At 73.2% G+C, this 41,225-nt stretch carries 32 protein-coding genes (1 of these 32 cut by a window edge); 14 read left to right on the forward strand and 18 right to left on the reverse strand.

What is annotated here, in order from left to right:
- Positions 1-5,186 carry the 5' portion of an RHS repeat-associated core domain-containing protein gene (locus JHAT_RS08995; protein ID WP_077797534.1) on the reverse strand. It extends 1,381 nt beyond the left edge of the window, so only the first 5,186 of its 6,567 coding nucleotides appear in the window; it begins with the start codon at positions 5,184-5,186; the stop codon falls past the left edge of the window.
- Positions 5,187-5,325: 139 nt separating this feature from the next.
- On the reverse strand, positions 5,326-9,126 hold the full coding sequence (locus JHAT_RS09000) for a LamG-like jellyroll fold domain-containing protein (protein WP_253195450.1): 3,801 nt from the start codon (positions 9,124-9,126) through the stop codon (positions 5,326-5,328).
- A gap of 239 nt (positions 9,127-9,365) precedes the next feature.
- On the opposite strand from JHAT_RS09000, the gene JHAT_RS09005 reads away from it, so the two are divergent.
- From JHAT_RS09005 to JHAT_RS09015, 3 genes are all read left to right on the forward strand, one after another.
- Positions 9,366-9,965 (forward strand): histidine phosphatase family protein, encoded by a 600-nt coding sequence (locus JHAT_RS09005; RefSeq protein WP_077797535.1) that lies wholly within the window; start codon positions 9,366-9,368, stop codon positions 9,963-9,965.
- A 48-nt stretch (positions 9,966-10,013) separates the two neighbouring features.
- Entirely contained in the window at positions 10,014-10,658 is a 645-nt protein-coding gene (locus JHAT_RS09010) for a hypothetical protein (protein WP_077797536.1), read from the forward strand.
- Positions 10,659-10,750: 92 nt separating this feature from the next.
- Positions 10,751-11,173: a thioesterase family protein gene (locus JHAT_RS09015; RefSeq protein ID WP_077797567.1), complete on the forward strand. Its 423-nt coding sequence runs from the start codon at positions 10,751-10,753 to the stop codon at positions 11,171-11,173.
- 69 nt (positions 11,174-11,242) lie between these two features.
- On the opposite strand, the gene JHAT_RS09020 is transcribed toward JHAT_RS09015, so the two are convergent.
- The 8 genes from JHAT_RS09020 to JHAT_RS09055 all read right to left on the reverse strand — a co-directional run bounded on the left by JHAT_RS09020 (position 11,243) and on the right by JHAT_RS09055 (position 18,476).
- Positions 11,243-12,631 (reverse strand): nucleobase:cation symporter-2 family protein, encoded by a 1,389-nt coding sequence (locus JHAT_RS09020; protein WP_077797537.1) that lies wholly within the window; start codon positions 12,629-12,631, stop codon positions 11,243-11,245.
- A gap of 240 nt (positions 12,632-12,871) precedes the next feature.
- Positions 12,872-14,260, reverse strand: coding sequence for an 8-oxoguanine deaminase (locus JHAT_RS09025; RefSeq protein WP_077797538.1), 1,389 nt, complete (start codon positions 14,258-14,260; stop codon positions 12,872-12,874).
- Positions 14,261-14,330: 70 nt separating this feature from the next.
- Positions 14,331-15,746 carry a nucleobase:cation symporter-2 family protein gene (locus JHAT_RS09030; RefSeq protein ID WP_077797539.1) on the reverse strand — a complete coding sequence of 472 codons (1,416 nt, stop codon included), beginning with the start codon at positions 15,744-15,746 and terminating at the stop codon, positions 14,331-14,333.
- Positions 15,747-15,810: 64 nt separating this feature from the next.
- A complete protein-coding gene (gene pucL / locus JHAT_RS09035) occupies positions 15,811-16,746 on the reverse strand; it encodes a factor-independent urate hydroxylase (RefSeq protein ID WP_077797540.1) in 936 nt (311 codons plus the stop codon).
- Between the two features lie 7 nt (positions 16,747-16,753).
- Complete coding sequence (gene uraH, locus JHAT_RS09040; RefSeq protein WP_077797541.1) at positions 16,754-17,155, reverse strand: hydroxyisourate hydrolase; 402 nt, start codon at positions 17,153-17,155, stop codon at positions 16,754-16,756.
- A 48-nt stretch (positions 17,156-17,203) separates the two neighbouring features.
- Complete coding sequence (gene uraD / locus JHAT_RS09045; RefSeq protein ID WP_171990809.1) at positions 17,204-17,710, reverse strand: 2-oxo-4-hydroxy-4-carboxy-5-ureidoimidazoline decarboxylase; 507 nt, start codon at positions 17,708-17,710, stop codon at positions 17,204-17,206.
- Positions 17,711-17,859: 149 nt separating this feature from the next.
- Positions 17,860-18,228, reverse strand: coding sequence for a helix-turn-helix domain-containing protein (locus JHAT_RS09050; protein WP_077797543.1), 369 nt, complete (start codon positions 18,226-18,228; stop codon positions 17,860-17,862).
- A complete protein-coding gene (locus JHAT_RS09055; RefSeq protein ID WP_107481878.1) occupies positions 18,225-18,476 on the reverse strand; it encodes a hypothetical protein in 252 nt (83 codons plus the stop codon). Before JHAT_RS09055 ends, JHAT_RS09050 begins: the two co-directional genes overlap by 4 nt.
- Before the next feature lie 141 nt (positions 18,477-18,617).
- Between JHAT_RS09055 and JHAT_RS09060 the strand changes: the two genes are divergently transcribed.
- The 5 genes from JHAT_RS09060 to JHAT_RS09080 all read left to right on the forward strand — a co-directional run bounded on the left by JHAT_RS09060 (position 18,618) and on the right by JHAT_RS09080 (position 23,544).
- Positions 18,618-19,457: a TIM barrel protein gene (locus tag JHAT_RS09060; RefSeq protein ID WP_077797545.1), complete on the forward strand. Its 840-nt coding sequence runs from the start codon at positions 18,618-18,620 to the stop codon at positions 19,455-19,457.
- 32 nt (positions 19,458-19,489) lie between these two features.
- Entirely contained in the window at positions 19,490-20,380 is an 891-nt protein-coding gene (locus JHAT_RS09065) for a 2-hydroxy-3-oxopropionate reductase (RefSeq protein WP_077797546.1), read from the forward strand.
- Between the two features lie 178 nt (positions 20,381-20,558).
- The gene (locus JHAT_RS09070; protein ID WP_077797547.1) at positions 20,559-22,022 is read left to right on the forward strand and encodes a catalase; all 1,464 of its coding nucleotides are present in this window, start codon (positions 20,559-20,561) and stop codon (positions 22,020-22,022) included.
- Between the two features lie 536 nt (positions 22,023-22,558).
- Positions 22,559-22,804 (forward strand): hypothetical protein, encoded by a 246-nt coding sequence (locus tag JHAT_RS09075; protein WP_107481879.1) that lies wholly within the window; start codon positions 22,559-22,561, stop codon positions 22,802-22,804.
- 101 nt (positions 22,805-22,905) lie between these two features.
- Entirely contained in the window at positions 22,906-23,544 is a 639-nt protein-coding gene (locus JHAT_RS09080; protein WP_077797549.1) for a TIGR04222 domain-containing membrane protein, read from the forward strand.
- Between the two features lie 87 nt (positions 23,545-23,631).
- On the opposite strand, the gene gcl is transcribed toward JHAT_RS09080, so the two are convergent.
- Complete coding sequence (gcl, locus tag JHAT_RS09085; RefSeq protein ID WP_077797550.1) at positions 23,632-25,416, reverse strand: glyoxylate carboligase; 1,785 nt, start codon at positions 25,414-25,416, stop codon at positions 23,632-23,634.
- Between the two features lie 185 nt (positions 25,417-25,601).
- Here gcl and JHAT_RS09090 point away from each other — a divergent pair, with 185 nt between their 5' ends.
- Positions 25,602-26,276 (forward strand): hypothetical protein, encoded by a 675-nt coding sequence (locus JHAT_RS09090; protein ID WP_077797551.1) that lies wholly within the window; start codon positions 25,602-25,604, stop codon positions 26,274-26,276.
- Between the two features lie 27 nt (positions 26,277-26,303).
- On the opposite strand, the gene lbuL is transcribed toward JHAT_RS09090, so the two are convergent.
- Positions 26,304-27,920, reverse strand: a complete 1,617-nt coding sequence (gene lbuL / locus JHAT_RS09095) for a linear/branched/unsaturated fatty acid:CoA ligase LbuL (RefSeq protein ID WP_077797552.1) — start codon at positions 27,918-27,920, stop codon at positions 26,304-26,306.
- Positions 27,917-29,590, reverse strand: coding sequence for an AMP-binding protein (locus tag JHAT_RS09100; protein ID WP_077797553.1), 1,674 nt, complete (start codon positions 29,588-29,590; stop codon positions 27,917-27,919). The genes lbuL and JHAT_RS09100 overlap by 4 nt, the downstream gene beginning before the upstream one ends.
- Positions 29,591-29,705: 115 nt before the next feature.
- On the opposite strand from JHAT_RS09100, the gene JHAT_RS09105 reads away from it, so the two are divergent.
- Together JHAT_RS09105 and JHAT_RS09110 are read left to right on the forward strand one after the other, a co-directional pair.
- The gene (locus JHAT_RS09105) at positions 29,706-30,548 is read left to right on the forward strand and encodes a helix-turn-helix transcriptional regulator (RefSeq protein WP_077797554.1); all 843 of its coding nucleotides are present in this window, start codon (positions 29,706-29,708) and stop codon (positions 30,546-30,548) included.
- A gap of 144 nt (positions 30,549-30,692) precedes the next feature.
- Positions 30,693-33,509 carry a LuxR family transcriptional regulator gene (locus tag JHAT_RS09110; RefSeq protein WP_077797555.1) on the forward strand — a complete coding sequence of 939 codons (2,817 nt, stop codon included), beginning with the start codon at positions 30,693-30,695 and terminating at the stop codon, positions 33,507-33,509.
- Between the two features lie 817 nt (positions 33,510-34,326).
- Here the strand turns inward: JHAT_RS09110 and JHAT_RS09115 are convergent.
- On the reverse strand, positions 34,327-35,433 hold the full coding sequence (locus JHAT_RS09115; RefSeq protein WP_077797568.1) for a winged helix DNA-binding domain-containing protein: 1,107 nt from the start codon (positions 35,431-35,433) through the stop codon (positions 34,327-34,329).
- Positions 35,434-35,581: 148 nt separating this feature from the next.
- Here JHAT_RS09115 and JHAT_RS09120 point away from each other — a divergent pair, with 148 nt between their 5' ends.
- The 3 genes from JHAT_RS09120 (at position 35,582) to JHAT_RS09130 (ending at position 37,677) form a co-directional block, all read left to right on the forward strand.
- On the forward strand, positions 35,582-36,310 hold the full coding sequence (locus tag JHAT_RS09120; protein ID WP_077797556.1) for an MgtC/SapB family protein: 729 nt from the start codon (positions 35,582-35,584) through the stop codon (positions 36,308-36,310).
- 114 nt (positions 36,311-36,424) lie between these two features.
- Positions 36,425-37,312 carry a polysaccharide pyruvyl transferase family protein gene (locus JHAT_RS09125; protein WP_077797569.1) on the forward strand — a complete coding sequence of 296 codons (888 nt, stop codon included), beginning with the start codon at positions 36,425-36,427 and terminating at the stop codon, positions 37,310-37,312.
- Between the two features lie 56 nt (positions 37,313-37,368).
- Positions 37,369-37,677, forward strand: a complete 309-nt coding sequence (locus JHAT_RS09130; protein ID WP_077797557.1) for a DUF3040 domain-containing protein — start codon at positions 37,369-37,371, stop codon at positions 37,675-37,677.
- Positions 37,678-37,756: 79 nt separating this feature from the next.
- Here JHAT_RS09130 and JHAT_RS09135 read toward each other — a convergent pair whose 3' ends face one another.
- The 4 genes from JHAT_RS09135 to rfaE2 form a co-directional block, all read right to left on the reverse strand.
- Positions 37,757-38,653 carry a glycosyltransferase family 2 protein gene (locus JHAT_RS09135; RefSeq protein ID WP_077797558.1) on the reverse strand — a complete coding sequence of 299 codons (897 nt, stop codon included), beginning with the start codon at positions 38,651-38,653 and terminating at the stop codon, positions 37,757-37,759.
- Complete coding sequence (locus JHAT_RS09140) at positions 38,650-39,618, reverse strand: glycosyltransferase family 2 protein (RefSeq protein ID WP_077797559.1); 969 nt, start codon at positions 39,616-39,618, stop codon at positions 38,650-38,652. The genes JHAT_RS09135 and JHAT_RS09140 overlap by 4 nt, the downstream gene beginning before the upstream one ends.
- Positions 39,615-40,721: a glycosyltransferase family 9 protein gene (locus JHAT_RS09145; RefSeq protein WP_077797560.1), complete on the reverse strand. Its 1,107-nt coding sequence runs from the start codon at positions 40,719-40,721 to the stop codon at positions 39,615-39,617. Before JHAT_RS09145 ends, JHAT_RS09140 begins: the two co-directional genes overlap by 4 nt.
- Positions 40,718-41,225, reverse strand: a 508-nt coding sequence (gene rfaE2, locus JHAT_RS09150) for a D-glycero-beta-D-manno-heptose 1-phosphate adenylyltransferase (RefSeq protein ID WP_107481880.1), incomplete at its 5' end; no start/stop codon positions are given. The genes JHAT_RS09145 and rfaE2, both read right to left, overlap by 4 nt.

Below are 41,225 nucleotides of genomic sequence, written 5' to 3' on the forward strand. Positions count from 1 at the left end.
TTGGTGGTGGGGCGCCGGATGAGCAGGTCGCCGCCGGCGTCGTAGACGTAGGCGGTACCGGTGGCCGGCTTGCCGCCCGCCGCGGGCTCACCGGCGGTGGCGAGTCTGCCCTCGGCGTTCCAGTCCAGGGTCTGGGTGGCCTGGACCCCGGGCCGGGTCTCGGTGTTGCCGGTCTCGTCGTAGGTGTACGACGAGGTCTTGGCGCCGGTCGTGGTGGAGGCCAGGGCGTGCGGCTGGCCCTCGGCCGTGCCGTACGTGTACTCGGTGGTGACGTCACCGGACGCGCTGTGCTCGGTCTGCTTCGAGCGCAGGCCGGAGTCGTTGTACTGGTAGCTGGTCCAGTACGGCGCCGCTCCGCCGAGGTTGGCGACGGTACGGCCGGACGTGGCGCAGTCGGCGGTCTTGGGCGTCCAGGCCTCGCTCAGCCGGCGGTAGCCGTCGTAGGTGAAGCACTGGTGGTCCGCCTTGCCGGTGCCGCCCAGGGTGGTGGCGTCGGAGACGGAGGTGATGTTGCCGGCGTCGTCCTGCTGGTACTTCAGCTCCTGGAGCATGAAGCCGTGGACGTCGTCGGTGACGTACGACCGGGTGAGGCGGCGGGTGCCGGCCTCGTAGTCGTTGTTGAGGTAGACCTTCTTGGCGCCGGCCGGGTCGGTGGCCAGCGTCATCTGGCGCAGGTCGCCGAGGGGCGAGTAGGCCGCCTGCTGGAGGTAGCCGGTGGTGCCCTTGGCGGTCAGCACCTGGCCGAGCTCGTCGTAGGTGTAGGACACGGTCTCGGCGGACAGGCCGGCCACCGCGGGCGCGGCCGCCTGCTTGACGGTGCCGTCGAGGTTGTAGCCCGTGGAGAAGGACAGCTCGGCGGGCACGCCGGCCGCGACCAGCGGGTCGTCCGCGGGGAGGACGAGTTCGTTGTTGGTGACCTTGTACAGGGGGTCGTAGCGGGTGACCTTCTGGGTGTAGGCCCTGCCGGTCACGCCGCCCTCGTAGCGCACGGCCGTGTCCTGCTGGCCCTTGGCGAGGGTGTCGAAGGTCCAGGCCGCCAGCTTGTTCGCGTCGGTCTTCGACGTCTGCCACATGCCCGTCTTGCGGCCGAGCACGTCGTACTCGAACAGCAGCACCTCGCCGCGGCCGTCGGTGGACTTCACCGCCTGGTCGAGCTCGTTGTGCTGGGTGACCGTCGTCCCCTTGTCGGGGTCGGTGACGGACACCTGGCGGCCGAAGAGGTCGTAGGTGTACGTCCACGCGGACCGGTCGTGCGCGGTGATCGACTTCTGCCGGTCGGCGGCGTCGAAGGCGTACCGGGTGGTCATGTAGTCCGTGCCGGCCGGGCGGGTGCCCGCGTAGTCACGGCGCTCGACGGTCCGGCCGAACGCGTCGGTGACGACCGCGTTGGCCGAGCCGCCCTCCGGGGCGCTGGTGAGGACCAGATCGCCCTGGTAGGTGGTGTCGACGGTCCACTCGGTGACGCCGTAGCTCTTGGTGACCGCCTTGGTGACGCGGCCCATGCCGTCGTAGACGCTGTCGGTCTGCCGGGGCGCCTGGCCGCCGTCGATCTGCACGATCGTGCCGGACGGGGCCGCGGTGTCGTCCCAGATGTCCGACTGCGCGGTCACCGGCAGGCCACGGCCGTCGTAGAGGGTCTGCGCGATGATCCGGCCGCCCTGGGCGGACGGCGCCTGCACCTGGCGGGTGCGCAGCAGCGAGTCGTAGATCTCGTAGGTGGTGTTGTAGCCGGAGCCGTCGCCGTTCAGGGTGGCGCTGGAGACCCACGGCAGGGACGTGGACTTCACGTGGTAGCCGTAGACGTAGGTGGCGGTCTTGCCGAGCGCGCGGGAGCGGTTCGGCAGCCACACGGAAGTGATGCGGCCCAGGCTGTCGTAGGCGGACTCCGTCACCTTGCCGTTGGCGTCGGTGACCTTCAGGTCCACGCCCAGCGCGAAGTCCTTGACCGTGGTGGTCCGGTGCCCCTTGGCGTTGACGACCGTCGTAGAGGTCAGCGGGCCGGCCGCGGGCGGCTGGTACTCGGTCTTGGAGGTGATGACGTCGTCGGTGTTCTTCACCTGGACCGGGCGGCCCAGCGTGTCGTAGTCGGTGACGGCCGTCATCTGCCACAGCGGCTGGTCGTCACTGCCGTAGCCCTTGGCGCGGCCGGACCAGCGCGCGTCGCCCTTGGTGGGCTTCTGCGTCGCGGACCAGGTGGTCGTGTCGTAGGCGGTGGCCTTGTCGGAGACGACGTCACCGGGGCGCGTGGCGTCCGCCGGCAGGTCCAGGGCGGAGTCGGCGACCGAGCAGGCCCGGCCGACGATCCGGGTCCGGGAGACCAGCGCGGTCAGCCCGGCGGCGTCGTTGCGCGCGTACCAGGTGCGGGTGCACTTCTCGTCGCCGGTGACGGAGTCGTCGCCGGTGTCCTCCACCGACACGGGCATGCCGTAGTCGTCGTAACCGGTCTTGGTGGTGCGCACCCGGTCGTAGGGGGTGAGGCGGCTGGTGATGCGGGTGCGGGCGTGCGAGGCGCCCACGCGCACGTAGTACGCCTCGGTGTCGGCGTACGACTTGTGCTGGGTCGCCGTCCGCTTGGACCAGGGGTCGTTGACGGTGCCGGAGACCTCCTTGTCGCCGTCGTAGGAGACGCTCTCGCGCTGGAAGCCGGCCAGTTGGTCGGAGTCGGTGACGGCCGGGGCGGTGACGCCGGAGACCTCCACCTTCCTGCGCCGGTCCGGGTCGGGGGTCTTGCCGTCGCTGCCGAGGACCCGGTCGCCGTCCATGCCGCGCAGGTAGACGGTGACGGTCTTGCTCCGGGTGCCGTTCGACGGCCCGGTGTAGTGGGTGACCTTGCCGTAGCCGCGCCACTGGGACCAGGTGCGCTCCTTGGCGGGGGTCAGCGGGTCGTCGTTGTAGTGCCAGGCACCGCCGCCGGAGTACTCGTAGGTGTGCTGCACGGCCTCGGAGCCGCCCAGCGGGTCGGTGGTGCGCACGGAGCTGACGGGGTACTTCTGGAACCAGTCGAGGATCGGCTCCTCCTGGCCGTAGGGCGACCAGTACACCGGGAAGCAGCGCGTGGTGTTCTCGTCCGCCTTGGGCATGGTCTGCCCGGCCACGCAGTCCGCGGGCAGGTAGTCCACGATCGTCTGCGCGCCGGTCTCGGAGACGACGGTCTTCAGGCGGGGCCGCTCGAAGGACAGGATGTCGTCGCTGGGGCTGTCCACCCGGTTGGGCAGGAAGACGTGGGAGAACCTCACCGGGTCCAGGGAGAGGTCGCTCCCGCGCTTGCCGGTGTGCTTGATCTCGTCCAGCCACAGCGACTGGTCGGTGGAGTCACCGGTGTCGCCCGGGTCGAGGTAGAGGTGCTTGAGGGTCCAGGTGTCGACCGGCGAGAAGGCGGGCGTGGCCGCCGAGGCGTCCCACGCGTAGGTGGTGACCGAGGTCAGCATCTTGCGGGTGAAGAACGACGGGCTGTCCAGGTACGGGCACTTGTCGCCGTCCTTGCAGATCCGGTCGAACGGCACGTCGGGCCAGTTGTCCCGGGTGTCCTCGGTCAGCGCGTCGCAGCCGGTGCCGGAGGCCAGGCAGCGCTCGCCGTGACCGAACACGATCTTGTGCGAGGCCTGGGGGGTGCCGGAGAAGAGGGCGCCGGCGCGCTGTCCGTAGCGGATCTCCTTGAGGTAGCCGCCGCGGGTGTAGGACGTGCCGGTGTTGTCGTCGCCGAGCTTGTCGTAGTTGTTGGTCTCGTCCTCGTACCAGTAGGTCGTGGCGTTGCCGTGGGTGTCCTCGACGTAGTCGAGGTTCCACCGCCACGCCTGCTTCTTGTCGCGCGAGGTGAAGCCCGTTCCGTCGGCGTAGCCGGGCTCGCCCTCGTCGTCGCCGAAGACCGGCACGGTCCACACCGACTTGGTGCGGACGCCGGCGGCGGCGCCGTCGAGCTTGTTCCGGCCGAACACGAAGCGGGTGCCGTCGCCGGTGGTGACGGTCCAGTACTCACCGTTGTCGTCGCCGTTGTCCGCGCCGGTGGAGTGGGTGACCTTGGAGGCGTCGTCGTTCTTCAGCCGCCACTGCCCGGTGGTGTCGTCCTTGACCAGCTCGGTGGCCTTGCCGTTGAGGACGAGGGAGGCGTTGTCGTACTTCCAGCACAGGTCGTGCCGGTCCTTCTGCCCGTCGTCGGTGCAGGAGCCGTACTTGCGCTCGACGTAGGACGAGGTGATGTCGAAGCCCTCGCCGACCTCGGTGCCCTGGTTGTTGCTGGTGGAGGTGCGGCCGTCGACGCTGCCGGAGTCGTAGGAGATCTCCAGCTTCGGGGCCTCGCCGGCGGCCGGTTCGGGCGCCTTCAGCGGGTAGGACCAGGTGAACGAGCCGGAGCTGCCGCCCGCCTCCCAGGTCGAGGAGGCCGCGAGCGGCGTCGCCTTGTAGTCGCCGTCGGCGGAGGCGGTGCCGGCCGCCAGGGCGAGGGTCATGGTCTGCCCGGAGGCCGCCTTCGGAGCGAAGGCGAGGTCGGCGGTGAGCCGTTCGTCGCCGCGCTCGTTGGTGAACTTCACCGGTGTCGCGGGCGGGCAGGCGCCGGCACCGGCGGTGCAGTCGGGCAGGCGCAGCACCTGGAGGCGGCCGGCCCAGTCGCCGCCGTAGGCGGAGGCGAACGCCGAGTAGTCGATGCCGAGCCGGGCCGCGCCGCCGTCGGCGGGGCCGGTGACCTTCAGGACGACGCCCTTGACGCCGAGGGCGCCGACGGCCTCCTGGTCGAGGACGTCGACCTTGACGCTGTCGGCGCGCCTGGCGTTCTTCGCCGCCGGCGGGGCGAGGGTGACGGGCAGCCGGCCGGGGGTGGCCTCGGCGGTCCTCGTGCCGGACGCGGTCAGGCGGGCCGAGCCGCCGGTGGGCCAGGTGGTGCCGCGGGACTGGTCCTCGGCGGCACGTCCGGCGGCCGTCTGGTCGGCGCGGGCGGCGTCGCGCACGACGGCCGCGGTCCGGGCGTCCTGCTTCGCCTTGAACGGCGCCACCTGCTGGGCGTTCGGCGTGGACAGCTCGGGCCGGCCGAGGGGGTCCACGTCGTCGGCGGTGGCGGCGGGGGCGAGCAGGCCGGGCAGCAGGGTGATGCCGACGACCGCGCTGACGCGGCGCAGCCAGGGACGTACCGCCCGGCGCCGGTCCGGGCCGGGTCCGGTCCCCGCGCGGGGGACCCCCAGGGGTTGGTGTCTCATGGGATTCCTTGTCCGAGAAGGAAACGTCGAAGGGACGCGGCGCCGAAGGCGGGCGCCGCTCCGCGAAGGACGGAGCGAGCCGGTCCCGGGGCGCGGGTGACCGCACCCCCGGACCGGCTCAGGAAGGGAAGGGCGCCGTTCAGACGCCGCCGAGGATCTGCGACCGGACCTGGTCGGCGCTCATCGCGCCGGTCCACACACGCAGTTCCTCCAGGGCGCCGGGCAGGTGGTGCCCGGTGGTGCCGCCCTGGCTGCCGCGGCCCACGGTCAGGGCCCCGGTGCCGTACTGGGGGGTGGTGAACCCGGACGCGGTCTCCGACGGCTGGTCGAACTCGCCGACGAAGAGGTGGAGTCTGCCGTAGCGGGTCTCCGTCTTCGCCGGGTCGGCCGGGTCCGTCCACTCCCAGGACTCCTGGGCGTCGAACACGCCGGTGACCTGCACCCAGGTGTCGGTCTCGGCGATGTCGCCGCCCGGCACCTCGGCGGACTGGGTGACCTTGCCGTCGGCGCCGACGGCGGTGCGGGTGAACTTCCACTGGTAGACGCCGTCGGCGGGCTTCACCGCCCACAGCGCCCAGGAGGACTCACCGGCGCTCGCCTGCTGCCCGGCGACCAGGGCCCGGTAACCGACCGGCTTCGAGGCGAGCTTGGCCGAATCCAGCCGCACCCGGGCGGAGACCGTGAAGGAGCCGGTCTCGTCGACGACCGGGCCGGTCGCGGAGGCGTAGCCCGCGGTGCCGTCCAGGACGAGGGCGTTGTTCTCCTCGTCCAGTACCGCTCCGGACGCCGACAGCGTCAGGTTCGGCGTGCCGTAGGAGGACAACTCCTTGACCGTGGTGCCGGTGGACGACGCGGCGTCCCACTGCGCGACGAGCTCGTTGGCCGGCACGCCCTCCTCCAGGAGCTGCGCCTGCTGGGTGATCTCGTCCGGGGTCAGCACGCGCTGCCAGACGTTCACCTCGTCGAGCCGGCCGCGGAAGTGCTCGCCGTAGACGCCGCCGACCAGGGAGCGGCCGATCTGGAGTCCGCCGGAGGAGACCCAGGGCTGGTACGCGGTCGACACCGTGTTCAGGACGACGGGCTTGCCCTGCGGGCGGCCGTTGACGAACAGCTGGATGGTGTCGTTCGCCTTGTCGGCGTCGTTCTTCGTGTCGAACACGGCGGCCAGGTGCGTCCACACCTTCAGCGGCGGGTTGGTGGCGTCACCGAGCGACCGGAGGTAGACCGGCTTGTCCTTGACGTCGCCGGCGGTCCGGTTGAAGACCCACTTCTTGTAGGAGGCCGAGTAGTACAGCGTGAACGCCGAACCGTAGGTGCCGGGGGCCGCCATCACCACCCGGGTCTGGGAGGTGTCGGTCAGGAAGGCCCACGCCGAGACGGTGAAGGAGTCCCGGGTGTTCACGGCCGGGGTCGCGGTCGCGGCGTAGCCCGCCCGCTGCGTCGTGTCCGACCCGTCGTTGAGCCACAGCGAGGCGTCGGCGTCGCCGCGCCGGGCCAGCGTGGACCAGCCCGCGCCGGCGGTGTAGAGGGTGGCGTCGTGCCGGGTGCCCTCGGTCGCGGTGTCCTTGGCGGTCGTCACGCCCGAGCCGGGCGCGGCGTCGTCGAAGTGCCAGGTGCCCGTGGCGCCGGCCGCGGGGGCGACCTTGAAGCTGAACTCCGCCGGGGCGCCCCAGCGGTTGCGGACGTCCTTGGCCTCCACGGACAGCACCTGGGTGCCTGCCAGTGACGGTGTCACGTCGGACACGGTGACCGACTTGCCGGTGACCGCCTTGGCCTCCTTGGCCGAGGTGGTCAGCAGCCGCCAGCGGTAGCCGGTGATGTCGGGGTCGGCGGCGTTGGGCTTGAAGGTGAAGGTACCGGCCACACCCGGGCCGCCCTTGCCTTCGCACAGATTGGCGGTGCACTGGGTGTACGGCGAGACCGAGGTGACGACCGGGGCCTTGGGCGCCGTCGAGTCGATCTTGAAGTAGCACCAGGAGGAGTACGAGGAGAACAGGTCACCGGACTTGCCGCTGTACGACCAGTGCGACTGGGTGCGCGAGCGCAGCCGGTACAGGCCGCCGTCCGCCCGGTTGGAGGTGCGCATCTTCTCGAGCGTCTCGTCGGGGTCCCAGCCGGAGGAGGGTCGGTAGCCGGACCACACCTGGTGCCAGGCGGCGTCGTCACCGCGCTCGACGACGAACTCGGCCTGGAGGGAGCCCTCTTCGTCACCCATGTGGTGCTCGACCTGGGTCTGCACCCGGGCCTGCACCATCGGGTCGACGCGGGTGACGATCAGCGGGTCGGAGGACGAGGTCCGGCAGTAGGCGGTGGTGCCGTCGCCGGGGATGACGCCGACGCTGGTGGGCACGCCGGGCTTGAAGGCGTACGTCACCTTCAGTTCGGCGTTGTCGTCGAACCGCTTCCACGCCTCGGGGTCGGACTCGTCCTTGGCCCGCAGCATCAGCGTGAGCCGGCTGATCTTGCCGTCGGCGAAGCTGCGCACCGTGGAGGTGAGGTTCTCGTCGGTCTCGTCCGGGTTGTCGTTGAACTCGATCCACTGGTCGGGCTGGTCAGGGCTGCACTGGCTGCCGCGGCCGGCCGAGACGTACCGGTCGCCCATCTGGTCCAGCTGCGTCGGGCCGGGCCACCGGGTGCCCTCCGAGATGTTGTTGGTGCGCTCCAGGTCCACCCACTTGGCGGAGCAGCTGAACGACCAGGTCTCGTAGGCGCGGAAGGTGGCGTCGAGGACGTACTTGCCGGCGAGCTTGGACGGCGAGAACTCGAAGTACATGCGGTTCGTGTAGTTGCTGCCGCAGTAGTACGGGCCGGACACGCTGCACCGGCCGACGCCGTAGTCGCCGTTGAACTGCCAGAACTTGTCGCCGTCGGACGACAGCACGGTGCGCTCGGACACGCCGAGGCCGACCGAGGGGTCGATGTAGACGGGGTAGACGGTGTCCTCGCCGCGCAGCAGGCCGAGGTCGGGCTCGACGGTGACGCTGTCGCCGTCGACCTGGACGGGCATGACGGCGCTGGTGTCGCCGGCGCCGGGCTGGGTGCCCTCCTCGACCGGGTCGGGGATCTCGCCGCCGGCGGCGTCGGCGGTGGCGAGCTGGGTGCGCACGCCGTCGGTGCCGGGCCGGGCGTCCTGGCCGGCGGAGTCCCACATCTGGCCGGCCGGGCCCTTGAAGACGGTGTTGCCGTCGGTGTCGACGGCGCGCACACCGCCGCCGGCGCCCGGCATCAGCCGCAGGTCGGTGGTGGAGGCGGTCAGCTCGATCTGCTCCAGGGCCGGATCGGCGGCGGCCTCGGCCGTCTTGACGACGAGGACCTCGCGGTACCCCTCGGCGGTGGCGGTCAGCTCCAGGTCGACGCCGTCGAGCACCTCGGGGTAGACGGCCTTGGCGCCCTCCAGGCGGGGCTCGGGCAGCCGGCCGGGCCAGTCGAGGTGCAGGCTGCCCTCGTCGTTGCCCAGGCGGATCAGGCCCTTGCCGTCGCCGCCGCCGGAGAAGGACAGGTCGACGACGGCGGCCTTGGGGCCGACGGTGCCGTCCGGCCTGCGCTCCAGCGTGGCGTCCACGGCACGCCAGGAGCCGTCGTCGCCCTTGGCCCGCTGCGGGACCGCGGACTGCACGAGGGTGAAGGTGCCGTCCGGGTTGGCCGTGGTGGTGGAGTACTCGGTGCGCTCACCGGTGACCTCCACCTGCTCGCCACTGGCCGCGGCGCGCCGGGAGGCCGTGGCGTGGTCGATCACGGCGTCCCCGGAGGCCGAGGCCGAGGTCGCCGCCGCCGGGGCCGCCGGGGCCGCGGGAGCCGCGACGGCGGGCACGGTGAACGCCGTCAAGGAGGCCACCAGGGCCACCGAGGTGATTCCGGCTGCCCATCCGGCCGGACTGACGACTCGTCTGTGCCGGTCCGTCCCGGCCGAGTTGTACCAGCGCACTCGTGCGCCCCCCATGAATTCCTCATGCAATCTTCACAATGGCCGCGTCAGTAAATAGCGTTCGGCACCCGGCGGCAAGCGTGTTCATGATCACAGGACGGCAACTCGTATGTCGTGCGCACAACATGGCGTCCAGTGGTATCCGGACGCCCGGTGTCGCACCCCGGACGTGCACGTGCGGCCGAGTCGCTTCCGCAGGTCGCGGCGCATGTGTGACACCGTGCTGACGAGCACGGCGCGAAGGGTGGGAGTCCATGGGTGATCTCTTTCTGGTCCGGCACGGTGAGACCGAGTGGTCGCGGTCCGGGCGGCACACCGGGCTGACGGACGTCCCGTTGACCGAGAACGGGCGGGAGCAGGCGCGGCGCCTGGTGCCGCTGATCCGGTCGCACCGGATCGGGGCCGCGTTCGTCAGCCCGTTCCAGCGGGCGCGGGAGACGGCCGAGCTGATCGGGCTGCACGCGCCCCGCGTCGACCCCGACCTGCACGAGTGGGACTACGGCGGGTACGAGGGCGTCACGACGGTCGAGATCCAGCGGTCCCGGCCGGACTGGTTCCTGTTCACGGACGGGGTCGTGCCCGGACCGCCGGACCACCCCGGGGAGTCGCCGGAGCAGGTGGGTGAGCGGGCCGACCGGGTGCTGGCCCGGGTGGGGGCCGCGTTCGCCGACACCGAGGGGTGCGTGGTGCTGGTGGCGCACGGGCACTTCCTGCGGGTGCTCACCGCACGGCACCTGGGGCTTCCGCCCTCGCACGGGGCGCTGTTCCAGCTGGGGACGGGGACGCTGTGCCGGCTGGGCACGGAGCACGGGCGTCCGGTGATCGCCGCGTGGAATGTCAGACCCCCGTCGTAGTCTTCGAGGGTGTCGACCGGTGAGGGACCGGTGAGGAAGGGGGACGCCGTGGCACGGCCGCCCACCGCCGCGCAGCGGCGGGTCATCGACGCCGCCGACCCCGTCACCGGACGGCTGCGGGGGACGCGGGCGCAGCTCGAGGCGCTGGTGGAGCGCGGGCTCGCCTTCCGGCATCCGCGGCCCCCGCACGACTGCTTCCTCACCCCCGCCGGGCACCGGATACGGGAGTCCCCCGCCGGACCCGGGAGGGCCCTGGCCCCGGCGCCGGCCGCACCCAGCGCCGACGGCGTGTTCGCCGCGCGGGTGGGCGGCGAGGAGAACGGGCCGGGCGAGGCCGGGCCGGCGCGGCTGCGCGAGGTGCGCGCGGCCTGGGAGGGGTTGCTGGAGCTGCGCCGGATGACCCGTGCCGACGGGGCCGTGGACCTGCCCTGCGGGTGGGAGCGGGCGCATCTCGTGCGGGCCGCCGCGCTCGCGCTGGAGGCCGCCGGACACCGCCCCGCGGGTCCGTCCGGCGACGACGGGTACCGGGTGCGGGCGACGCCGCAGCCCGAGGCCGTCGCCGTGCACGCGGCCGACGGCACCGCGCTGGGAGCCTGCGCGGCGACGCTGGAGGCGGCGGGCTGGCAGGTCGGGGAACACACCGAGCCGCGCACCCGGGCCCGTTATCTGCTGGCCTCGCCGCGGAGGGTGTGAGCGCCCGTGTCAGGATCGTCCCGACAGGACGCACACGCGGTGCGTCCACGCAGTACGTCCCCTCGATACGTCCACGAGAAGAGGCAGTTGTGGTGAGCGAGCCGTTTTCCGTTCCGGTGACCGTCCGCGGGTACGAGACGGACACGCAGGGGCATCTGAACCAGGCCGTGTACCTCAACTACGCCGAGCACGCCCGTTGGTCGCTGCTCCAGGCGGCCGGGGTCCGGCAGGCCGACCTGGTGGCCCGGGGAGTGGGGCCGGTGGCGCTGGAGACGACGATCCGCTTCCGGCGGGAGCTGCTCGCCGGTGACGAGGTCGAGGTGACGTGCGCCTTCGAGTGGGGTGAGGGCAAGACGTTCCGGATCCGGCAGACCGTCCGCAAGGCCGACGGCACCGTGGCGGCCGAGATCGAGGCGGTCGGCGGGCTCATGGACCTGCGCGAGCGCAGGCTGGTGGCCGACCCGCGGCAGCGGTTCAAGGAACTGGCCTCGGACCCGGCGCTGTTCGGGCTGTAGGCGGAGGTGTGCGGGCCGGCGCCCCTCCTTCGGGCGCCGGCCCGCCGTCATGCCCCGGGGGTCCCGTCGTCACCGCGCGACGGCGGTGCGGGACGTTTCGGTGATCTCCTCCCCCGCCTCCATCGGATGGGTCACGTCCTCCGCGTCCCGGCCCTTGCCGCCGATGTGGTTGAAGACCAGGTTGAGCAGGACGGCGGCCACGCAGCCGGTCGAGATGCCGGAGTCCAGGATGATCTTCGCGTTCTCCGGGAAGGCGTGGTAGAACTCCGGCGCCGCGATCGGGATGATGCCGACGGCCAGGGAGACCGCCACGATCAGGACGTTGTTGTCCTTGTCCAGGCTCGCCCGGACCAGGGTCTGGATGCCGCTCGCCGCGACCGAGCCGAACAGGACGACGCCGGCGCCGCCGAGCACCGGGCGGGGGACGACGGCGATCAGCGAGGCGGCCATCGGGCACAGGCCCATCAGGACCAGGAAGCCGCCGCCCACGGCCACCACGAAGCGGCTGCGGATCTTCGTCATCGCGACCAGGCCGATGTTCTGCGCGAAGGCGCTGCACATGAAGCCGTTGAAGATGGGGCTGAGCGCCGAGCCGAGGGTGTCGGCACGCAGGCCGGCCGCGATGGTCTTCTCGTCCGCCGGCCGCTCCACGATCTCACCGAGGGCGAGCATGTCGGCGGTGGACTCGGTCATCGAGACCACCATCACCACGATCATCGACAGGATCGCGGCGACCTGGAACTGCGGGGCGCCGAAGTGGAACGGCGTCGGGAAGCCGACCACGTCCGCGTCCGCGACCGGGCCGAAGTCCGTGACGCCGAACGGGATGGCGATGAGCGTGCCCGCGACCAGGCCGAGCAGCACCGCGATCTGCTTCACGAAGCCGCGGGTGAAGCGACGCAGGAGCAGGACGATGACGAGCGTGATCCCTGCCAGACCCAGGTTGGTCGACGAGCCGTAGTCGTCGGCCGTGGGACTGGGGCCCTGTGCCCAGCCGAAGGCGACCGGGAGCAGGGATATGCCGATGAGGGTGATCACGGTGCCGGTGACGACCGGCGGGAAGAAGCGGATCGCCTTGCAGAAGACGGGTGCGGCCAGGAAGCCGAGCAGGCCGGCGACGATGACCGCGCCGAAGATGATCGGCAGCGCGTCGGACTTGTCGTCGGTCGAGGCGACGACCGCGGTCATGGGGGCGACACCGGCGAAGGTGACGCCGTTGACGAAGGGGAGACGGGCTCCGATCTTCCAGATGCCGAGGGTCTGCAGGAAGGTGGCGAGGCCCGCGGTGAACAGGCAGGCGCCGGTGAGGAAGGTGAGCTCGGTGGCGCTCAGGCCGATGGCCGCGCCGACGATCAGGGGCGGGGCGACGACTCCGGCGTACATGGCGGCCACGTGCTGCAGGCCCGTCGTCGCCATCTTCAGTGGTGGGAGTTTCTCGTCAACAGGGTGGTCGGCCACGGCGGCGTTCCTCCGGTCGGTTACACGTCGGCATTGACGTATCTGTCAGGGAGGTGGTGCATATGGTCGTGCGGGACCGGGACGGACCGTTCCGGTTGCGGGAAACGGTGACCGCTCCGGGGGCGTGCGCAGGGGCACACGCCCCGGAGGCGGCCGCCATGGACCCCGCTCGGGTCCACGGCTACCGGCCGGGAGCCGTCCCTCCCAGCCGGAGAACTTGGGTGTTCGGTCGTGCGGTGCTCAGCCCTGCGCGGCGATCCGCGCCAGCCGCTGCGCCTCGCTCCTCGTGGAGCGGGCGATGGCGTCCTCGTCGACGGTGAGCAGCCGGCCGTCCTCGACGATCCGGCGGCCGTTCACGAACGAGGCCGTGACCGGGGCGGCGGCGCCGAGGACCAGGGCGGCCACCGGGTCGGCGATCGAGGAGTGGGCGAGCGTGTCCATCCGCCACAGCACCAGGTCGGCGAGCTTGCCCGCCTCCAGGGAGCCGGTCTCGGCGGCGCGGCCGAGGACCTGCGCGCCGCCGTAGGTGCCCAGCCGCAGTGCCTTGCGGGCGTTCAGCGCGGCCTCGCGGTGGGCGCCGAGGCGGTTGATGAGCAGCGCGTTGCGCAGTTCGGTGTGGAGTTCGCCCGACTCGTTGGAGGCGGCGCCGTCGACGCCGAGGCCGACGGGGACGCCGGCGGCGAGCAGGTCGGGGACGCGGGCGATGCCGGCGGCGAGGCGGGCGTTGGAGGACGGGCAGTGGGCGACGCCGGTGCCGGTGCGGGCGAAGGCGGCGATGTCGGCGTCGTTCATGTGGACGCAGTGCGCCATCCACACGTCCTCACCGAGCCAGCCCGTCGACTCGAAGTAGTCGGTGGGGCCCGTGCCGAACAGCTCGTGGCAGAACTTCTCCTCCTCCACGGTCTCCGAACCGTGGGTGTGCAGCCGCACCCCGAGCCGCCGGGCCAGCTCGGCGCCCCGACGCATCAGTTCGGTGGAGACGGAGAAGGGCGAGCAGGGGGCGACGGCGACCTGGGTCATCGCGCCGAAGGAGGCGTCGTGGTGCTCGTGCACGGTGGCCTCGGTGGCGGCGAGCGCGTCGTCCAGGCTCTCCACCGCGAAGTCCGGCGGCAGCCCGCCGTCCGACTCGCCGCGGTCCATGGAGCCGCGGGCGAGGGTGAAGCGGACGCCCGTCTCCCGGGCGGCACGGATGATCGCGCCGGACAGGTCGCCGGAGCCCCGCGGGAAGACGTAGTGGTGGTCCATGGCGGTGGTGACGCCGCCGCGGGCCATCATCGCGAGCGAGCCCTGGGCCGCCGCGTACGCCATCGGCTCGTCGATGCGCGCCCAGGTCGGGTACAGCGCGACCAGCCAGTCGAACAGGTTGTGGTCGGTGGCCAGGCCCCGGGTGAGCCACTGGTAGAAGTGGTGGTGGGTGTTGACCAGGCCGGGCGTGGCCAGGTGGCCGGTCGCGTCGATCCGGTGGACCACGTTCCGGAGGCCCTCGGGTGCCCGTCCCGGGCCGACGGACTCGATCAGGTTGCCGGCGATCACCACATGGCCGCAGGCGTACTCGGTGTCGTCCGCGTCCACGGTGGCGATCGCGCAGTTCTCGATGACCGTGCGCTCGGCCGGCGGTGCTGCTGCCATGCTGTGCTTCCTTGTCTTCGGTGCGGCCCGTGGGCGGTAGGGGTACCCACGAGGGGGGCACGGCAGGGCCCTAGGAGGATTCGAGTGCCGGAACGGTGCTGCGGTTCCGGGTGCCGAGGTGGTGGAAGAACAGATTGAGGACGACCGCGACGAGCGCGCCAGCGCTGATGCCGGAGCCGAGCACGGTCTGCGCCCAGGCCGGGAAGTCGGCGTAGAAGGTCGGTGCGGCCAGCGGGATGATGCCCGCGCCGAGCGCCACGGCGACCAGGATGATGTTGGAGCTGTCGTCCAGACCGGCCTCGGACAGCGTGCGGATGCCGCTGACGGCGATGGAGCCGAAGAGGACGATGCCCGCGCCGCCGAGGACCGGCATGGGGACCAGGGAGACGACCGCGCCGAGGACCGGGAAGACACCGAGGACCAGCAGGGTGGCGCCGGCGACGGCGACGACGTAGCGGCTGCGGACCCGGGTCAGGGAGACGACGCCGACGTTCTGTGCGAAGGCGGAGGTGGGGAAGCCGCCGAAGACCGGGCCGAAGAGGGTGGCGAGGCCGTCGGTGCGCAGGCCGCGGGTGATGACCTTGGCGTCGGCGCGGCGGTCGCAGATCTCGCCGAGGGCGAGCATGCCGGCGCTGGACTCGGTCATCAGGACCAGCATCACGATGCACAGCGACAGGATGGCCGCGGGCTGGAACTCGGGGGCGCCGAAGGCGAAGGGCGTCGGCAGCGCGGCGACCGGGGCGGTCCTGAGGGCGCTGAAGTCGGCCATGCCGAAGGGGATGGCGGCCAGGGTGCCGATCAACAGGCCGAAGAGCAGGGCGACCTGCTTGAAGAAGCCCTTGCCGAAGCGCTGCATCACGAGGATGACGCCGAGGGTGAAGGCGGCGAGCGCGAGGTTGCTCATGGAGCCGAAGTCGGCGGCGGTCTCGTCGCCGCCCTGGGCCCAGCCCACCGGGACGGGCATCAGCGTGACGCCGATCAGGGTGATGACCACGCCGGTGACCAGCGGCGGGAAGAATCTGAGCAGCCGCCCGAAGAAGGGGCCGACGGCCAGGCAGAAGACGCCCGCGACCATCACCGCGCCGTAGACCGCGGGGAGTTGGTCGCCCTTGGAGTTGGTCTCGGCGATGGCCAGGATCGGGGCGATGCCGGCCGAGGAGGCGGCGTTGACGAAGGGCAGCCGGTTGCCGACGAAGCCCTTGACGCCGAGGGTCTGCAGCAGGGTCGCGACGCCGGCGATGAGCAGCGAGGCGGCGATGAGCCGGGTGCGGGCCTCGAGGTCGAGTCCGCAGGCCTGGCCGATGATGAGCGGAGGAGTGACGACGCCCGCGTACATGGCGGCGATGTGCTGGAGCGCGGCGGGGACGAGCCGCGAGGGGTGGAGCTTCTCGTCCACCGGGTGCACGGACGTGACGGCGTCCTCGGTGTGCACCGGCGGGGTGGAACAGGAGGAGCCTTTCGCCGGCTCCGTTGCAGGCTGTGCCATGGTGTTCCCTCCGGTGTGGCGCGCCGCCGGCCGCGGGGGGCCGGGCCGGGGCGCGCTTCCCGCGTCAGAGGTTGGTCATGTCGACCGGGATGAGTTGCTCGGCGCCGTCGCGCAGGATGGTGGCCTCGATCAGGCCGTAGGGGCGGTCGGCGGCGTAGTAGACGGCGCCGTCCTTGGCCTCGTTGTCGATCCCGAAGGGCGACAGGTCCGAGCGGAAGTGGTGCTTGTTGGGCATCGAGAAGCGGATCTCGTCGACCTCGTCGCGGGAGTTCAGCACCCGCACGCCCATCTCGAAGAGGGTCTGCTGGAGCGAGTACGAGTAGGTCTCGGCGAACGCCTGGAGCGCGTGCTTGCGCACCCCGTTGTACGAGCGCTCCCAGTCGGGGGCGTGCGAGTCGATGCCGTCCCAGTTGTGCCGCCACCAGGTGGAGACGGTGGTGGCGAGGATACGGTCGTAGTCCTCCTTGAGGGTGGTGTACTTGTCCTTCAGGTAGCCCCAGAACTCGGAGTTGGTCGTGTTCAGGACGGTCAGGTCCTTGAACCCGGAGAGCACCTGGATGCCGTGGCCGTCGTAGGTGATCTGCGCGACGCGGGTCTCCTGGCCCTTGCGGACGAAGGAGTGGGCGATCTCCTCGGAGCCGACGAAGCGGGCGCCGCCCTTGGAGGTCTCGATCCGCTCCCAGCCGTACTCCTCGACGCGGATGCGGGCCCGGGAGATGGACTCGGTGTTGTCCACGAAGTGGCGGGCGAGCTTGACGCCGAAGTCCTCGGCGCTCTCGATGCCGTGCTCCTTGGCGAAGGCGTACACCGTGTTCTTGGTGGTGTCGGTGGGCAGGACGTTCGCGTTCGAACCGCTGCGGTGGACCTCCTCCATGTCGCCGGAGAGGGCGACGGAGACGTTCAGGTCCTTGATGTGGTGCGTGTCGCCGTCACGCGTGATCTTGACGACGCGGTTCTCTGCCTTGCCGTACTGGTTCTGTCCCAGGACGAAACGGGTCATGTGTCGGTCAGCTCCCTCGGTAAACGGAGTAGCCGAACGGGTTGAGCAGCAGCGGAACGTGGTAGTGCTCGCCGGGCACCACCGCGAAGGTGATGGTGACCTCGGGGAAGAACACGGGCCGGCCGTTCTCGCTGTCCCGGAGCGCGGGGGCGTCCTGCTGGGCCGCGGCTTGTTTCCTGGCGAAGTACGTCTCGGTGTCGAAGTCGAGCCGTACGTGTGTGGTGCCCTCCGGCAGCGCCGGCAGGTCCTTGCACCGTCCGTCCGCGTCGGTCGCGGAGCCGCCGAGCGCCTGCCAGTCCGCCTCGGGCCCGCCGCGGGCGGAGAGGTGGACGGCGACGCCCTCGGCGGGGCGGCCGACGCTGGTGTCCAGGATGTGCGTGGACACGGAAGCGGTGGTCTCGGTGCTCATGCGATGTCCTCTTGCGGTGTGCAGCGACGTCGGTCGGCTTGCGGCGGGTCAGGCGGCGTCGAGCAGCCGGGCCAGCCGGATGCGGTTGATCTTCCCCAGTTCGGTGCGGACGATCTCCCGTTCCTGCTCGGACGAGTTGCCGATCCGCTCCAGAGCCGCGTCCCGCATCTGCTCGCCGGTCCGGCCGGTGGCGCAGATGAGGAACACGTGGCCGAACTTCTCCTGGTAGGCCAGGTTCAGTTCGAGCATCTCCGCCTTGAGCTCGGCGGAGGCCCCGGCCATCCCCGCCTGCTCGCGGGAGGAGGTGGGGTCGCCGGGCTCGGGGCGGCCGATCGGCGGGTGCCTGGCCATCGCCTCCTCGAGGTCCGCCGCGGTCAGCTCGGCCATGGCGGCGTCGGACGCGGCGTAGAGGTCCTCGGGGGTGGCGAAGGGACGGGCGCTGATCAGTTGCCGGGCCCACGCCGTGGAGGCACACGCCTCGTGGAGTTCCGCGAGTGCCGCGGTCTCCTCGAGGGCGTTGAAGCGGGCCAGGCCCGACGCGGAAGTGGACGTCACGGGAGCCTCCGTGGCCTTGTGCTGAACGGGCGTGCCGATAGCTAACGCCCTCGGAAACACCGCGTCAACACTTTGTTGAAAATTCGGGGTGACGAAAGCCGCCGCCCGGTGACCGGGCGGCGGCTCGTCGTGCGGTGCTCCCGTGCAGGTCAGGAGCCCTTCTCGCGGTTGAGGTAGTTGTAGACGGTGAAGCGGCTGACGCCCAGCGCGCTCGCGACGGTCTCGACGCCGTGCCGCACGGAGAAGGCGCCGCGCGCCTCCAGGGTGCGCACGACCTCCTGCTTGGCCCTGCGGTCCAGTTCGGACAGCGGTCTGCCCCGTCGGCGCTCCATGGCGGCGAGGATGTGGTCCAGGGAGTCGGCGAGCTGGGGCAGGCGCACGGCGACGACGTCGACACCCTCCCAGGCGAGCACGACGTCGTCCCCTCCCGCCTCGTCCGGCGGGAGCATCTCGCCGCCGATGGCGTCGACCAGGGGCTTCACGGCCGCGATGAAGGGTTCCTCGCCGAGGCCGGTCACCGCTCGCCCTCCTCGACGACGTTGACCTGGAGCGAGATCCGGGTGGCGCCGGCCTCCAGGGAGCGGCGCAGCAGCGCGTCCACGGCGGTGAGGACCGCGTCGGCGCCGCCCTCGGCGGTGTTGCCGAACGGGCCGACGTCGACCTCGTCCAGCTCCGCGGCCTCGACGACCTCCCGGGCGACGACCGCGTGGGCGGGCGCCTCATCGAGATCGAAGGGCTCGGTCGTGAACTCCACTCTCAATCGCACCGGGTCAACCTAACGCGCCGTGCCCGATTTCCGCCGCCCCCTCTTGACAAGCTCCGCCGGGCTTCGGCAATCTTCCATTAAGCAGAAACGAACTTCCGTAATACGGAAACACCCTCGCATCGGAAGGGAGCGCGGCACCCGATGGGATTCGCAGACCAGCGCTTCAACGTCAACCTGTCGATCCTCTTCACGGAACTCCCGCTCCTGGAGCGCCCCGCGGCCGCCGCCGCGGCCGGCTTCACCGCGGTCGAGCTGTGGTGGCCCTGGATCGACTCCCCCACCCCCGAGCGGTCCGAGCTCGACGCCCTGAAGAAGGCGATCGAGGACGCGGGCGTCCAGCTCACCGGGCTGAACTTCTACGCCGGACGGCTGCCGGGTCCCGACCGCGGCGCCCTGTCGGTGCCCGGCGAGGAGTCGAACCGCTTCCGCGCCAACATCGACGTGGCCGCCGATTTCGCCGAGTCGCTGGGCTGCACGGCGCTCAACGCCCTGTACGGCAACCGCGTCGAGGGCGTGGACCCGGCCGAGCAGGACCGGCTCGCGCTGGAGAACCTGGTCCTCGCCGCCCGCGCGGCCGACCGGATCGGCGCGGTCCTGCTGATCGAGGCGCTCAACAAGCCCGAGTCGCCGCTGTACCCGCTGGTGTCGGCGCCGGCCGCGGTCGAGGTCGTGGACAAGGTCAACGAGGCCACGGGACTCGGCAACGCGAAGTTCCTCATGGACCTCTACCACCTGTCCATGAACGGCGAGGACCTCCCGCAGGTGATCGACGCCTACGCCGCGAGGACCGGCCACGTGCAGATCGCCGACAACCCCGGCCGCGGCGCCCCGGGCACGGGCTCGCTCCCCCTGGAGGAGCTGCTCGACCGGCTGGCGAAGGCCGGTTACGAGGGCTGGGTCGGCCTGGAGTACAAGCCCGGCGACCGCCCGAGCGCGGAGGCCTTCGACTGGCTGCCCCGCGAAGCCCGCGCCGCCCGCTGACAACCCCCGACTTCCCGAGAGGCACCCCCATCATGAGCAAGCTTCCCAAGATCGCTTGGATCGGCCTCGGCATCATGGGCTCCCCCATGTCCGAGAACCTGATCAAGGCGGGTTACCAGGTCACGGGCTACACGCTGGAGCAGGAGAAGCTGGACCGCCTGGCCGCCGCCGGCGGCACCGCGGCCGGCTCGATCGCCGAGGCCGTGCGCGACGCCGACGTCGTCATCACCATGGTGCCCGCGTCGCCGCAGGTCGAGGCCATCGCCTACGGCCCCGAGGGCATCCTGGAGAACGCGAGGTCCGGCGCGCTGCTGATCGACATGTCCTCGATCACCCCGCAGACCTCCGTCGACCTCGCGAAGGCCGCCAAGGACAAGGGCGTCCGCGTCCTGGACGCCCCGGTCTCCGGCGGCGAGGCCGGTGCGATCGAGGCCGTCCTGTCCATCATGGTCGGCGGCGAGCAGGCCGACTTCGACGAGGCCAGGCCGATCCTGGAGGCCCTCGGCAAGACCATCGTGCTGTGCGGTCCGCACGGCTCGGGCCAGACCGTGAAGGCCGCCAACCAGCTCATCGTCGCCGTGAACATCCAGGCGTGCGCCGAGGCCGTGGTCTTCCTGGAGAAGTCGGGCGTGGACCTGAAGGCCGCCCTCGACGTCCTCAACGGCGGCCTGGCCGGCTCGACCGTGCTGACCCGGAAGAAGGACAACTTCCTCGACCGGGACTTCAAGCCGGGCTTCCGCATCGACCTGCACCACAAGGACATGGGCATCGTCACCGACGCCGCCCGCAACGTCGGCGCCGCGCTGCCGGTCGGCGCCGTGGTCGCCCAGCTGGTCGCCTCCCTGCGCGCCCAGGGCGACGGCGGCCTGGACCACTCGGCCCTGCTGCGGGCCGTCGAGCGCCTCTCCGGCGCCCGGGTCTGAGGCACCGCACCGAGACCTCCGGGCGGCGCCGCCGCTGACACCTGTCCTGTCGCGCCCAAGCGGCGACGCCGCCCGGAACCCACCACTTCAACAAACTGTTGACGTGTCCGGCACCCCGAACTTAGGCTCCACGAAGCGGAAATTGTTTTCCGCTGACCCCTCGCACGGAAGGTCCCCGATGTCGCAGCGCGTGCTCACGACAGAGTCCGGCGCCCCGGTCGCCGACAACCAGAATTCCGCCTCCGCCGGCATCGGCGGCCCGCTCCTGATCCAGGACCAGCACCTCATCGAGAAGCTCGCCCGCTTCAACCGCGAGCGCATCCCGGAGCGCGTGGTGCACGCCCGCGGCTCCGGCGCCTACGGCCACTTCGAGGTGACCGACGACGTCACCGACTACACGCACGCCGACTTCCTGAGCACCGTCGGCAAGCGCACCGAGGTCTTCCTGCGCTTCTCCACCGTGGCCGACTCGCTCGGCGGCGCGGACGCGGTCCGCGACCCGCGCGGCTTCGCGGTGAAGTTCTACACCGAGGAGGGCAACTACGACCTCGTCGGCAACAACACCCCGGTGTTCTTCATCAAGGACCCGATCAAGTTCCCCGACTTCATCCACTCGCAGAAGCGCGACCCGTTCTCGGGCCGCCAGGAACCGGACAACGTCTGGGACTTCTGGGCGCACTCCCCCGAGGCCACGCACCAGGTGACCTGGCTGATGGGCGACCGCGGCATCCCGGCGTCCTACCGCCACATGGACGGCTTCGGCTCGCACACCTACCAGTGGACGAACGCCAGGGGCGAGTCCTACTTCGTCAAGTACCACTTCAAGACGGACCAGGGCATCCGCTGCCTGACCGCCGACGAGGCCGCGAAGCTCGCGGGCGAGGACCCGACCTCGCACCAGACCGACCTGGTGCAGGCCATCGAGCGGGGCGTGTACCCGTCCTGGACGCTGCACGTGCAGCTGATGCCGGTGGCCGAGGCGGCGAACTACCGCTTCAACCCGTTCGACGTGACCAAGGTGTGGCCGCACGCCGACTACCCGCTGCGCCGCGTGGGCCGGTTGGTCCTCGACCGCAACCCGGACAACGTCTTCGCCGAGGTCGAGCAGGCCGCGTTCTCCCCGAACAACTTCGTCCCGGGCATCGGCCCCTCCCCCGACAAGATGCTCCAGGGCCGCCTGTTCGCCTACGCGGACGCGCACCGCTACCGCCTGGGCGTCAACCACACCCAGCTCGCGGTGAACGCCCCGAAGGCCGTGCCCGGCGGCGCGGACAACTACGGCCGAGACGGCTTCATGGCGTCCAACTCCCAGGGCCGCGGCGCCAAGAACTACGAGCCGAACTCGTACGACGGCCCGGTCGAGACCGGCCGCCCGCTGGCCGCGCCGCTCGCGGTCTCCGGCCACACCGGCACCCACGAGGCGCCGCTGCACACCAAGGACGACGACTTCTTCCAGGCCGGTGAGCTGTACCGCCTGATGTCCGAGGACGAGAAGAAGCGCCTGATCGCGAACATCGCCGGCGGCCTGTCCCAGGTCTCCCGCAACGACGTGGTCGAGAAGAACCTCGCGCACTTCCACGCCGCCGACACGGAGTACGGCAAGCGCGTGGAGGAGGCGGTCCGCGCCCTGCGCGAGGACTGATCCACCAGCTCGCCCACGGGACTTGACGGGGAGGTCAAGACCATGTGGGCGGCCCGCGCAGGCATCGGAACGGCCCGGATGAGGGGTGGCCGCCCGGTGCCGGCGCGGGCAGGGCGAGGACCGCGGCGGCCTGCGAGCCAGTGCGGTGGTGAAGGGCCCGGGACTTCTCCTACGACCTGAGGGGAGGAGTCACCCGGACCCGTCGTGAACCGCCGCGGTCCCAGCCACTCGCCTCCGGCGGCCCCACGGGCCGCCAGGCCCCCAGACTCCGTCCGGCGGCGCGAACGACCTGTCGCGCCCAGCCTCGCGCCGTCGGACGGGAACCACCCGGAAAAACCCTCCCCACCCAGAAAACCCTCACCGGGCCGAGAGGCGCCGGATGCGGACGGTCCCGCATCCGGCGCCTCTCCGTGTCCGGTGCCTCTCCGTGCCCGGTGCCTCTCCGTGTCCGGTGCTTCCGCGCGTCCGGTGCGTTCGCGTGCCTCCACCACGGCCCCGGAGGTGCGGGAGCCCCTCGGGCGCAGCAGTCTGGAGTCATGGCACATCCACCGGAGCATCCCCCCGTCGTGGTCCGCCCCGCAGCCCTGGACGGCTCCCGCCGGGTCACCTCGGGCGAGGAGACGCTCGGGGTCGCCTCGCACCTCGACGACGTCGCCGAGATCCTGCGGCTGGCCGACCTGTACGTGACCGACGTCGCGACCAGCGACCTCGTCGAGTGGCAGGGCGGCGGCCCCGACGACTGGCCGGGACTGCACGAGCATCACGAGCCCCACGGGAGCTGAGGGCGGGGAGGTTTTCCTCAAGTCCTCCTCCGAGAACGCGGCCGCACGCTTGAACCACCCCCCGCGCCGGGCACATCCCCGGGCACACGGGGGGTGAGGCCATGGACAGGGACACGGACATCGGATGGGAGCCGCACGAGATCGCGCTGCTCGGCGGCGGGCCGCGAGCCGCCGTCACGGTGGCGGTGGTCGCCCTGCACCTGCGGGGCGCCGTCGAGACCGGCCCGCGCAGGACACTGTGCGCGACGGGGCCGGAGCCGGAGGGACTGGGCCCGTTCGAGGGGACCGTCCTGGACTGTCTGCGCGAGCCGCTCACCGCTCGCGAGCTGGTCCGGCATCCGGACGTGCGCCTGGCGCTGGCCCTGGCGCGCATCCCGCTCGCGGAGGAGGGGCTGCTGCGCTACCCACGGCTGGGACCGACCCGCGGCGCCCGCCGCCGCGTGGCGTTCTGGCGGGAGCGGTACCCGCTGCCGGCGGCCAGGCACGGGCTGTCGGACCAGGACACGCTGCTCGCGGTCGCCCTGCACGGCGATGCCGCCCTGCGCCTGCTCCTGCCGCGCTTCGCGCTGCGCGCCGGGCTGACGGACCCGGGCGCCCCGGCCGAGGGGGTGCGCTTCTCGCTCGGCCGGGGCCGGTTCCTCCGGTGGCGCGACGAGTACGAGGACTCGGTCTCGGGCGACCGGTCCGCGGACCACGGGGACCATGCGGGCGGCTTCGGCTCGGGGGGCGGCGGGGACTGAACGGCCCCGGACATGCGCGAGGGCGGTCCGTCGGGGTGACGGACCGCCCTCGGCCGATGGCCGTGCAGGTCGTGCGGGTCGTACGGGTCAGACCTTCAGCGTCCGGATCGCCGTCGGGGCGTGCCCCGGCTCGGTCGCCAGCTCCTCGAACTCCACGACGTTGCTGATGTCGTTGGTGCCCGACATGGAGATGTTGGTGACGCGCTCCAGGATCGCCTCGACGATCACCGGCACCTGGTGCTCGGCGGCGAGCTTCTTGGCCTGCTCCAGGGCGGCGCCCAGCTCGTTCGGGTCGGTCACCCGGATCGCCTTGCAGCCCAGGCCCTCGGCGACCTTGACGTGGTCGACGCCGTAGACGCCCAGCTCGGGCGAGTTGATGTTCTCGAACTCCAGCTTGACCTGGAAGTCGATGTCGAACGCCCGCTGCGCCTGGCGGATCAGGCCCAGGTAGGAGTTGTTGACCAGGACGTGGACGTAGGGGATCTTGTGCTGCGCGCCGACGGCCAGTTCCTCGATCATGAACTGGAAGTCGTAGTCGCCGGAGAGCGCCACGACCTGGGCCTCGGGGTCGGCCTTGGCGACGCCGAGGGCGGCCGGGACGGTCCAGCCGAGGGGGCCGGCCTGACCGCAGTTGATCCAGTGCCGCGGCCGGTAGACGTGCAGCATCTGGGCGCCGGCGATCTGGGAGAGGCCGATGGTGGAGACGTACCGGGTCTCCGGGCCGAAGGCCTTGTTCATCTCCTCGTAGACGCGCTGCGGCTTGATCGGGATGTCGTCGAAGTGCGTGCGGCGCTGGAGGCTCGCCTTGCGCTCCTGCGCGGATGCGGCCCACGCGGAGCGGTCGGGCAGCTCGCCGGCCGCCTTCAGCTCCTTGGCGACCTCGACGAACAGCTCGAGCGCGGCCTTGGCGTCGGAGGCGATGCCGTAGTCCGGGGCGAAGATCTTGCCGATCTGGGTGGGCTCGACGTCGACGTGGACGAACGTCCGCCCGGCGGTGTAGACGTCCAGCTTGCCGGTGTGGCGGTTGGCCCAGCGGTTGCCGATGCCGAGGACGAAGTCCGACTCCAGGAACGTCGCGTTGCCGTAGCGGTGCGAGGTCTGCAGGCCGACCATGCCGGCGTTCAGCTCGTGGTCGTCGGGCAGCAGGCCCCAGCCCATCAGGGTCGGGACGACCGGGGTGCCGGTCAGCTCCGCGAACTCCACGAGGAGGTCGGCGGCGTCGGCGTTGATGACACCGCCGCCGGCCACGATCAGCGGGCGCTCGGCGGCGTTGAGCATGCCGATCGCCTTCTCGATCTGGGCGCGGGTCGCGGCCGGCCTGTAGACCGGGAGCGGCTCGTAGGTCTCGGGGTCGAACTCGATCTCCGTCATCTGGACGTCGATCGGCAGGTCGATCAGGACCGGGCCGGGACGGCCGGAGCGCATGAGGTGGAACGCCTGCTGGAAGACGCCGGGGACCTGCGCGGCCTCCAGGACGGTGACCGCCATCTTGGTCACCGGCTTGGCGATGGAGGCGATGTCGACGGCCTGGAAGTCCTCCTTGTGGATCACCGCGGTCGGCGCCTGGCCGGTGATGCACAGGATCGGGATCGAGTCGCCGATCGCCGAGTACAGACCGGTGATCATGTCGGTGCCGGCCGGCCCGGAGGTGCCGATGCAGACGCCGATGTTGCCGGCGTGGGTGCGGGTGTAGCCCTCGGCCATGTGCGAGGCGCCCTCGACGTGCCGGGCGAGGGTGTGGTGGACGCCGCCGGATGCCTTGAGCGCCGCGTAGAAGGGGTTGATCGCCGCGCCCGGCACACCGAACGCGTCGGTGACGCCCTCGCGCTTGAGGATCTCAACTGCCGCTCGGGCAGCGGTCATACGAGCCATCGAGTACTCCTGCTCCGGCTGCCGGATTCGCACTCCCGTCGCGCCCCGCGGTGAGTCGTTCCGTAGCTTTTCCGTATAGCGAAATATGCTTTCTACGATCTGGAAGTAATGTAAGTGGGTGGCCGGGGGCCGTCAAGAGACCGGGATCGCCGAGACGCGGACGGGGAAGGGGGGTCCGGAGGACGATGGGGGCCATGTCCGGGACCATCTCGGTGTGCTGCGCCGCCTGCGGACGCCGGCACCGCTACACGGCACCGTCCTATCCGTGCGCGTGCGGCACGCCCGTCGCCCCGGCGCTGGATCCCCGCGGGAGCCCGACGGTGGTCACCCGCCGGGTCTGGGACGAGGAGTGGATCGGCGTGCGCTGTACGGCCTGCGGGACCGAGGGCCGGTGGCCGCGCCCGGAGCTGGGCTGCCCGTGCGGGACGGTGCTGTGCGTACCGGTGGACCGGACGGCCGCGGGCCGCACCGGGCGGCCGCCCGGCCCACGGGTCCCGGCCCACCGGGCCGTCCCGATCCGCACGGCCCGCGACGCGGTCACCGCCGCCGTCCTGTACCTGCGCGGCCTCGGCCACCGGGACGTGCGCCGCGCCGACCAGCGGCCGCCGTCCGGGATCGGGCTGGCCGCGCCGGGGATCGTGGCCCAGGTGGGCCCGGCCTCGCTGCGGGACGTGGAGTGCCTGTGGCTGACGGCCATGGCGGAGTCGGCGCGGGGCGTGTACTTCTCGCTCGCCGGGTACGCCGAGGACGCCCGGGTCCGCGCCGACCTGCTGGACGTCGCGCTGTTCGTGCTCGACCCGTCGGGCGTGCCGCGCCCGGCGAACGCGCCGGCCGTGGCGCTGGACGCCACGGCCGGCTGAGCCGTCGGGATATCGAGGTGCCGGGGGTTACGCGCCGGCGTACCGCTCGCGCAGCTCCACCTTGCGCACCTTCCCCGAGACGGTCATCGGGAAGGAGTCGAGGAGCTGGAGGCGGCTGGGCACCTTGTAGTGGGCCAACTGCCCGTCGCAGTAGGCGCGCAGCTCCTCCAGGGTGAGCGGGTCGGCCGCGTCGCGCGGGACGACGCAGGCCAGCACCTCCTCGCCGTAGCGCTCGTGCGGCACGCCGACGACCTGGACGTCCGCGATCTTCGGGTGGGCGTAGAGGAACTCCTCGACCTCGCGCGGGTAGATGTTCTCGCCGCCCCGGATGATCATGTCCTTGATGCGGCCGACGATCTCCACGTAGCCGTCCTCGCGCATCACCGCGAGGTCCCCGGTGTGCATCCAGCGGCCCCGGTCGATCGCCTCGGCGGTCTTCTCCGGTTCCTCCCAGTAGCCGAGCATCACGCTGTAGCCGCGGGTGCGCAGTTCGCCCGCCTCGCCGCGGGGCACGGTCACGCCGGTCACCGGGTCGACGACCTTGACCTCGATGTGCGGCAGGACGCGGCCGACGGTGCCGGTGCGGTGCTCGAGGTCGTCGTCCATGCGGGTCTGCAGGGAGACCGGGGAGGTCTCGGTCATGCCGTAGCAGATGGAGACCTGCTCCATGTGCATCTCGGCGACCACCCGTTTCATCACCTCCACCGGGCAGGGCGAGCCCGCCATGATGCCGGTGCGCAGGGAGGTGAGGTCGTAGGAGGCGAAGTCGAGCAGGTTCAGCTCCGCGATGAACATGGTCGGGACGCCGTACAGGGACGTGCACCGCTCCTGCTGCACCGCCCGGAGTGTCGCCGCCGGCTCGAAGGACGGGGCCGGGATGACGATGCAGGCGCCGTGGGAGGTGGCGCCCAGGTTGCCCATGACCATGCCGAAGCAGTGGTAGAAGGGGACGGGCAGGCAGATGCGGTCCTGCTCCGTGTAGCCGACCGTGCGGCCCACCCAGTAGCCGTTGTTGAGGATGTTGTGGTGGGAGAGGGTGGCGCCCTTGGGGAAACCGGTCGTGCCCGAGGTGTACTGGATGTTGACCGGGTCGTCGCAGCTCAGCCCGGCGGCGATCTCCTCGACCCGCTCCGGTGGCACGGAGGCGGCGCCCGCCGTCAGCGCGTCCCAGGACGGGTCGCCGATGTAGACCGTCTCCCGCAGCGCGGGGCACCGGCCGCGGACCTGGTCCACGATCGCCCGGTAGTCGCTGCTCTTGTGGGCGAGGGAGGCGACGAGCACGCTGATGCCGGACTGCCGGAGGACGTACTCCAGTTCGTGCGCGCGGTAGGCCGGGTTGACGTTCACCATGACGACGCCGATGCGGGCGGTGGCGTACTGGACGAGGACCCACTCGGGGCAGTTGACCGCCCAGATGCCGACCCGGTCGCCCCGGGTGACGCCCTTCGCCAGCAGTCCGCGCGCCACCTCGTCGACGGCGGCGCCGAACTCGGCGTAGGTCCAACGCCGGCCGGACGGCACGTCGACCAGGGCCTCGCGGCCGGGGTGGGCGGCGATCGCGCGGTCCAGGTTGGCGCCGATGGTGTCGCCGAGGAGGGGGGTCTCGCTGGTGCCGTGGGCGTAGGAGAGCGCGGGCGCGGTCACCGGAAGTCCTCCTCGCGGTACTCGTCCTGCGAACCGGCCGCCGTGGCCTCGCGCAGCTCGATGCGGCGGATCTTGCCGGACACGGTCTTGGGCAGCTCGCCGAACTCCAGGCGGCGGATGCGCTTGTAGGGGGCGAGGACCTCGCGGGAGTGCTCGAAGAGGACCTTCGCGGTGTCCGGGCCCGGCTCCCAGCCCGCCGCCAGGACGACGTACGCCTTCGGCACCGCGAGCCGCAGCTCGTCGGGGGCCGGCACGACCGCCGCCTCGGCGACCGCCTCGTGCTCCAGCAGGGCGCTCTCCAGCTCGAAGGGACTGATCTTGTAGTCGCTGGCCTTGAACACGTCGTCCGCGCGCCCCACGTAGGTGAGGTAGCCGTCCGCGTCCCGGGCGCCGATGTCGCCGGTGCGGTAGTAGCCGCCGGCCATGGCCTCGGCGGTGCGGTCGGGGTCGCCGTGGTAGCCCGTCATCAGGCCGACGGGGCGGTTCGACAGGTCGAGCGCGATCTCCCCCTCGTCGGCGCCGGGGGCGCCGGTGACGGGGTCGAGGAGTTCGACGCGGTAGCCGGGGCTGGGGCGGCCCATGGAGCCGGTCTTCAGCACCTGTCCCGGGCTGTTGGACACCTGCACGGCGGTCTCGGTCTGGCCGAAGCCGTCCCGGATGGTCACGCCCCAGGCCCGGCGGACCTGTTCGATGACCTCCGGGTTCAGCGGCTCACCGGCCGCGACGACCTCGCGCGGCGGGGTGGCGAGCTGGGACAGGTCGGCCTGGATGAGCATGCGCCACACCGTCGGCGGCGCGCAGAACGTCGTCACGCCGGCCCGGTCCATCTCGGCCATCAGCCGGGCCGCGTCGAACCGGGTGTAGTTGTGCAGGAAGACGGTCGCCTCGGCGTTCCACGGCGCGAACAGGTTCGACCAGGCGTGCTTGGCCCAGCCGGGTGAGGAGATGTTCAGGTGCACGTCGCCCGGCTTCAGGCCGATCCAGTACATGGTCGCCAGGTGTCCGACGGGATACGACACGTGGGTGTGCTCGACCAGCTTGGGGCGGGCGGTCGTGCCCGAGGTGAAGTACAGCATCAGCGGGTCGTCGGCGGCGGTGGGGCCGTCCGGGACGAAACCGGCGGGGGCCGCGGAGGCGTCCTCGTACGCCTGCCAGCCGGGGGCCGTGCCGCCGCCGACCGCGACGCGCGTGTAGTCGCCGGGCACGTCGTCGAACTTGCCGGTGTCCTCGGCCCGCGCGATCACGTGCCGCACCCGGCCGCGGTCGACGCGGTCGCGCAGGTCGGCCGGGCCCAGCAGGGTGGTGGCCGGGATGACCACGGCACGCAGCTTCATCGCCGCCAGGGCGGTCTCCCACAGCTCGACCTGGTTGCCGAGCATGACGAGGATGCGGTCCTCGGCACGGACGCCCCGCTCGCGCAGCCAGTTCGCGACGCGGTCGGACCGGGCGGACATCTCCGCGAAGGAGACGCGGACCTCGGAGCCGTCCTCCTCCACGATGTGCAGCGCCGTGCGCTCGTTGCCCTCGGCGATGACGTCGAACCAGTCCAGCGCCCAGTTGAAGTGCTGGGGACGGGGCCAGGTGAAACCCCCGTAGGCGGTGGCGTAGTCCTCACGGTGTTCCAGCAGGAAATCGCGGGCGCTGCGGAACAGCTCGGTCGCCGTCGTCATCTGTCCTCCTCGGTGCCGGACCATTGCCGGGCGGCTTCCCGCCATCGTTCCCTCCGTGATACAGGTCTCACCACCCCCGAACGGGGGTGGACGCGACGGAACCGGCCGCGGAGGGGTGAGCGCAGTGGAGGAGGCCGAGACGGCGGAGATCCGTGGCGCGCTGGCACGGCTGCGGCGCACCACCGGGCTGCCGGTCGCCTTCGGCGGGCTGCTGGAGTCCGGCCGGCGGCAGGTGCGCATCAGCGAGCTGAGCGGCACCGCGACGGCCGCGCTCAGCGCCCTCGCGGTGACCTCCGGCAACGGCCTGGGCGGCAAGGCCGTCGCGCTGTCCCGGCCGTGCGCCGTCACGGACTACTCCGTCTCCCGGCAGATCAGCCACGAGTACGACCTCCCCGTCGCCGCCGAGGGCCTGCGCTCGGTGGTGGCGGTGCCGGTGGTCGTACGGCGCCGGGTGCGCGGCGTGCTCTACGGCGCCCTGCGCACGGCCCAGCCGCTGGGCGACCGGACCCTGGGCGCGGCCGTGGAGGCGGCACGGGACGTGGAACAGGCGCTGTTGCTGCGGGACGAGGCGGGCGAGCTGCTGAGCGCGGCCCGGCGGCCGGAGCCGGCGCGCGGCCCGGCGGACTCCGCGGCGTGGGAGCAGGTGCGGGAGGCGCACGCGGCGCTGCGGGCGCTGGCGCCGAGGATCACGGACCCGGCCCTGCGGGACGAGCTGCTGCGCGCGTGCGGGATGCTCACCGCGGGCACGGAGCCCGCCGGTGGGGCGCGGCTGGCTCCGCGCGAGGTGGACGTCCTGGCGTGCGTGGCCGCCGGGGCGACGAACGCCGCGGCCGCGGAGCGGCTGGGGGTGGGCCCGGAGACGGTGAAGGGGTACCTGCGGTCGGCCATGCGCAAGCTGGGCGCCCGCACCCGCGGTGAGGCGGTCGTCGCCGCGCGCCGGGCGGGGTGGCTGCCGTAACCGTCCGGCGGTGGGCATTCCCGGGGATTTTTGTATTCTGTGTTCACCGCTTTGTTGTTTCCCTCACCCCCTCACCCTCCCTTCATTCACCGCCCCGACGCCTAATATTGGCCGGAACACGACACGCGGAGGGGAGCGGTCACCGTGCGACGGGATTTCACGGAGCCTGCCGGGCCCCGCTCCGACCTGGTCATCGGCCGGGAGGCACCGTTCGGCGCGGCCCGTGAGCAGCTCGCCCGAGGGGGCAGTGTGCTCCTGCACGGCCCCGCCGGAATCGGAAAGTCGACCGTCCTGCGGACACTGGCCGCCGAATACGCCCGCACGACGCGCACCGTGTTGCGCTGCTCGGCCACGGAGTCCGAATCCCACCTCCCCTTCCTCGCCCTCGCCGACCTCCTCGGCCCGGTGCTGGACGAGGTGTCCGGTGCCCTGCCCGCCGCACAGCGCACCGCGCTGGAGTCGGCGCTCACGGGCCGCGGCGAGTCCACGCTCCAGCGCGACGGGCTCGCGCTGCGCCTGGCCGTGCTGTCCGCGCTGCGCGCGCTCGCCGCCGAGGGCCCCGTCCTCGTCGTCGCCGACGACCTGCAGTGGCTGGACCCGGCCAGCACCGAACTGCTCGGTTTCGCCGCCCGCCGCCTGGGCGACACGCCGGTGCGGCTGCTGTGCGCGGTGCGGACCGACGACCAGGAGTACGACCGCCATCTGCGGGTCTGCCCGCCGGACACCCGCGCGGTGCGCCTGGAGCCGCTGACCCGGGCCCAGGTGTCGACGCTGCTCGGCCGGCGCGGCTTCTCCGGCCTGCCCCGTTCCACGGTCCGCGACATCCACCGCACCAGCGGCGGCAACCCGCTGTTCGCGCTGGAACTGGGCCGTGCCCTGGCCGAGAGCCCGACCCCGCCCCGGCCGGGCGAGCCGCTGCCGGTGCCGACCTCGCTGCGCGCGCTGGTGCTCAAACGCCTGGAGATGCTGTCGGAGGAGGCCCGCCGCACCCTGCTGGTGGCCAGCGCGGGCGCCCGTCCCACCCCGGCCCTGCTGCACGCGGCCGGCCGGGTCGACGCGGAGGCCGAGACCGCCCAGGCCGCCGAGCTGGGTCTGCTGGCGAGCGACCCGGAGGGCCCGGCCCTGCGGTTCGCGCATCCGCTGATCTCGGCCGCGCTGTACGCCGAGGCGCCGGCGCCGGAACGGCGGGCCGCGCACGCCGCGCTGTCCACGGCGGCGTCCGATCCGATCGAGCGCGCCCGGCACCTGGCCCTGGCGACCACCGGCACCGACCCGGAGGTGGCGGCGCGGCTCGCCCAGGCCGCCGCGCTGGCCCGGGACCGCGGTGCGCCGTCGGTGGCCGCCTCGCTGGGTCTGCTGGCCGCCCGGCACACCCCGGCGGACGGCGGGCCGGGGCCGGACGAGCGCCGGCTCCAGGCCGCCGAGGACGCGATCACCGCGGGCGAGGTGGACCTCGCCCGGGACGTCGCCCGCGAGGTGCTGACCCGGGCCACCGAACCGGGTGAGCGCGTGCGGGCCTGGATGGTGGTCATCGAGGCGGCGGGGCAGGCCATCGGCGACGTCGACGCCGTCTTCCCGCAGGCCCTCGCCGACGCGGGCGACGACCCCCGGCTGCTGGCCCTGGTCCACTACCAGCTGGCCTGGCGCGATCTGGTGGTGCAGGGCGACTTCGCACAGGGCCGGGAGGAGGCGGCGCACGCGGCCCGGCTGGCGGCGCGGGCCGGGGACCGCACCACCGAGCTGCTCGCGCTCGCGTTCCAGGCCCAGGCCGAGACCCTGATGGGGCACCCGGACGCGCCCGTGACGATCGAACGGGCGCTGCAGGAGCCGCAGGACCCGCGGGTGGCGTGCCATCACAACGGGGCGGGTTCGTCGCGGTTCCGCTGGCTGGTGATGAACGACCGGCTGGCCGAGGCGCGGAGCACCGCCACCGCGCTGCTGCGCGAGGTGCGGCGGCGCGGCATGGCCGAGAGCGAGGTGCACTACCTGCGCTTCCTGTCCGAGACCGAACTGCACGCCGGGCACTGCGGCCGGGCCCTGGAGCTGGCCCGGGAGAGCCTGACGCTGGCGCGGGACGCGGGCATCGGCGAGGGCGCGGGGGCGATGCAGGCGGCGCTCGCCGAGGCCGCGGGCGGGGACGTGGAGCGGGCGCTGTCGCTGGCGCGGGAGGCGGTGCGACGGGCCGAGGAGGACGGCGACGCCGTGTACCTCTCGCGTGCCCTGGCCGCGCTCGGCCACGCCCACCTGGTGGCGGACGACGCCCACGCGGCCGTGGAGGCGCTGCGCCGGGTACGGGCGTTGGAGGCCGGGGCGGGCATCACCGACCCGGCGCGCGGCCGGTGGCAGGGCGACCTCGCGGAGGCGCTGGTGCGGACCGGGCAGCCGGCCGAGGCGCAGGAGGTCATCGAGGTGACGCGCGCGCACGCGCTGCGGCTGGGCCGCGGGAGCGTGCTGGCCGTGCTGGACCGGTCGGAGGCGCGGCTGCGGGCGGCGCGGGGCGAGCACCGGGCGGCCGTCACGCGGTTGGTGTCGGCGCGGGACCGGCTGGCCGGGCTCGGGTTCGGCCTGGAGGAGGCGCGGACGGCGTTCGCGCTGGCTCGGCTGCGGGCGCAGCGGCCGGGGTCGGAGTCGGGGTCGTACGACGAGGCGGCGCGGCTCTTCCGGCGCTGCCGGGCGCTGCCCTGGCTGCGGCGGGTGGAGGCGGCCGCCGCGGCGCGGACGGCCGCGGCCGGACCGGACCCCGTGCGGCCGGCCGGCGCTCCGGACTGCCTGACGGGTCTGGCGTCGATGGAGCGTCAGGTGGCGTCGCTCGTCATGGAGGGCTCCACCAACCGGGAGATCGCCGCCCGGCTGTTCGTCAGCGTCAAGACGGTCGAGGCGACGCTCACCCGGGTCTACCGCAAGCTCGGGATCCGGTCCCGGGTCGACATCGTGAGACTGGCGGCGGGCGGGAAGACCTAGGGACGCCGTTCGGCCCGGGCCGGCTCCGGGCGGCGGTGCCCGGCGGCCGGTCCGCACGTCCTCCACGGCTCCACCGCCGACGGGCCCGGACCGCCGGGCGTCGCACGCGCCGGGACGGACGTCGCCGCCGGAGCCGTCGAGCCCGGACGCCGTCGGGAGCGGCCGCCGGCCCCACCGGCGTCTTGGGCTTCGACCGCCTCTTCCGTCCGCCCGGACGTCGGCGCGTCCGAGGACACGGCGGGTCCGGATGCCGGGCGGCGGGTGCGGTCGGGGCCGATCGAGGGTTATCCCTGCCCGACTCCCCCTAGGGGCTTCCCTCATTGGGCCGTCGCCGCCGCCGGCCCTAGCGTGAGGACGTGCCGCTCGCCCGGGCACACGGGGGCCTGTCCCGAGAGCCCCGTGCTCACCCCCCACGCCCGTGCGACCCCCCACCACCGGCAATCCCGAGGAGACTCATGTCCGGGCCCGCCCGCGCCGGATCGGCCACCGCCGCGCCGCCGGTCACGCCCGGCGCCGGACGCGCCTTTGGCGACATGGACACCTGCCAGGGCGTCAGCGGCGGGCCCCTGCTCAACGGGGGACGTCCTGGCAGGGATCACTTCCCGGGGCGAGGGCCGCGCCCGAGCCGGCCGCCCGGGGTCTGCTCCCGGCCGGCCGCCTCCTCGGACCCGGTGACCGCGCGGGTCACCGCCTGACCCCGCCCCAGCAGGACTCCTGAGTGGCCCTCAGGAGCGAGACCGGGGGGCGTTGCGAGCCACCACGAGCGGCCCGCAGCGCCCCCTCTCCATGCCCGGCGGTCGCCGGACGGCGCCGCCGGTCAGCCGCGCACGGTCCCGAACCGGATGTCGTACGCCTCCCCCGGGTGCATCGTCGTCAGCATCCGCTCCCCCTCGGCCACGACCTCGGCCCGCTGTGCCCTGGTGAGCCGGCCGAACGCCTCGACGACGAGGGCGCCGTCCCCGAGCTTCCACAGTCCGGCCACGAAGCCGTCGACGAGGAGGACGCGGTACGCCAGGTTCCCCCGCCAGGTGCGGCCCTTGTGCTCCGGCGGGACCAGGCGGGTGCGGTCGGCGTGGGAGAGGAGCAGGTTGTCGAACTCGGGCAGGAAGCGCGGCGGGGCCGGGGCGTCCGGGCCGGGGCGCGGCGCGTCGGGCAGGTCGAACAGTTCGGTGCCGTCCGGGGCCCGGAAGGTGAGGAGCCGGGGACGGAGCCGTTCGAAGGCGTCCCGCAGCCGGGTCAGCCCGGCCCAGGTCTGCATGTCCTTCACGGATGCCGGTCCGAAGGCGGCGAGGTAGCGCAGCACGGTGCCGTCCGGTGCCGGCACCGGCTGCGCGGGGCGTCCGAACCAGTGCTCGGCGGTGGTGAGCGTGACCTGGCCGCTGCGGCCCCACAGTCCGCGCGGGGTCACCTGCACGAGCGGGAGCCGGCAGCGCGCGGCGACGGCCAGGGCCTGCGGGTCGGCGTCGGGCCACTCGGTGAGCAGTGCCCGGCGCAACTGCCCCATGGTGTGCGGCTCGGCCTCCACCAGCTCGCGTGCGACGACGGCGAGCCGGTCCAGGTCGACACCCGCCAGTCCCTTGCGGAAGGACCCCAGCTCGCGGTCCCGGGCGGCCTGCACCAGCGGGCGCAGGGTCAGGCAGTCGTCGGCGGTGTGGGTGTGGATGGTCGAGCGCAGGGTGACGATGCGGGCGACCCGGCGGCCGGCCATCGGAGCGGAGAGGTCCTCGGGGCCGAAGCCGTCGAGGCGGGCGGCGAGCGCGTAGTACGGGGGCTTCACGTTCTGGGCCTGGAGTCCGACGAGGTGCGCGACCGCGTCCTCGGCGGACACCGGCGCGCGGCGCAGCAGCAACTGCCGGGCGAGCGTGGCGCGGTTGAGCGCGCGGATGCCGAGCACGGGGGCCGTCGTGGGTGCCTTGGGCGTCATGCCGTGCACGGTAGCGCCGGGCACCCGGGGGGCCGGACGGCGGGCCCGCCGGGTGCCCGGCGGGCCGGTGGAGCGGTCCTGGGGGATGATCGCGGAGAGGGCCGGCCCGGTGTGGGAACGACGGGATCGCGAGCGAGGGAGGCCGCGGATGCGCGAGCTGGCGGTGTCGCTGTGGGACGTGGGCGCCGGGCAAGGGCTGCGTCAGCTGGCCGAGCTGGGGATCGCCCTGCTGCTGTCCAGCCTGATCGGCTGGGAGCGCGAGGCCCAGCAGAAGAGCGCGGGGCTGCGCACCCACACCCTGGTCGGCGTGGCCAGCGCGCTGATGATGGAGATCTCCCAGCACGGTTTCGCCGACGTGCTGGGCATGGACGGCGTCTCCCTCGACCCGTCCCGGGTGGCGTCCCAGATCGTCTCCGGGATCGGCTTCATCGGCGGCGGCCTGATCTTCGTACGGCGTGACGCGGTGCGGGGGCTGACGACCGCGGCGACCATCTGGCTGACCTGCGCGGTCGGCATGGCCTGCGGCGGAGGGCTGCCGATCCTGGCCCTGGTGACCACCGCGCTGTACTTCGTGGTCGTGCGCGGCTATCCGGCCCTGGCCTCCCACATCGCGAAGGAGACGGCCACCACGGTGGAGATCCGGCTGACCTACCTGACCGGCCGGGCGCTGCTGCCGCAGCTGATGGAGACGTGCACGCGGCGCGGGTTCCGCATCCTGCGGGTGACCGCCGACCGGCTGCCGGGCCGTACGGATCCGGCCGCCCGGGTCCTGCTGCGGCTGGAGGGGACCGGGGACGCGGTGCGGCTGACCTCCGACCTGTTCCACGCCGAGGGCGTGATCGACGCCGACCTGAACGTCACCGCGGAGGGGGAGTAGCCGAACGGGGGACACGGCGGTTCCCCTCCGGCCGGGCGGGCACCCGGGGTCACTGTGCAGCACCTCCACGCATCGAACGAACGTGACGGCCGGGTCCGGCGGGACCGCGTGCTGGTGACCGGGTGGTTCAGCTTCCAGGACGGGGAGGCGACCGCCGGGGACGTGCTCGCGCTGCGCCGGGTCGAGGAGGTGCTGCGGGGTGCGGGGCTCGACCACGACGTCGTGTGGAGCCCCGGTTTCCGGGCGGACGCGCTGCACTTCGCGGACGTGGACCCGGCGGACTGGTCCCATCTGGTGTTCGTGTGCGGGCCGGCGCACGGGCCGCAGGTCGAGGAGCTGCACCGGCGGTTCGCCCACTGCGTGCGGATCGCGGTCGGCGTCTCCGTCGTGGACCCCGGCTCCCCGGCCGTCACCGGCTTCGACCGCGTCCTGGCCCGGGACGCCGCCGGCACCGGACCGACCCCGGACCTCGCGGCCCGCGCCCCCGCCCTGCCCGCCCGGCCCGTCGTCGGCGTGGTGCTCACGCACGGGCAGCACGAGTACGGGTCCCTGCGGCGGCACGACCGGGTCGCCGCCTCGGTGACGCACTGGCTGGCCGGCAAGGACTGCGCGCTCCTGGAGCTGGAGACCCGGCTGGACGCGCACGACTGGCGGCTGTGCGGCACGCCGGCCCAGCTGGAGGCCGTCCTGTCCCGGCTGGACCTGGTCGTCACCGACCGGCTGCACGGGCTGGTGCTGGCGCTGCGGGCCGGGACGCCGGCGCTGGCGGTGGACCCGGTCGCGGGCGGCGCGAAGGTGACGGCGCAGGCCCGTGCCTGCGGCTGGCCCGCGCTGGTGGCCGCCGAGCGGCTGGGGACGGGCGTGCTGGAACGCTGGTGGCGGTGGTGCCTGGCCGACGGGCGGGAGGCCGCGCGGCGGATCGGCGCCGGGTTCCGGGCCGGGGCGCGACCGGACGGCGCCGACGGTCTCGTGGCGGCCCTGGGACTGCGGGCGGCCGGTTGACCCCGCCCGCGGGCGGGCACCCGGTGGTGGTCGGTCCGCGCCCAGGAGGAGACACCATGACCATCGACCGCCTCCCCGATCACGAACAGCGCATACTCGACCAGGTGGAACGGGCGTTGCGCCGCGACCGCCGTCTCGACCGGCAGCTGCGCACCCTGCGCCTGCGCCGCGGTCCCGACCTCACGCGCCTGGCGTCCTACCGCCCGCGCGCCCTGACGGTCGCCCTGCTGCTCACGCTGTCCGTCACCCTCATGGTGACCGGCATCGTCACCTCGGAACCCGCCGTGATCTGGGCGTTCGCCGTCGTATGGCCACCCACGCTGTTCGCGGCGTTCCGGCTGCTGTGCCGATGGTCGCAGGGCTGAGGACCCCTTCCCCCGTACGGCGCCGCACACGTGCCCGGCCTCCCGTCCCCTCGGCGGGGGGCCGGGCGCGTGCGGTTCCTCAGCCCGTGTAGCTGCGCGCCGTCGACGCGCGCTGGGCCGGCTCCAGGGCGCGCAGGCGCGCCTCCACCTCCGCGGGCAGCACCCGGCGCTCGCGCAGGACCCACGGCAGGGCGGCCGCCGCCTCGGCGAAGGCCCGCAGGGACACGGTGTCGCGCGGGACGGTCCGGGCCAGGTGCAGGGTGCGGCGCAGGGCGTAACCGGCCGGGCGGCGCAGCCAGGTGAACCACAGGGTGTTGCGGATGCCGTGCGCCCGCCGCAGCGTCGGGTCGCGCACATCGGACGGGTGGTGGTGGATCGTCAAGTCGTCGTCGTACGTCAGCCACCAGCCGTCGGCGGCCAGGTCCGCGGCGAGGAGCTCCTCCTCGCCGCCCAGCCACAGCCGGGGGTGGAAGCCGCCCGCGGCCCGGAAGGCGTCGGTGCGCAGGACGGTCGCGGCGGCCAGGAACGAGCCGAGCGCGGGTCCCGGCAGCCAGTCCGGGCGGGGCACGGGGGAGTCGCGCAGCTCCGCGACGATCGGGTCCTCGGTGCCGTCCGGTTCGACGACGATGCGGGCGGTGACCGAGCCGACCGCGGGATGGCGGTCGAGCAGGTCGGCGGCCCCGGACAGCGAGCCCGGCGCCCACCAGGAGTCGTCGTCGCAGAAGGCCACGTACGGCGTGGTGACCCGGCGGACCGCCAGGTTGCGTCCGACGGCGCCGAGATTGCGGCCGGGGCGCAGCAGCGTCACGTCCGGGTGGTGGCGGGCGACGGCGTCGGCCGTGCCGTCGGTGGAGCCGTTGTCGGTGACGATCACCGCGGGCCTCTCCGGCAGTCCGGCGAGACGGTCCAGCGTGCGCAGGAGTTCGGGGCGCCGGTTGTGGGTGATGACGACGACGGTCGTGCGGGGGTCCGTCATGGGGTCGCTTCCTCCAGGAGGCGGGCGCCCCGTTCCACGTGCGGGGGCAGGGGCCTGCGGGCGTGCAGGGCGGAGGGCAGGCGGGCCAGGGTCTCGCGCAGGGCGCGGCGGGCGTGCGGGTCCCGGCGGGCCTCGGCGGCGAGGGCGCGGGTGCGGGCGAGGGCGTGCGGCAGGGGGCGGCGCAGCCAGGCGGTGAGGAGTTCGTTGCGCCGGACGACGGCCGGGCGGTCGGTGCGCGGGCCGGGGTCCGGGTGGTGGTGGGCGACGACCTCGGGGCAGTGCGTGACGCCCCAGCCGCGGGCGGCGAGGTCGTAGGCGAGGAGGGTCTCCTCGGCGCCGAAGAACAGCAGGGGGTGGTAGCCGCCGGCGTCGAGGTAGGCCTCGCGGCGGGCGACGGCGGCACAGCCGAGGAAGCCGAGCACCTGGGTGCCGGGCAGGTCGGCGGCGCGGCCGAGGGGGGAGCCGGCGAGCACGTCGTTGAGCGGGTCGGGGTCCTCGGCGGGGCCGACGAGGGTGCGGGCGGAGAGCAGGCCGAGCCGCGGGTGTGCGTCGAACAGGCGGGCCGCGGTGGCGAGCGCGCCGGGTGCCCACCAGGAGTCGTCGTCGCTGAACGCCACGTAGGGCGTGTCGAGCGCGCGGACGCCGTGGGTGCGGGCGAGGGCGCCGCGGTTGAAGGGCAGGGCGAGGACGCGGACCCGGGGGAAGTCGCGGGCGAGCATCGCGCGGGTGTCGTCGGTGGAGGCGTTGTCGGCGACGAGCACCTCGGGCCGCTCGGGCAGCGCGAGCAGGTGGCGCAGGGTCGCGGCGAGGCTCGCGGAGCGGTTGCGGGTGGCGATGACGACGCCGACGGGGGCGTGCCGCGCGGGGTCGGTGCGCGGTCGTTCGCGGGTGGTCGTCGCGGCGCGGTCGGCGTCGGCGCCTCGGTGTGCCGCGCGGCCGGGGTCGTGGGGGGTGCCGTGGTTCATGGTGCCTCGCTGAGGGCGTCCAGGGCGTCGAGGGCGTCGAGGGCGTCTAGGACGTCGTCGGTGCCGATCCGCAGCAGCGCGGGGTCGGTCTCGTGGCCGTGCGGGTCGCCGTCCGGCCCGGGGTGCCACAGGACACGGTGGCGGGGGTGGTCCGGCGGGCCCCAGCGGCTGGGCGGAACGGGGCCGAAGAGGGTGACGGAGGGTACGGCGTGGGCGACGGCGAGGTGGGCGATGCCGGTGTCGCCGCTGACCACGGCGCGGGCGCCGGCCACCAGGGCGGAGAGCCGGTCGTGGGGCAGGCCGCCGGCGAACACGTCCGTGTCGGGGAGGCCGGCCAGCTTGACCAGGCGGGCCACGAGGTCGCCCTCGTCCGCTCCCCCGGTGACCACGACCCGTCGGCCGCGGGCGCGCAGGGCGTCGGCGACGGTGGCGTACCGCTCGACGGGCCAGCACCGGGAGGGGGCGCCCGCGCCGGGGTGCAGGACGATCGCGCCGGGTGCCGGGGAGGGCGTGCCGGGGCGGGGCAGGAGCAGGTCGGTGGGGTCGGCGTCGATGCCGTAGGCCGTCAGCAGCCGGCACCAGCGGTCGCGTTCGTGCTCGTCCGCGTACCAGGGCGGGCCGACGATCTCCGGGGTCTGCGGGTGGGCGAACGCCATCAGTCTCAGCGGGCGCAGATCCGCCAGCAGGCGGTGGCTGGGCGGTCCGTTGCCGTGCAGGTCGACGGCGACGTCGGGGGGCGGGCCGGTCCAGTCGAGGGTGCGCGGCACGGTCCGGCCGGGCCCGGCGGCGGGCAGCACCCGGTCCACGGCACCGGTCGCCGCGGCGACGGGCGCCAGCTCGGCGGGGGTGGCCAGCACCACCTCGTGACCGGGGTACGCCCGGCGCAGGGCGCGCAGCGCGGGCACACCGGCGAGCAGGTCCCCGAGCCCGAGGGCCCGCAGCACGAGAACCCGCGGACGCGCCGGCCCTCCGGACACGGCGGGCACGGGGGCGGCCGACCGCGCGTGCGTGACGGCGGCGGGCGGCGGATGCACCGGGTCGCCCGTCACCGGTCCCCCGGCCGACGGTGGGGCCGGGACGCGGGGCGGGGTGGGGCCGGTCATCGGACGCCCTCCGCCGCGCGGGCCATCAGGGCCGTCGAGGAGCGGCCGTCGAGGTACGGCAGCAGGACCGCCTGGCCGCCCCATTCCTGGAGCAGGGCGGCCTCGGGGAGGTCGGCGCCCGCGTAGTCGCCGCCCTTGACCCACACGTCGGGGCGCAGGTCGCCCAGGAGGCGTTCCGGGGTGTCCTCGTCGAAGACGGCGACCGCGTCGACGCAGGCGAGGGCGCGCAGGACGCGGACGCGGTCGGCGAGGGGGTTGACGGGGCGGCCGTCGCCCTTGCGGCGCCGCACCGAGGCGTCGGAGTTGACGCACACCACCAGGCAGTCGCCGAGCCGCCGCGCGGCCTGGAGGAGACCGACGTGCCCGGCGTGCAGCAGGTCGAAGCAGCCGCCCGCGGCGACGACGGTGCCGTGCTGGGCGCGCACGCGGGCGGCCAGGGCGTGCGGGTCGTCGGTGTCGGGCCGCGGGGCCGACGCCGGGTCCGAGCCGGCGGGCGGCAGGGCG

It is taken from the genome of Streptomyces sp. JHA26, assembly GCF_002005565.1.
In the GTDB taxonomy this organism is placed as follows: Bacteria; Actinomycetota; Actinomycetes; order Streptomycetales; family Streptomycetaceae; genus Streptomyces.

Bases quoted from the DNA above. Each gene is read 5' to 3' on its own strand.
- JHAT_RS09000 (WP_253195450.1), bottom strand. From the start codon at position 9,126: ATGGGGGGCGCACGAGTGCGCTGGTACAACTCGGCCGGGACGGACCGG.
- JHAT_RS09005 (WP_077797535.1), top strand. From the start codon at position 9,366: ATGGGTGATCTCTTTCTGGTCCGGCACGGTGAGACCGAGTGGTCGCGG.
- JHAT_RS09025 (WP_077797538.1), bottom strand. From the start codon at position 14,260: ATGGCAGCAGCACCGCCGGCCGAGCGCACGGTCATCGAGAACTGCGCG.
- JHAT_RS09030 (WP_077797539.1), bottom strand. From the start codon at position 15,746: ATGGCACAGCCTGCAACGGAGCCGGCGAAAGGCTCCTCCTGTTCCACC.
- pucL (WP_077797540.1), bottom strand. From the start codon at position 16,746: ATGACCCGTTTCGTCCTGGGACAGAACCAGTACGGCAAGGCAGAGAAC.
- uraH (WP_077797541.1), bottom strand. From the start codon at position 17,155: ATGAGCACCGAGACCACCGCTTCCGTGTCCACGCACATCCTGGACACC.
- JHAT_RS09060 (WP_077797545.1), top strand. From the start codon at position 18,618: ATGGGATTCGCAGACCAGCGCTTCAACGTCAACCTGTCGATCCTCTTC.
- JHAT_RS09065 (WP_077797546.1), top strand. From the start codon at position 19,490: ATGAGCAAGCTTCCCAAGATCGCTTGGATCGGCCTCGGCATCATGGGC.
- JHAT_RS09070 (WP_077797547.1), top strand. From the start codon at position 20,559: ATGTCGCAGCGCGTGCTCACGACAGAGTCCGGCGCCCCGGTCGCCGAC.
- JHAT_RS09075 (WP_107481879.1), top strand. From the start codon at position 22,559: ATGGCACATCCACCGGAGCATCCCCCCGTCGTGGTCCGCCCCGCAGCC.
- JHAT_RS09080 (WP_077797549.1), top strand. From the start codon at position 22,906: ATGGACAGGGACACGGACATCGGATGGGAGCCGCACGAGATCGCGCTG.
- gcl (WP_077797550.1), bottom strand. From the start codon at position 25,416: ATGGCTCGTATGACCGCTGCCCGAGCGGCAGTTGAGATCCTCAAGCGC.
- JHAT_RS09090 (WP_077797551.1), top strand. From the start codon at position 25,602: ATGGGGGCCATGTCCGGGACCATCTCGGTGTGCTGCGCCGCCTGCGGA.
- JHAT_RS09100 (WP_077797553.1), bottom strand. From the start codon at position 29,590: ATGACGACGGCGACCGAGCTGTTCCGCAGCGCCCGCGATTTCCTGCTG.
- JHAT_RS09115 (WP_077797568.1), bottom strand. From the start codon at position 35,433: ATGACGCCCAAGGCACCCACGACGGCCCCCGTGCTCGGCATCCGCGCG.
- JHAT_RS09120 (WP_077797556.1), top strand. From the start codon at position 35,582: ATGCGCGAGCTGGCGGTGTCGCTGTGGGACGTGGGCGCCGGGCAAGGG.
- JHAT_RS09130 (WP_077797557.1), top strand. From the start codon at position 37,369: ATGACCATCGACCGCCTCCCCGATCACGAACAGCGCATACTCGACCAG.
- JHAT_RS09135 (WP_077797558.1), bottom strand. From the start codon at position 38,653: ATGACGGACCCCCGCACGACCGTCGTCGTCATCACCCACAACCGGCGC.
- JHAT_RS09140 (WP_077797559.1), bottom strand. From the start codon at position 39,618: ATGAACCACGGCACCCCCCACGACCCCGGCCGCGCGGCACACCGAGGC.
- JHAT_RS09145 (WP_077797560.1), bottom strand. From the start codon at position 40,721: ATGACCGGCCCCACCCCGCCCCGCGTCCCGGCCCCACCGTCGGCCGGG.